The organism is Acetobacter sp. DsW_059 (assembly GCF_002153695.1).
GTDB classification, from domain to species: Bacteria; Pseudomonadota; Alphaproteobacteria; order Acetobacterales; family Acetobacteraceae; genus Acetobacter; species Acetobacter thailandicus.
In genome coordinates this window covers 1-57671 of record NZ_JOPI01000047.1, presented here as the reverse complement: position 1 = coordinate 57671, position 57671 = coordinate 1, and the positions used below count along the sequence as shown (strand labels likewise).

Sequence of the window (57671 nt, the reverse complement as noted above, 5' to 3'; positions counted from 1 at the left end):
CTTTTTTGTTTGAGCTCAGGCTTCAGGCTAAAGCAACATCCTGAATAAAGAACGTGGCGTCCGTACGGTCGCGCCATGTTTCTGAGCGCAGATATCCGGCGATGTGCAGCAAAGGGCGGGTTGAATCTTCAAGAATTTCTGTCAGAGGGCTTTTATCAGCACGGAAGATAAGGGCTTTAAGCCGTCCCCCCTCTGTGCCACGCAAAAACAGGCGCAATGTGTTTTTATCCGCGCCGATACGATCTGATTTAGTAATATGTACGCCTGATAATGCAATCAGAGGCTCGGCATTGCCCGTGCCAAACGGAGCAAGCAGGGTCATTTGTTCGGCCAGCTCAACAGTTGCTCCGGCCGGAGAGAGCGTGATGTCCACTTCAAGGTCAACCGTTTCGGGCAGTGCTGCCGCTGTTGCGAGACGCTCTTCTAAAAAGGTATGAACCTGCGCCATATTCGCTTCAGGGAAAGAGAAGCCGGCTGCCATAGCGTGTCCGCCACCTGTTGTAAGCAAACCGCTCTGGCGGGCCGCTATGATGGCTGTGCCGAGGTCAATGCCAGGCACAGAACGACCTGAACCTTTAACAGCGCCATCATCCTGCACGGTACCAACCAGAACAGGGCGGTTAAACTGTTCTTTAATGCGCCCTGCGACAATGCCTGCAACGCCCGGGTGCCATGCTTTACTGGCAAGCAGAATAACGGAGTGACCTGCTTCACGCTGTTCAGTGGCCAGCTGCAGGGCATGGTCAAGAATATCTGCTTCAATGGTCTGACGGTTGCGGTTTACACCGTCCAGCCGTTCGGCCATGACACGTGCTTCGTGCGGGTCTTCACAGCGCAGCAGTTTTAAGCCAAGCGTGGCTTCAGCAATGCGCCCCCCTGCGTTAATACGTGGCCCCAGAGCAAACCCGCATGAAAACGCATCCGGCGCGCGGGTAACCCCGGCAACATCAAGTAAGGTAGCCAGACCAGTGCGTTGCCGGCGCGCCATAACTTTAAGGCCCTGTGCGACAAAAGCCCGGTTCAGGTCACGCAGGGGCATAACGTCGCATATGGTGGCCAGAGCCACCAGGTCAAGCTGGCGCATAAGGTCTGGCTCAGGGTGAGTTTTGAACCAGTCCGCTTCGCGGAGTTTCTTTTGTGTCGCGATGAGAGAGAGGAAAGCGAGTGCCGCGGCGCAAATATGCTTCAGGCCAGAGGCACAATCAGGACGGTTGGGGTTAACTGTTGCCAGAATGTCGGGAAGGGCATCCTCAGACTTATGATGGTCGAGAACAATAATATCAGCCCTGTCAGTAACCTGATTGAGAATATCAGCCGCTGCTGTGCCGCAGTCAGCGCAGATGATAAGCGTCGCACCCTGTTCAGCCAGTTTTTCAAGGGCTGGCACGTTAGGGCCATAGCCTTCGGTCATCCTGTCCGGGATATGGGTATGAACGGTGCAGCCCAGCTCTTCAAAAAAAGAGGCCAGAATAGCTGAAGAGCACGCACCATCTACGTCATAGTCACCAAATACGCCGATGGTTTCATGCTGCATGGCTGCCCTCGCCATGCGGGCTGCAGCGGGCTCCATATCCTGTAGCTTATTCAGGTCTGGCAGAGCCGTTTTAAGGCGGGGGGTAAGGAATAAACTCAGTGTTTCAGGTGTAAGCCCGCGTAAAGCAAGGAGACGCCCTATAATTTCGGGCAGGCCTGCCTGCCTGGCAATGCTGGCCCCCATACGTATGACATCAGGGTTATCTGCTCCCTGCCTGTAAAGCCATCTGCGTCCGGAGACGCTGTTTTCAACCCCCAGAACAGTATGATGCGCTGAGGGTGTCTGGTCTTTGGTCAGGCAGGGAGAGGTCATAACGTGTTAAGTATACTCTTTATAAAGAGGTGGGTTATTTAGGAAGCCAGGTTTTTGTATTGAAGTTGTGATGACCTTCAATAAACCGGATTGTACCCGATTTTGAGCGCATAACGAGCGAATGCGTTACAGCATGTGTTGTGTAGTGGCGAATGCCGCGCAGCAATGTGCCGGAAGTAACCCCGGTTGCTGAAAACAGAACCGACCCGGCTGCCATGTCATGCAGGCCAAGTTTACGGTCAGGGTTTTTACCCGGGTTCATTGTTCTGGCACGTTCGCGCTGTGCATCATCTTCAAATAAAAGACGGGCCTGCATCTGTCCGTTAGCACAGCGCAGGGCTGCCGCGGCCAGTACGCCTTCAGGGGCTCCGCCTGAGCCGGCATAGATATCAACCTGGCTTGTGTCCATACAGGTTGCAATAACTGCCGCAACATCACCATCGCTTAACAGGCGCACGCGTGCACCGGCCTCGCGGGTTTTTGCAATCAGCTCTTCGTGGCGTTCACGGTCAAGCGTGCACAGAACGATTTCTTCAATAGGTTTATTTTTAGCTTTTGCCAGGTTGCGCAGGTTGGCCGCGATAGAGGAGTCGAGGTCAACCACGCCTTCAGGCAGGTTTGAACCAACAGCAATTTTGTCCATATAGACATCAGGTGCGTGCAGGAAATTACCTTTTTCGGCCAGTGCCACAACCGTAATGGCATTGGGCATATCTTTGGCGCACAGGTTCGTACCCTCAAGCGGGTCAACGGCTATATCCATTGCCGGGCCACCTGAGCCGACTTTTTCACCAATGTAGAGCATTGGTGCTTCGTCCATTTCGCCTTCACCAATGACAACGGTGCCATCAATGGCTACCGTGTCAAAAGCGGTGCGCATACCCTCAACGGCAGCATCATCAGCTTCATTTTTTTTGCCGCGACCCGTCCAGTGAGACGAGGCAAGAGCTGCGGCTTCGGTAACGCGCACCAGTTCGAGTGCCAGGTTGCGGTCAGAAACAACAAACCTCTTAGCGTCCTGTGAGTCGGGCATAAAAATTCCTTCCTGATTATACAGAGGGTATCAGAGTTTAAGCCACTTAGTCAGTTTCGATACGAATGACGACAGGAGAGGCTGTCACAACGCTGAGAGCTTTGATGCGTGTAACAGCGTCCTGCATAGCGGCTTCAGATGTCTGATGAGTGACCAGAATCAAAGGCACATGAGGTGTTGTTTCGTTTCTGGCTGGAGTGGGTTGCAGCATACTGCGAAGTGAAACCCCACAGTCGCGTAGTACGGCGGAAACATCGGCAATAACGCCGGGGCGGTCTTCCACCAGCAGGCGCAGGTAGAAAGCCCCTTTGCCGGCTGAAAGTGGCAGCGCCTGAAGGGCAGGCTTGTCAGAATGTTCGACACCCCAGACAGAGACTGTCTTGCCGCGTGCAATATCAATCAGATCGGCGGTGACAGCGCTGGCTGTCGGGCCGGCACCGGCGCCGCGTCCTTCAATCATCAGGCGGCCGGCAAAGGCACTTTCTGTCACGACAGCGTTAAAAACACCGTCAACCTGAGCAATGGGAGCATCTTCCCTGACAAGACACGGTGTTACGCGGGCTTCAAGCCCGTCTTCACGCAGGCTGGCCAGCCCCAGCAGCTTGATGCGGTAGCCCAGCTTGCGTGCGAAATCGAGATCAGCTGAGCCAATCTGGCGAATGCCCTCAACGTGAAGGCTGTCAAAAATAACAGGCTGACCAAAGGCGAGACCTGCCAGAATAGCCAGCTTATGGGCAGCATCCCAGCCATCAACGTCTGTTGACGGGTCAGCCTCAGCGTAGCCCAGTTTTTGCGCATCAGTCAGAACGGTTGCAAAATCCTGCCCGGTTTCACGCATGACGGTCAGAATGTAGTTACAGGTGCCATTAAGGATACCGCCAATGCGTTCAAGGCGGTCAGCAGCAAGCCCCTCTCTGACAGTTTTAATGGCAGGGATACCACCCGCAACAGCAGCTTCGAAAAGCAGAGGTGCGGCATTGTCAGCGCTCAGTTTTGCCAGTGCCGGCCCATGTAGTGCGAGAAGCGCTTTATTGGCGGTAACAACAGGTTTGCCAGCTTTCAGCGCGGCTTCAACCAGTGTTCTGGCGGTGCCTTCAGCACCACCAATAAGCTCAACAATAACATCAACTTCAGCATCATTTACGAGGTCAGCTGCATTATCATACCAGCGCAGGGTATCAAGGCATATGCCGCGGTCCTGCTTGCGGTTGCGCGCACTGACAGCCACAACTTTTAAAGTCCGGCCGGCACGTGCACTGATCAGATCCGCATTAGCTTCAATCAGTTTAATGACGCCTGCGCCGACTGTGCCCAGCCCTGCAATACCAAGACGAAGAGGAGAAGAAGAAGAAGATAAAGCACTCACGACCTGGCGGGCTCCGGCTTGCTGGTGGAGGGAGAAGAAGGGGGTTGTTTTACACCATGTGCAGCAAGAAAGCCACGAATGGCCCGTGTTGCCTGGCGCAGGCGATGGGTGTTTTCGACCAGGCCAATTCTGACAAAGCCTTCACCATATTCACCAAAACCCAGGCCTGGCGCTACGGCAACGCCTGCTTCTTCAAGCAGAAGTTTAGAGAAGGCAACGCTTCCAAGATCACGGAATTTTTCGGGAATAGGCGCCCACGCGAACATTGATCCTTCCGGAGAGGGGACATCCCAGCCGGCAGCATGCAGGCCGCGAATCAGAACGTCGCGGCGTTCTTTATAAAGCGCACGAATTTCACTTACGCAGTCCTGGGGGCCGTTAAGAGCCGCGACAGCAGCAACCTGAATGGGGGTGAAGGCACCATAATCCAGGTAGGATTTGATGCGGGTCAGGGCCGCGACCAGGCGTTCATTCCCTGCAGCAAAGCCCATACGCCAGCCAGCCATAGAGTAGGTTTTGGAGAGCGAGGTAAATTCAACGGCGATATCTTTGGCGCCTGGTACAGCCAGAATCGAAGGAGGGACCAGATTGCCAAAATAGATCTCTGCGTAGGCCAGGTCAGAGAGAATATAAATCTCATGTTTTCTGGCAAACGCTACGAGTTCTTTATAAAAATCGAGGTCAGCCAGGTAAGCCGTCGGGTTTGACGGGAAATTTACAATCAGAGCTGTTGGTTTAGGCACTGAATGTCGCACGGCACGGTCAAGTGCGCTGAGCATGTTGTCGTCAGGTGTTGCCGGAATAGAGCGTACTGAGGCCCCTGCAATCATAAAGCCAAACTGATGAATGGGATATGACGGGTTCGGCACCAGAATAGTGTCACCAGGGCTGGTGATGGCTGACGCCAGATTAGCCAGCCCTTCTTTCGAACCCAGAGTTGCAATCACTTCGCGTTCAGGGTCGAGTTTGACATTAAAACGGCGTTCATAATAGCCGGCCAGTGCGCGGCGCAGGCCAGGAATGCCTTTACTGACCGAATAACGGTGCGAGCGGGCATCCTGCACTGTTTCGATCAGTTTTTTAACAATGTGAGGTGGGGTGGGGCTGTCAGGGTTACCCATGCCCAGATCGATAATATCTTCACCTCTGGCCCTGGCCGCCGCCTTCGCCTGGTTAACTGAGGCAAAAACATACGGGGGCAGGCGGCGGATACGATGGAATTCTTCGGTCATGGACGGCAAATATCCGAGGTGAGGATGCGGGCAGAGCCCGCCTGGTTACGAGACAGGTCATAGTAGTGGCAGAAACGGATGAGGCAACTCCCCTTAAGGGCTTCTTATATTACTTTTTACTATAGATTTGTTATGGCGAGACTGTGTTCATGGTGTGGTTGATACATGAGCACCGCTGCCAAAAGACTCAGCGCGAATATGAATAGCATTAGCAGGTACGTGCAAAGCTATAAGCTGGCTGGCTACACGCTGGGCCCGAAGCAGCCCGAGCTGGACAGCATCGGCCTGGTCACTGGCACTCAGCGAGATGGAGCTGCCGGATGCCCGGACATAGAACGGTCCCTGAGGGGTTTTGCCAACAAGCTTGATCAGCGCAGAATCCTGCCCGGCAGAAAGCTGGTCAGAGCCGGGCATAAAGTGCAGGGCTGTGCCTGTCGGGTCAGCCAGATCATAGTCCGGGGTTTTTTCGTCCGGTATCAGCGCATCTGAGGGAACATTAATCCCTGCTACAGAGGGTACCGCCGGAGGCGCTTCCGCAATCTGTGGCAGGTCGCTGTCAGCCACGGGCAGCGCCTGCGCCTTGCCTGTGACTTCAGGCATGGCAAGTTCTGCTTCCTGCTGTGGTGCCGCAGGGGCTTTGCTCTGGGGAGCTGATGTTTTTTTTGCCTCAGTTTGCGGCGGCGCGGTTGCGGCATCCATCACGGCACCATTTTGCCCTTCAGCCAGTGCCGGAGCCGTAGAGTTTTTAGAGGATGTCAGTCTGGCTGAGGGAGGAGGAGGGATGTCAGGTGTCAGTGTGCCATTGGCGGCTTCGGTGCGGTGTGTCAGGTTTTTGTCACGAATAAGCTGTTCGGTCAGCAGAGCACGCGCTTCAGGTGATGGCATGGGCGGGACAGTTGTCGGGACGAGACCAACATTTGGATAGGGCTCATTGGCTCCTGGCGGTGGTGGCCTTTGTGTTGCGATAATTCCCCCTCGCATTTTTTGTGTCCAGTCAAGGCTGTTATCCACAAAGTCCTTATGGTTGTTGCTGCACCCGTTCAGCAGCAGGCCACCCGCCGCGAAAAGCAGCTGCACCGGCAGTCTCGTTGCCTTGCAGGGTAAACAGGTCAGAACACTCTGTTTCAGATTTCTGAACTGCCGGGAACATACATTAGGCATGTGGGTGCAGATACTCCATTGTAAACACTGTCTGTGGCTATCCTAGCTGCTTCTCAGCCTGGTGGCGAGATCATCTGTGCAGGGAGTTTTCTTTTACGTTATTGCTGTCCTGTTACTTTTGCCACTTGGCACAGGCGCAGAGCAGGGGCAGGATGTAGCCATGACACATGATACAAATGATGCGGAGACAGGTATGACGGGTATTTTCTCCCGCGACATGATCAGACTTGATGATGAGGAGCCCGATGCTCCTGATACCCCTGAAACACCAGGCGGGTCTGAGAAAGAAACGCAGAAACCTCAGGCCGCAGAGCTTGAGGAAAAGTTATTTAAGCAGAGAAAAGTGCTTATTTTTGGCGGTATTAACGACAAAATAGCACGTGACGTAACTGGCAGATTGCTTGCGCTTGCAGGTGAGTCTGACAAGCCGATTGATGTTTATGTGAACTCTCCCGGAGGGCATGTAGAGAGCGGTGATACGATTCACGATATGATTCGTTTTGTCGATTCGGTGGCGCCGGTGAACATGATTGGCACAGGCTGGGTTGCTTCGGCTGGTGCCCTTATTTTTGCGGCCGGGCACAAAGACCGTCGTTTCTGTTTACCTAATACGCGCTTCCTGTTGCATCAGCCCATGGGCGGTGTAAGAGGCCCCGCAACTGATATTGATATCGAGGCACGCGAAATTATTAAAATGCGCGAGCGTCTTAACAGGTTGTTTGCGCGTGAAACCGGTCATTCTTACGAAAAAATTTCGAAAGATACAGACCGTAATTACTGGATGTCTGCACAGGAAGCGATTGATTATGGTCTGGTGACCAGAATTATTTCGAAATTGTCTGATATTCATTAAGTTCTGGCTTCGGTATGGCTTTTCTGATTCTCAGAATCAGAAAAGCCAGTAATTTACTACTCCCGGGCAGTTTTCTGGCTTTGCGGCGTTTTGCTCTGTGTTTTGTCAGAAAAGCCCTTAGCGAACGGGCGTTATATGATGAACTCTCTTTCTGATATTTATACAAAATTACCTGACAGAATTGATGATCTGCCAGTTCCTCCTGATTCAGCCGCTGTTGTCAAAGCAGATTATCAGGCCCGGCACTGGGTGAGCGCACATCGCGGACCTTTGGTTCCAGGTTCTGCTGAACACAAGCAGGCTATGGCGCAGATGTTTCGTGATACGTTTAATCCCTATAAGCCATCAGTCATTGACTGGCCGAAGCTTGACCCTGAAACACTCAGGCGTGTGACCTCTCTGCCTATCTGGGATATTGCTGTGCAGACTGAGGGGAAAGCACGGCTGCGTATGGCAGCTTATGCCAGTCTGGTTGATGATCCGGATATCAGAGATGCGATTTCGCGTAATGCCTGGGAAGAGAATCGTCATAAAGAAGTTCTGAGCAAACTTGTTGCGGCCTATAATATTCCTATGGCTCCGGAGCCGCCGTATATCGAGCCCAAAGATGCTGAGTGGGCATATATGGTCACAGGCTTCTCTGAGTGTGTGGACAGTTTTTTTGCTTTTGGGTTATTTGAACTGGCAAAGCGTTCAGCTTTTTTTCCACCGGAGCTGATTGAGACGTTTGAGCCGGTTATGCAGGAAGAATGCAGGCATATTTTATTATTTGCCAACTGGCTGGCCTGGTATCGTGCTGTTTTACCGTGGTACCGTCGTCCTTATTTCGAGCTTAAGGTTGTTGCGGTCTGGCTTTTCCTTATTTATGAGCGGTTAAGTCTGGTTAAAACGGTTGATGACAAGGGTGAAGTACACACACAGGATAATAATTTTACAGTTACCGGTACAAAAGAAATTTCCAGTATTGATCTGAATTTGCCTGATTTTATGGCGTTATGTATCGAGGAAGATGACCGTCGTTTTTCCGGTTATGACCCTCGTCTGCTACGCCCTAAAGCAGCTCCACGACTGGCAAAAGCGATTTGTACGGCAGGTCGTACATGGCAGTTTGTTCGTGGTATTGTAAGTGCTGTGCGCCATAAAGACCGGCCATAAAGTCTGTATGTCATGGCACTGCTGTTTTGCAGTGCCATGACATTGCTCTCCGGCTGGAAAAGAGAGCTAATCCTCAGAAACCGGGCGATGCCCCACATGCAGCGTTAAAATGACAGGTTTGTTCCTGCGGGTAACTGAAATCTGCACGTCCGTATTAGGCTGAGCTGCCGCAATGGCACGAATCAGGATGCGTGCTGAGCTGATACTGTCTTTGTTGATTTTTGTTATAATGTCACCGCGCAGCATGCCGCTTTTGGCAGCAGGTCCGTTTCTGTCGACCTCTACAACCTTTGCGCCATCACGTGAGGGAGTATCTTCAAGGGTTGCTCCCATCCATCCCCGGTCAATGTGACCATAGCGGCGCAGTGCCTCGACAACAGGGATGACTATTTCTGACGGAATGGAAAAGCCAATTCCTACCGACCCGCCTGTAGGTGACACAATGGCCGTATTAAGTGCAATGACCTGACCGGCCAGGTTGAATGTGGGACCACCTGAATTGCCAGGATTAATCGGGGCATCAAGCTGTAAAAAATCATCAAACGGGCCGGTGCCTATATCGCGCCCGCGTGCGGAAACAATGCCTGCTGTGACGGATGACCCCAGACCAAAAGGATTACCTGCAGCGAGAATCCAGTCTCCTACCTGTACCTGACGGCTATCGCCCCATTCCAGGTAAGGGAGGGTATGCTGTGTTTCAATTTTTATCACAGCGATATCTGTCAGTTTATCAATGCCGACGAGGCGTGCGGTATATTCATTACCGTTAAGCAGCGAGACGGTAATAGTGTCAGCATCATCAACAACGTGACCATTAGTGACGATTAACCCGCTTGGATCAAGGATGAACCCTGAGCCGGCTTCAAGAATATTATTGCCATGTTTGCGCATGCGTTCGCGCAGGCGGTGTTCAAGAGGTGTCCCTTTAATAGTGCTCGGTAATTTTTTTTGCGCGGAAGAGTCAGAGCCACGCGTCACGGCAATGTTGACAACTGCAGGCACAACTTTTTTGACAAGGGGAGCAAAAGAGCCTGTGCCAGGTGGCTGGACAATGGGCTGAGCCGGAGGGATGTAAGTCGGCTGTGCTCTGGCACGTAATGTGATCCAGCCTGCGCTGACGGCAAGGGTAGCAAGGCAAACTGCCGAACAGCGTAAGAAAAGCTTCATGATCTCAGTATCAGTTTTTTTAAAACAGTCATCTCAGCTCCATTTTTACAGCTGTCAGCGCAATGAACCAGCAAAACATCAAAACATGTGTTTTTTGGTTTGTCACTGTGACATTGCACAGACAGGTGAGCGCAGGTTCTTAGTATTATCTGCCTGAGCTTCGCTTTGCTTTTGGCTGTGCCGGGGCAAGGGCCGGGTTTTCTGGCCACTCATGTTTTGGGTAGCGGCCTCGCATATCGCGCCTCATGTCCAGCCAGCCATTTTGCCAGAAATTTTCCAGGTCAGCCGTAATAGCCTGTGGTCTGCCAGCGGGTGAAAGCAGCGCCAGACGAAGAGGAACGAGGCCTGACGCGAGTTGTGGGGTCGCTGTTGTGCCATAAAAAACCTGTGCTCTGGCTGAGGCCACAGGCACGGGCTGGGTATAATCAACGGCGGCGCTCCCGCCTGGAAATGTCAGCTGTACAGGCAGGTGCGTATCCAGCCAGCGGGTGCGTGCATAGCCCAGGTAAGTGCGCAGAAGCTGGGAGAGGTCCAGTTCTTTCAGAGCCGTTACTGAGGTTATATTATCCATCCAGGGGGCAAGCCACTCTTCCATCCCGGCAGCAAGAGCTTCTGTCGAAAAATCGGGCCATCCCTCTTCACTGGTGTTGTCTGCTGCGGGAAGGTTACGCGCCAGTTCAACGCGCGCCTGAAGCTGACGGGCGGCATCTGTCCAGCCAAGTGTTGTGTCTGGTGCTGCTTTAGCCTGTTGGAGAAGGAGAGTCGCAGCATTGGCGGTATCAACTTTTTCGGTGATATCTTTAAGGATCAGGCAGCCTATGCGCGTGCGTCTGCGGGCAAGAATAGCACCCGAAACAGGGTCAAGCGTGGTTTCAACCTGTTCTTTTGTGCGTGCCAGTAAAGCAGGTGGTAACGCGTCAGGGTCAAGCGGGGCAGCCAGACGAATTTCAGCCGATGTGCGCAAATGAAGACCTGCTACAGCCAGGAGTTTTTTTTCGGCCAGTGTGTCATCGCGCCGTAGTTTTGCATTGTTGCCACCTGACAGACGAAAGCTCCCGGCTTCTCCGCGTGAGAGGGCCACCCGGTCAGGAAAGCCAGCGGCCAGAAGAGCCGCGGGGTCACCTTGTGCTGCATGCCCGGGCCGAAGCCCCAGGCGGGTACGAAAACGATTTGCTGTTTGCCTGATCGCTGCGAGTGCTGCCCGGTCTGCCTGCGGGTGGTCATGGCCGGCAATCAGGTCAAGGCGCAGAGAAATATCTGAGAGTGCCGGCGTGGGAGGGCCACTACGGCCGCCTGTTACAGGGCGCAGGGGGTCACGCTCCTCCAGCAAAGCAGCAATATCGGCGGCAAGAGCCATCTCTTCTCTGGTTCTGGCGGCCAGCATCATTGCAGCCAGGCGCGGGTGCGTGCCCAGGCCAGCCATTTTGCGCCCCAGGCTGGTAATCGTTTTATCGTCATTGAGTGCACCAAGCAGCATAAGCAGCTGCGTTGCTGTTGCGACAGCACTGCCAGGAGGCGCATCAGGCAGGGGCAGGGCTGATGTCGTGTCGCCGGTTGTATCAGCCCACAATGTGGTGGAGAGGACAAAATCAGATAAATCAGATTCGAGAATTTCAGGACGGTCATGTTGAGGCAGTCCGCGCTCAGTTGCGGCTGTCCACAGGCGAATGGCAATGCCAGGCGCTTCACGGCCGGCACGGCCGGCACGTTGTCTGGCTGCTGCTTTTGAAATGCGCACAGTGGCGAGGCGTGACAGGCCAGCTCCGGCATCAAAGCGTGGGGCGCGGCGAAAGCCACCATCAATAACAACCCGCACACCCGGAACAGTCAGAGAGGTTTCAGCAATTGAGGTCGCAAGGATAACCCGTCTGGGGCCGCCTGGGTCAGGACGCAGCACGCGGTTTTGTTCAGCCGGAGGGAGCTCTCCATGCAGAGGTAATACAGCTGCTGCACAATTTTCGAGTAAAGCGGCTGTGCGTCGTATCTCTCCCTTTCCTGGTAAAAAGACGAGGATATTACCTTCAGTATCCGTGAGTGCCTGGCGGACCGCAGCTGCTGTGGCCGCCGGCAGGTCACGAATATGCGCAATATCACGTTTTGCATGCTGCACAGTAAGCGGAAAAATGCGCCCTTCACTGGTGATGACAGGAGCCTGCATCAGGGCTGTGAGCCGGTCTGTTTCAGCTGTGGCTGACATTGCAACAAGGCGCAGGTCAGGGCGCAGACTACGTTGCAGATCAAGGCAGAAAGCCAGAGCAAGGTCAGCTTCAAGGGAGCGTTCGTGTATTTCGTCGATGATGACGCAGGCAACCCCTTCAAGCATAGGGTCATTCAGTACCTGGCGTAAAAACAGCCCTTCCGTCAGCACTTCAATGCGTGTGCGGGCAGAGACTGCTGAATCGAGGCGCGTGCGATAGCCTGCAAAACCGCCGGCTTCCTCGCCCAGCAGGCTGGCAATGCGCTGGGCTGCAGCACGGGCTGCCAGCCTGCGGGGTTCGAGCATAATGATGCGGTCAGTTTCTTTGCGCCACGAAGCGCGGGCAAGCACGGGGGGAACAGTCGTGGTTTTACCGGCACCTGGCGGTGCGACCAGAATGGCTGATGTGCCCTGTTCCAGAGCATTATAAAGCTCTGGCAGAACCTCGCGTATGGGCAGGGTATCTGCCACAGAGAACAGGGAGGAAGAAGCTGCTGCTGACATAAGTCAGTTATGGCAGACCTGTCGGGAACTGCAATCTCCTGATGCTATATCAGAGGATTGCAGTGTTGTCTTTTGCTTCGGTTACCCGGGTAATTTCAGGGTATGAGGAGGGGGGGACATAACCTTTGACTGAGTTGCGGTGCTGTCAGAAGAGGAGTCTTCGCCTGCAGGGAAGACCGCATCAGGTTCCGCTGACTGTGATGGTGTTTTTGTGGCGGAAGGCTGAGCAGCACTGTAACCTGTTATTGTTACAGGAGCATTGTCTGAGCTGGTTGCAGAAGGAATAGCTGACGCCCCCGTGGTGGTAGATACTGTAGCAGCTGAAGAGGCTGACTGCTGTGGTACAGTAACGGCTGCACCTGGTGTGACAGATGAGTCCGTGGTTGCGGCTGGTGTGCTGCCTGGCTGGTCAAGGGACTGTGTTTGTACGGCTGAGTTGAGTGGTTTGCCGCCGCCATCGAGCATCCAGCTGGTCATTTTATGTTGCAGCTGATACTCCAGCTCAACATTCATATCCTGCATCATCTCTTTGGTCAGCGCATAGAGGTTAGCCGGTTTGTCTGCGTTGCCATCTGACAAATTTGGACGCATTTGCCGGGTTACCTGCATGTCTGAGCTGGCAACAGTGAGGCCTTCGGGGTTGAGAATGGTGAGGCGTGTATTCATCTGTCCGGCCAGGTTGCCGCCGGCATTATTCAGGATAGATGCGCGCGAGATAATAAATTGCGCAACATCACCATTCGTTCCTACAGCGGCCAGTCTGTCCTGTGCCATCTGGCGTAAAGCCTGCGCAGGAGGAACAGGGGAAGATGCGGCAATATTACCCTCAACCGGATTTTCTGTTGTCTGATCAAGAATATCAATGCGTGAAACATTGAGGTTGAGCCTGCTCAGATAAGAATAGTTCAGTGGGGTAAAAGCCTGTTCGGACTGCTTATCGTTTGCGCATCCTGACAGGAGCAGCACCGGAGAGGAAAGGATCGACATCGCTATTGACAGGCGGAGCAAACGGGAAAACGGCATCATGGCACGAACTTTCTTATAATCAGAATTCTGTCCAGGCTCGGGGTGTGTGTAAAAAATCGTTTCTTCACGACCCTGCCATTCATTGTGCAGCGGCAATCAGACTAACACAGATGGTGGCAGGGTAATGATGTCTTATCTGTCAGTCATTATCCTCTGAGCTGATGTCGTCTCGCTGAAAATGAAAGCTGATGTTACAAAATTCGCAGGTCATGGTAATCAGCCTGTCATCGAGCATCATGTGGTCGAGATCATCATCAGAAAAATTCTGTAAAATTTCTGTCAGCCGGGCACGAGAGCAGCGACATCCATAAGCCAGAGCACGTGGCTGACCGATCTGCAGCCCTTCTGCGTGGAATAATCTGAACAGAAGTTCTCTGGGGGGCAGTGCATCGTCCAGGAGTTCGCTGGCTTTAAGGGTCGATGCCAGAATGGTGGCTGTGTTCCAGCTGTCATCTGGTGTGTCGTCGGTTTCAATATGAATGCCACCGTCGTCAGCGAGCCGTTCAAGAATAAGCGCTCCGGTGCGCCATCCTGCATCAGTCAGCTCACAGTGCAGGCTGATCCAGCAGGCATGCTGCTCACTGGTTTTGAAGTAATGGCTGATCATATCAGTCAGGCTGTCGCCTGAGATATCGACAATACCCTGGTGACGTTCTGTTTCTGGCCCCTGATCAATCGTCAGTGCCAGGTAACCATCACCAGTCAGGTCGTAGTCAGATGGTTCTGGCTTTTCACTGAGCAGAGCAGTGACAGCCTCTTCATCCGCGCGAATATAAAAACGCAGCGCACCAGTGTTGGTACAGTCCGCGACCAGCAGGCTGACAGGACCATTGCCTTTGATTTGCAGAGAGAAAGAGCCCTGAAATTTAAGTGCAGAGGCAAGAGCTGCGACAACAGAGAGGGCTTTGCCGGCAAGGCGGGTAACAGCGGCATGGTGGTCATGGCGGGTTAGCATTACATCTGCCAGCACACCGGGGCGTACCAGCCTGCCACGAACCGGGCGCCCCTGAAGGTAGAAAGGGGTGACGCCGCCAGGCACAACCAGATCGGGCACATCGGGGCGCTGTCGATCAAGAAAAGCAGGGGTTTTCATAAAGAGCCTTAGTTCTTTTCGTTAAAGCGTTAGTCCTGACCCATTGAGAGCCAGTCGGCACCACCCATAGCCCAGGCAAGAATACCTTTTTGTGCATGAAGGCGGTTTTCGGCCTCATCAAATACAACAGAGTGTTTTCCTTCAAAAACATCCTGCGTGACTTCCTCGCCTATATGGGCAGGCAGGCAGTGCATAAAAAGGGCGTCAGGGGCAGCAAGGGCCATAAGCCTGGAATCAACGCGGTATGGTTCGAGTTTCAGAATGCGCGATGTCGCTTCGTCCTGCGAGTCAGACATGCTGATCCAGGTATCTGTGATAACGCAGTCGGCTCCGCGCACGGCATCCTGGGGGCTTTGCGTCCACTCAATTTTTCCGCCTTCGCGTGCAGCCCACTCAAGTGTGGGCTGGTGCGGCAGCATATCGGGTGGTGTGGCAGCGCGCAGAGTAAAACCGAAACGCACAGCACCTTCGATCAGTGAGGTCAGTACGTTATTGCCGTCACCTGTCCAGGCAAAAGTCCGTCCTTTTACCGGGCCGCGTTTTTCTTCAAAGGTCAGGATGTCAGCCAGAATCTGTACCGGATGAGAGGAGGGCGTGAGGCCGTTAATAACGGGCACCGAACTCCATTTTGCCAGGGCATGCAGAGACTCTGTTTTGCCCGTGCGCAGAACCAGTGAATCGACAAAGCGTGACAGCACCCGCCCTGTGTCAGCAATGGTTTCGCCTCGTCCAAGCTGCATTTCTGAGGGGCTGAGAATAACGGCATCACCCCCCAGCTGGCGGATGCCAACCTCGAAGGAGACACGCGTACGGGTAGAGGGTTTGGAAAGAATGATCCCCAGTGTCCGTCCCGCCAGTGGTGTGCGGGGATGCAGCGGAAAACGGCGGTTCTGCTGCATTTTTTTGATATCGCGGGCAACGTCAAGAATCTGACGCAGGGTTGTTGCGTCAATATCTTTCAGGTCGAGGAAATGCCGCAGAGTGGTATCAGATGAGGCAGACACAGCAGGAGATAAAACGTCAGACATTATACAGCCTCCGCAGCATTCTGGTTTACACTGAGCAGCTCAGCAGTTTTTTTAAGGCGGGAGACAGCCTCAAGACATTCATCTTCAGTCACCGTCAGTGGAGGAAGCAGGCGCAGCACATTGTCACCAGCCGTGACACAGAGCAGCCCGGCCTCAGTTGCGGCCTCAAGCACGTTACCTGCCGGTGGCACACAATGCAGGCCGATCAGCAGGCCACGTCCGCGGCGCGCATCGAAAACACCCGGATATTGGGTGATCAGCTCATCGAGTAATGTGTCGAGTAGTCTGGCCCGTGCACAGACCTGGTCCAGAAAGCCGGGTGCAAGCAGTATATCAAGCACGGCATTGGCTGCGGCACAGGCCAGAGGGCTGCCACCAAAAGTGGTGCCATGGGTGCCAAAAGTCATAGCTTTTGCGACAGTCTCGGTTGCCAGAACCGCACCGATCGGAAAGCCACCGCCAAGACCTTTAGCTGTTGACATCACATCTGGTAAGACACCGGCCCATTCATGAGCAAAGAGCCGGCCTGTGCGGCCAACACCCGTCTGCACTTCATCAAAAGCCAGCAGAACCCCGGTTTCATCACATAGTGCACGAAGCTGGCTTAAAAATTCGCCAGAGGCTGCCCTGATGCCGCTTTCGCCCTGGATGGGTTCAAGCATAATGGCGCAGGTGCGTGCGGTGAGTGCTTTTTTGACCGCTTCAATGTTGTTAAAAGGTACGTGAATAAAGTCAGGCACGGGTGTGCCAAAACCATCGAGATATTTTGGGTTGCCTGTTGCTGAAAGCATAGCAAGGGTACGGCCATGAAAAGCCCCGTCCATGCAGATAATTTCAGTGCGTTCGGGGTGGCCGGCAAGGGCCTGTGCACGGCGTGCAAATTTTACCATGCCCTCATTAGCTTCAGCCCCGGAGTTGCAGAAGAACACACTGTCAGCAAAGCTGTGTTCTGTCAGGCGCTGTGCCAGCTTTTCAGCCTGAGGAATGCGAAACAGGTTTGAGACATGCATAACCTTTGCAGCCTGCTGCTGAATAGCGTTAACCAGGTGAGGGTGTGCATGGCCGAGTGAGCAGGTTGCTATACCGGCGGCAAAGTCCAGGAATCGTCGCCCGTCAGTCGTGTACAGCCATGCGCCTTCGCCTTTTTCAAAGGCAAGATTGGCGCGGTTGTAGGTAGGGGTCAGAGCTGGAATCATGGAGAATATCTTTACATTACCGTCGTTAAAAGTTTCTGGACGCGTTCGGATGGAGGCACAAAAACAGAAAAGCCCGCTGCCTGTACGGAGCGGGTGATCTGTCATGCAACGCTATGATGGGCCAGCAAAAGGCGATAAGTCAAATATGTTACGTTAAAAAGTCTTGAAGAAAACGGGTTTCTGCCATCAGATGAAAAAGAATAACCGTGTATTTTATCGGGAGTGCAGGTGGTCTTTGTGACAATTCCTTCTGAATGCCCCCCACCGCCTGATCGCACACGATTGCGTGAGGTCGCTCTGGCGCATCTCGCGCGGTTTGCCGCGACACGCCATGACCTTGAGCTGGTTTTGTTCCGTCGTGTTGCCAGGTGGGAGCGTGCAGCCCTGAAAGCCGGAGCGGACCGGGATGATCTGACTGGTAAGAGTGAAGCTCTGCGCGACGTTATTAAAGAGGTCGCCGCTGACATGGTGCGGCTCGGTGCGGTTAATGATGAGGATTATGCGCGGGCGCGGGCGCGGCGGCTGGTCCGGTCCGGCCGCTCTGGTAAGGCTGTGCAGGCGCATCTGGCGTCTCACGGTGTGGATGCCCCGTTACGTGAGGCCGCTCTTGAAGGTGCTGTGGAAAGTTTTTCGGCCCAGGAAACAGAGCTTGCCGCAGCGCTTGTGCTGGCACGGAAAAGACGGCTTGGGCCTTTTGCCTCTTTGCCGCGCCTGAACAGCCGAGTTACCGCTCAGGCAGAAGATGACGGGCCTCAGGCTGAGCAGGCTATGCGTCATAAAGCATTCGGTGTTTTTGCGCGCTCGGGTTTTGGTCATGATGTGGCCCGGCGGGTGCTCGATATGGAAGCAGAGGAAGCTGAAGAATGGACCGAGCGTCTGCGTGCCGAGTCGTAAGGCAGAGCATTGTTTGTCTTGCTTTGCTGGTGCTCTCGGCCTGCGGGGGAGGGTGGAATGGCAGGCTTCAGTGTGCACCCTACGCACGTGAGCACTCTCAGGTAAGTTTGTTGCATGGTGATGCCGCAAGCTGGTGGTGGCAGGCGAAGGGGCGTTATGTCAGGTCGTCTGTGCCACAGCCGGGGGATGTGCTGGTGTTTCGCTCAACACGTCGCCTGCCGGCGGGGCATGTGTCTGTTGTGCGTAAAGTCAAAAATAGTCGCTGGATTATTGTCGACCACGCAAACTGGGAGCCCGGGCGGGTGACCCGTAATGCCCCTGTGCAGGATGTTTCGGCTGCGAATAACTGGACGAAAGTAAAGGTCTGGTGGGCGCCGATTGATGGGATGGGCAAAACTGTTTATCCTGCCTATGGCTTCATACAGCCCTAGGCAGGTAGAGATCTGTCGTGGCGTTGTGACAAAACAGATATAAATCATGTCGTGGGCTTGTCAGATCATCATCTGACACGTCATGTGCATGGCAGAATATTTTAAGGTAGTATAACCGCGCGCAGAGCTGGCGTGTGGTCAATGAGGGGCAGCAGAATGGGTAGTTTTAGCATCTGGCACTGGCTGATAGTTCTGGCTGTTGTTGTGGTGGTGTTTGGTGGCGGTGGTAAAATCAGCTCTCTTATGGGTGATTTTGCTAAGGGCCTTAAGTCATTTAAAAAACATATGGCTGACGATGAGCCCATGAACCAGGAGCCACCCGTTTCAGGCGGGCAAATTCCTTCTCCGCCACCGTCTGCCACAACTGAGCAGACCGCACAGCGTGAGAAAACACACTAAATCTGTTGCAGTGGCGGTCTGAATTTTTTCGTATTATACAAGGCCTCTGACGCGCCTGCATATCCGGCGTATTCAGAGAGAGGTTGAGCGGGCGTAATGACTGATTTTGCACATGCTGTCAGAGATATTCTTCAGGCAGGGCAGCGTATGGACAGCAGAGGCTGGGTGCCCGCTACAGCGGGTAACATCAGCCGCCGCCTTGAGGATGGTGCCATCGCGATAACCCGCTCGGGTGGGCACAAGGGCTTTTTGCAGGCTGATGGCGTTATCACTGTCGATATGCAGGGCAGGCCTCTGCGTCAGCAGGACGTGCCAAGCGCTGAAACATTGCTGCATTGCCAGATTTATCGCAACGACCCGACGGCGGGTGCTGTGCTGCATGGGCATTCAGTTGCCGCCACAGTTTTGTCTATGCTGAGTGCCGACCCTGCTCTGGTGCTTTCAGACTATGAAGTGCTCAAAGTGTTTGAAGGGCAGACAACCCACAAAACCAGCGTGTCGGTCCCTGTGTTTGAGAATGATCAGGATATTGCGCGTCTGGCCGGCGTTGTTGAGCCCTTTTTTGGTCGTATGTCTGCCGGGTATATTATTCGCGGGCACGGGGTCTATGTCTGGGGTAAAAATATGGCAACGGCTCTGGCACGCCTTGAAGGGCTCGAGTTTCTGCTGGCCTGTGAGCTTGAAAGAAGGAAACTGGCGCGATGAGCACTCTTACTATCTTTGAGGATACAGCACCCGGGCAGGCTGTTGTACAAACATCTGACCCTGCGCAGATAGCTGCGCTCCTTAAACCTTTTAATGTGCGTTTTGAGCGTTGGGAGGGGCCTGAAATTCCTCCGCGTGATGCTGATGAGGCCACAGTGCTTACAGCATACCGTCCGTTTCTTGATCGCCTTATGGGTGAAACAGGTGCCGGTTCGGCCGATGTTCTGCGGGTTAATGCACAAACGCCGAACTATGGGGCACTGCGCAAAAAATTCCTGTCAGAGCATACGCATAGCGAAGATGAAGTGCGTTTTTTTGTGCATGGCAGCGGTCATTTCGTTCTGCATATTGACGACCGGATTTATGATGTCGAATGCTGTCAGTCAGATCTGATCTCAGTGCCTGAAGGGTATAAGCACTGGTTTGATGGCGGCCCGGCTCCTGATTTTGTCACTCTGCGTATCTTTACGCACAAGGAAGGCTGGATTGCGGATTATACCGACACCGATCTGGCACAACGTTTTCTGGTGTATCCACAGTGAAATCTTCTGTTTCAGCTCCCCGCGTTGTTCTGCTCGACATTGAGGGGACAACAGCACCGGTGTCTTTTGTGCACCAGATTCTTTTTCCCTACGCCCGCGGGTGTCTGAAAGACTACCTTGATGAGCATGCTGATGATGCAGCCGTGCAGAAAATCGTCGCGGATGTCAGAAAAATTGCTCCTGATAAGTCACCGGCAGAGCAGCTGATCAGCTGGATTGATGAGGATGCAAAAGTTGCTCCGCTGAAAGAGCTGCAGGGTCTGATCTGGGCCAGAGGGTACCAGCAGGGTGAGCTGACAGCCCGCCTTTACCCTGATGTTGCGCCTGTGCTGCAAAAATGGTCTGAAAATGGTCTGACACTGGCTGTTTACTCCTCAGGTTCTGAAGCGGCTCAGAGGTTGATTTATGGCCATACAGAGCAGGGTGATCTGACACCGCTTTTCAGTCATTTTTTTGATCTCAGAGTGGGTGGTAAGAAAGAAGCTGACAGTTACCGGGCGATCGTGAAGGAAGCCGGCTGGCAGGCTGCTGATGTTTTGTTCCTTTCTGATGTAACTGCTGAGCTTGATGCCGCGGCTGAAGCCGGGCTGGAAGTGTGTCAGGTTGTGCGGCCTGAAGATGGTACAGTTGCCGGCACGTCGCACCCTGTCGCAGCCAGCCTGCCAGAGGCTGCCCGCCACTTTGCCCTGCCTGGTCAGGAGGGCGCGTAAGTATGACAGCACGGCTGCACAAAGACTGGAAATCAGTTCCGGATGAGGTGCGGGGATGTGCGGCAGCGCTGGGGAATTTTGATGGGGTGCATCGCGGCCATGCGCACCTTGTCCGGACATTGCATAGTGCCCGGCCTGATTTGCCTCTGGCCGTTGTTGCGTTTGAACCCCACCCGGGTGAGTTGTTCCGCCCGACTGAGCCACCCTTCCGGCTTACTTTGTCTGCTGAGCGGCTTGCAGCTTTGTCTGCTCTTGGTGTGAAGCATGTTTTCCAGATTCGCTTCGATGAAGCTTTTTCCCACATGCCGGCAGAACGTTTCGCTGAAGATGTTCTGAGCGAGGCTCTTGGGCTGAAGCATGTCGCCTGCGGGGCTGATTTTTGTTTCGGGTTCAAACGCTCAGGTAATGCCGAGTTTCTGGCAGAGCGGTGCGGCGAGCTGAATATGGGCTTTATAGCCGTTTCGGCCCTGACAGATGAAGCCGGCCCTTATTCCTCCACCCGTATTCGTAAACTTCTTAAAGCCGGTCAGCCTGAAAGAGCCGCTGAGGAGCTTGGACGTTTATGGTCGGTGCATGGTGTTGTGCAGCACGGTGCAAAGCGCGGGCGACTACTGGGTTTTCCGACCGCAAATATCGCGCTTGGTCGCCATCTTGAGCCTGCGCGCGGTGTTTATGCTGTCACAGTGCGCCTGACAAATGGTTCTGCTTATGCTGGTGTCGCCAATATTGGCATTCGTCCCACGATTGATGACGGGCTTGAAAGTCGCCTCGAAGTGCATTTATTTGACTATGAGGGCGATTTGTACGGTCAGGAAGTCTCGGTGGCATTGCACCGTATGCTGCGCCCTGAAAAACGGTTTGACGGCCTCGATGCGCTGAGGCAGCAGATCACCCGTGATGCAGACGAGGCCCGTCAGGTCATAGATCAGGAAAGAGGGAGCTTATGAAAAGGCTGCTTGGTATTCTGTTATATGTGATAGGGCTGCCGTTTCTCGGGGTTCTGCTCTGGTTTCTTGTCCCGCCCGAGCAGTATCTGAGAACGGTCGTTGCGGCATTTTTTACCTATATCGTGTCGATCTATTTGATAGATGATCTGCTTTTCAGGCAAAAAAACCATCGTATTTCCTGATTTTGACGTTTTTCGGGCCTTCTTTTGTGCGGCAGAGCGTTTTCTGCACTGTAATTGCTTGACCCGCAGGGCCTTCGTCAGGATAACCTGAAGAGATATGTGTGACGGCAGAGCCTGCCTGTCACGTTGTGTGCTGAACCCCAATAAGAGTGACGTCTGCCGTTCCATGTCTAAATCCAGCAGCGATACGGAAAAAACCTCTCCCGCCGATCTTTATCGCGATACGGTTTTTTTACCGCGTACTTCTTTCCCCATGCGAGGCAGTCTGCCTGTACGCGAGCCTGAGTGGCTGAAAAAATGGGAAGAAAACGGGCTGGATGATCAGATTAAAATACAGAGTGAAGGGCGTCAGCCTTTTACGCTGCATGATGGCCCTCCCTATGCAAACGGTCACCTGCATATTGGCCATGCGCTCAATAAAATTGGTAAAGATGTTATCAATCGTGCGCGTCGCATGTCGGGTTACGCTGTACGCTATATTCCAGGCTGGGACTGTCATGGCCTTCCGATCGAATGGAAGGTTGAAGAAGAGTACAGTAAGAGTAAGCGTAACAAAGAGAGTGTTCCGGTTCTTGAGTTCAGGGCAGAATGTCGCGCTTATGCCGCAAAATGGCTGAATGTGCAGATGGAGGAGTTCAAACGCCTGGGTGTTCAGGCGGAGTGGACGAATCGTTATGCAACGATGGACTTCTCTTCCGAGGCAGCCATTGTGCAGGAGATCGGCCGTTTTCTGCTGAATGGCGGGTTATATCGTGGTCTTCGCCCTGTCATGTGGAGCCCGGTTGAAAAAACTGCCCTGGCTGAAGCTGAAATCGAATATCGCGATCATAAATCGACAACTGTTTTGGTTGCTTTCCCTGTTGTCAGAGATCCGACCGCTGCTCAGGCGCTGCAGGATGTCTCTGTCGTTATCTGGACAACAACACCCTGGACCCTGCCAGCTAACCGTGCTCTGGCCTATGGCCCTGAGATCACCTATGTCGTTCTGCGTATTGACGAGACAGCTCCCGATGCGCTGCTGGCGCCCGGATCAAGGGTTCTGGTTGCTGAATCGCTGATAGGTGCTTTCTGTCGTGATGCGCACATCACAGCTCATCATGTGGTGTATACGCTGCCAGGCAGCGCGCTTGAGGGTGTTGTCTGTGCACATCCGCTGCGTGGCTCTGGCTATGAGTATGATGTGCCCATGCTGCCAGGCGACTTTGTAACGACCGATGCGGGTACCGGCCTCGTTCACATGGCTCCTTCACATGGTGAGGATGATTTCCGCCTTTGTCGTTCGTATGGCATTGAAGTGCCAGAAATTGTGCAGGATGACGGTCTTTATGCGCCATGGGTGCCTGGCTTTGCCGGTGTACATGTTTTTAAGGCTGCCGATGTCGTTTGTGCCGCACTGACTGACAGCATGCAGCAGAGAATAGCCCAAAAGCAGTCTCCTGCTGGTCTTGTTGCCCGTGGTGAGCTGGTTCACTCTTATCCGCATTCATGGCGTTCACGTGCTCCGGTCATTTATCGTGCAACACCTCAGTGGTTTATCCGGATGGATGGTGAGGGGGATCTGCGTGAGAAAGCTCTCAACGCGCTTGACGGTGTAAATTTTGTCCCGGCTCAGGCACGTAACCGACTGACCTCAATGGTGCGTAATCGTCCTGACTGGTGCATCAGCCGTCAGCGTGCCTGGGGTGTGCCTATTGCTGTATTTGTCGAAAAACGCTCAGGTGAGGTGTTGCGTGACCCGGCAGTGATGCAGCGCATTGTTGAGGCTTTTCGTGAAGAGGGGGCTGATGTCTGGTATAGTGCGCCGGCTTCGCGCTTCCTTGGAGCTGATCGTAACCCTGACGATTATGAGCAGGTGTTTGATATCGTCGATGTCTGGTTTGAAAGTGGTTCCACACATGCTTTCGTTCTTGGGCAGCCAGGCCTGACATTCCCGGCCGATGTTTATCTCGAAGGCTCAGATCAGCATCGTGGCTGGTTCCAGTCTTCTCTGCTTGAGAGCGTTGGTACCCGGGGTGTTTCACCTTTCAGAACGCTCGTGACAAACGGTTTTGTGCTTGATGAGCAGGGCCGTAAGATGTCAAAATCCCTGGGCAATGTTATTGCCCCGCAGGAGGTAAATGACAGTCTTGGTGCTGATATTCTGCGTCTGTGGGTGATGAACTCAGATACGCATGAAGATTTGCGTATCGGCAAAGAAATTCTCAAGCAGCAGGGGGAGCTGTACCGGCGTTTGCGCAACACTCTGCGCTGGGTGCTGGGTGCTCTCGAAGGGTTTGAGGCTGATGAGGCTGTGCCTTATAACGAACTGCCCGAACTTGAGCGCTGGGTGCTGCACAGACTGACTGACCTGGGCGGCCTGGTTAACAGCGCGGTAGAAACTCATCAGTGGGTTGGCGTTTATCCGGCTCTGCATGGTTTCTGCACGACCGACCTGTCAGCATTTTATTTCGATATTCGTAAAGATACGCTCTACTGTGATGCTCCTGATACGCTGACACGTCGCGCAACCCGCACGGTGCTTGATATTCTGCATCGTTGCCTGACCACGTGGCTTGCTCCAGTGCTGGTGTTTACAGCTGAGGAGGCCTGGACCGCTCGCTTTGGTGAGAGTTCAAGCGTGCATCTGCAGGCGTTCCCTGAGCTGCCCGCTGAGTGGAATAACCCTGAGCTTGATGAACGCTGGGTCAAACTGCGTGGTGTAAGACGTATTATTACAACCGAAATTGAAGATGCCCGCCGTAATGGTACAATCGGGTCTTCATTACAGGCGCAGGTTGAGCTGACCTTGTCAGAAGAGGAAGCCGGTCTGTTTGCCGGTGTTGACTGGTCTGAGCTGTGTATTGTTTCTCATGTTGATATCATGATCGACCCTCAGAGCAGCTCAGTTTATGTCGAGGGCTCTGAGGGTGGCCTGTTGCATGGTGCGCCTGTTGTACGTGCGGCTGAGGGTGAAAAATGTGTGCGTTGCTGGAAAGTACTGCCAGAGACAGGCTCTCGTCCTGACTACCCGGGGCTGTGCCTGCGCTGTGTGTCTGTGGTCGGCGCAACCTTAGCCCCTGATATGCAGGAGGGAGCGTGAGCAAACCTTTTTTGCTGCGCTCAGCGGGGCTGGGTCTGCTGGTTATGTTTCTGGTGCTTTCAGCTGACCAGCTAAGCAAATTCTGGATTCTCTACGGTCTTAACCTGCCAGAGAAAGGTTCGGTCTATGTTTTACCGTTCCTTAATTTCTCTATGGTGTGGAATCATGCCGTGACCTTTGGCCTGCTTGGCGGGGTTGCAGGGCCATTTGTTTTTTCTGCAGTAGCGCTGGCTGTGGTATGTGGTTTGCTGGTGTGGATGTTTAAAACATCCAGCCGCCTGATAGCGGTTTGTGTCGGAGCAATTATTGGCGGCGCGATAGGCAATGTGATTGACCGTCTGCGTTACGGGGCAGTGGTTGATTTTCTGCACGCTCACGCTTTTGGTCATTCATGGTACGTGTTTAATATTGCTGACTCAGCTATTGTCTGTGCAGTAGGCGTTTTGTTGTTGCATAATATGCGTGCAGGCAATAAGCCGCAGGCCACTTAAACAAGAAAACCAGTCTGTGGTGTGCTGACTGGTCTGAAAAGGGTAAAAGGCAAAAAATGTCACGCTGTGTTGTAGGACTGACTTCTTCTTTCTTGTTATGCGGGTTAACGCTGCTGTCTGGCTGCACAGGGTCTGAAGCTGCACGTGCCTTTGGTCTTGAGCGCAGTATGCCTGATGAATATACGGTGACAACACGCGCACCACTTTCTATGCCGCCCATGAACGAACTGGCCAGGCCTGTCAGTGGCGCTGAGCGCCCTCAGGATGAGAGCGAGCGCCTGCAGGCTCTTGAAACTTTGTCTCCTGATGTTGCTCTGCATGGTGAAAGTGGTGCTTCCAGCTCAGGGCAGACAATTCTGGTTCAGTCAGCAACAGCCGCATCTGATGCATCAGATGAAGGCGGGCTTGAGCCGAATGATTCAGGTTTTGTTGATCAGATCATGTTCTGGCACGGTGGTACAGCCGGCTCAGTCGTGGATGCTGACAAAGAAAATGATCGCCTGAAAAAGAATGCAGCTCTTGGTAAGCCTTTGACTTCAGGCGCAACCCCAACGAAACCGGCTAACAAAAAGAGCTGGTATCAGCCCTGGTAAGATGGCCGCCTGATCCGTGTCAGCTGACATAATACCAGAGGGGCCGGGTGCAGTGCCGCTCCGGCCCAGGCTGCGCCGCCTGCCAGAGGTGCTGGTCAACCGCATCGCGGCAGGTGAGGTGATTGAGAGGCCTGCAGCGGCCTTAAAAGAGCTGGTTGAAAATGCCATCGATTCGGGTGCGCTGCGTCTTGATATTCGTCTGGAAGGTGGCGGCACTGACCGGATAATTGTTACAGACGATGGCTGTGGCATGACCCCCGATGAGTTGCTGCTGGCTGTTGAACGGCACTGCACCTCAAAGCTTAATGATGAAACCCTCGTGCGCATTACAACGCTTGGGTTCCGTGGCGAAGCTCTTCCTTCTATTGGTGCTGCGGCGCGTCTGACCATTACGTCACGCACTGCGCAGGATAGTACCGCCTGGCGTATACATGTGGCCGGAGGTAAAATTACACCTCCTGAACCTGTAGCGGGTGTGCCGGGTACCAGCGTTGTTGTTGAAGACCTTTTTTTTGCAACACCGGCTCGTCGTAAATTTCTTAAAAGTGCCAGGGTAGAAGGTAATCACGCTGAGGCTGCTATTCGCCGGCTTGCGCTCTCAGTGCCGGGTACCGCTTTCCGTTTCACGATGGATGGGCGTGAACGGCTTGACCTGCCTGCGCAGGATATGGCCGCCCGTGCCTCAGCTGTGCTGGGCGTGCAGGATGCTGATGGTTTTCTAAATATTCATGGTGAGCGCGATGGAATGGTGCTGTCAGGTTTTGCCTGTGGCGCCTCTGTACATCGGGCAACAGGAGCCGGGCAGTTTATGCTGGTGAATAACCGGCCGGTTGTTGACCCTGTGCTGAAAACGGCTGTGAGTGTGGCATACCGCCGGGTTATGGAGGTGGGGCGGCACCCTGTACTGGTGCTGATGCTTGATATCCCGCCAGAAAAAGTTGATGTGAATGTTCATCCCGCTAAAACAGAGCTCCGTTTTGCTGATGAGGCTGCCGTCAGGTCACTGGTTATCGGCACGCTGAGCAGGGCATTAGAGGGAGGGGCAGGCTATGTCGGTGTCAGGCCCTCTTTATCGCCAGCCGGTCGTCCGGCTCGTATCTGGTATCCACCCGAGCAGACTGCTTTAGCGCAGGCTGCAACAGCGCCCTATCCGGCACAGAGCACCTTACATCGTCCTGCTGAAGGACGTCTGGCATTGCCTGACTCTCCTTCTGTCCGGGTTTTGCCTCCGCAGGAGCACAGATTTTCAGAGGGTGTCCGGGCACCGTTGCATCATCCCGAGCCTGTCACTGTTCATGTTGAGGATGAGACAGATTACCCTCTGGGTGGTGCTGTTGCGCAGGTTCTGGATACGTATGTGATTGCTGTTGCTTCTGATGGCGGCCTGGTGCTGGTTGACCAGCATGCAGCTCATGAGCGCCTGACCCATGAACGCATGCGTGAGCAGTTTCTGAGTGGTCAGGTAAAGGCGCAGCGTTTACTTGTGCCTGATGTCATTGATCTGCCACCTGCCCAGGTGGAGCTGCTTGTTGCCAGACAGGCTCTGCTCTCACAACTTGGTATAGAGCTTGAGGCCTTTGGTGCAGATGCTGTTCTGGTCAGAGGGTTGCCAGCTTTGCTGAATACCAGCGACTCGAGAGGTATTTTGCGTGATCTGGCAGAAGAGCTTGAGGCAGATGACAGCGGCAGACCTGATGAAATGCCTTCTCTGGATAGCAGGCTTGATGCTGTCATTGCCCGTATGGCCTGTCATGGCAGTATTCGGGCCGGTCGTCGCCTGACCCGTGAAGAGATGGATGCTTTGCTTCGTCAGATGGAGCAGACGCCCAGGGCAGGTACCTGCTCACATGGACGTCCGACATGGTTGAAATTTAGTAAAAAAGATCTCGAAAAGCTTTTTGGCCGCAGGTAGTGTTTCAGAGTATTTTATAAAAATTCCTGCAGGTCGGCTGAATGTGAACACTATTTCTCTGGCCGGCTGCAAGAAAAGGGAGCACAATAGAGCTTACTTATTTAGTGTAACCCGGATGGTGAGAACGCCGTGTACTCCAGCCTGCTTTCCATAATCACGTATCTTCCTTTAGCCGGCGTCCTGCTGGTCATTCTTATGGGAAGAGGCAATACCAAACAACTGGCAGCCAAATGGGTTGGGTTCGCAACCAGCCTTGCTGTCCTCGTCCTGAGCGTTATGTTGTGGTGTGGGTTCGACCCTAAAACACCCGGGCTCCAGTTTGAGCAGCGTCTGGGCTGGATGACAGATTATGGTATGTCCTACCATACCGGCCTTGATGGTATTTCCCTGGTCTTTATCCTGCTGACAGCTGTGGTGACACCGCTGACACTCATGGTGAGCTGGAATTCTGTCAAAACGCAGATCAGCACCTTTACTGTGACAGTCCTTTTGCTTGAAACAGCTCTGTTTGGCCTGTTTTCAGCGCAGGATCTCATTCTGTTTTATATTTTCTATGAAGCAACGCTTATCCCAGCCAGTCTTATGATTGGTGTCTGGGGTGGTCGCCGCAGAATCTGGGCCTCTTTGCAGTTCTTTCTGTTCACTTTTGGTGGCTCGCTGTTCATGCTGCTTGCACTGGTCGCAATGTGGCTGAAAACCGGGACGACTGATATACAGGCTCTGATGAACGCAGGGTTCTCGCATCAGGTTCAGGGCTGGCTGCTGCTTGCTTTCATTCTTGCTTTTGGTGTGAAACTCCCGCTGTTTCCGCTGCATGCCTGGCTGCCTGATGCGTATACCGAGGCACCGGCTCCTGCGTCTGCTATGCTGTCGGGCATTTTGTCTAAGGCCGGTGCTTATGGGTTGCTGCGCTTTGGTATCCTGATGTTCCCTGAAGCAGCCCATGCCTTCGCTCCTTACGTTCTTGCGCTGGGCGTTGTGGCGATCATTTATGCGGCCTATATTGCCTTTGCACAGACCGATATGAAGCGGGTTATCGCATATTCCTCATTCTCTCATATGGGTATGATTGCTGTTGGTCTGTTCACGCTGACCGCAGAGGGGATTGATGGTGCTATTCTGCAAATGCTCTCACATGGTATCGTGATCGCTGCATTGTTCTTTTGTGTGTCAGTTATTGCCGTAAGAGCCGGGACCAGAGAGATCGGGCAGCTTGGTGGTGTTGCGCGACAGATGCCTCTGCTGGCGACATTTGCCATGCTTTTCACAATGGCGAATGTTGGTCTGCCAGGCACGAGCTCTTTTGCCGGTGAGTTGCTGGTGATTATGGGTGCAGTACATGTGTCTTTGTGGGTCGCCTTACTGGCAGGCACCACCATGATCATGGGCGCTGTCTATATGCTTTATCTATACAAAGGCGTGTTGTTTGGCACAGTCAGAGAAACCACAAGTGCCCTGCGTGACCTGACGATGACAGAGGTTGCTGTGCTTGCTCCTCTGGCTGTTATTATTTTGTGGATGGGCATTTACCCCGGTACTTTTACCCGTCTTTTCGATCCGGTCGTGACGCAGAGTGTACAGGCTGAACTTATGAACAGAGCCGCTGCTGATCATACCGCGATGTTGCAGGCCCCACATGAGCATGCCGTTTACCGGTAAGGCCTGTAAAAGTTTTGCTGATGATAAAAGCCAGACCTGAGTGTCTGGCTTTTTTTATGTGTGAGATGATGAAGCGGGCCGGTCTTTTTTCTCAGGCATGATCACGGTGCCAGCCGAAGCTGCTGCGACCAGGAGAATACCGCAAAAACGTAAAAGCTCGAGATGCTCATGCAGGATGAGAACCCCGGCGAGCACAGCACAGACAGGTTCAAGGCTATAGAAAATGCCCAGCTCACGTGCTGAGAGCGTGTGCATGGCACGCATCTCCAGTGCATAAGGTATCGCAGAAGAGCAGAGTGCAACTATAAAGCCCAGTGCCAGCAGAGAGGGGTGTGATGAGCCTGTAATAAGTGCGGGTACAAAGCAGGGAAAGAAAAGACTGATGCCGCCGCAAAGCTGCCCCAGGGCGCAGGCATGACCGGGTGCCATTTTACCAATCAGCCGTTTGCCAAAGACAACGTAAAATGCCCAGCAGGTGGCTGCCCCAAGCGCAAAAAGAACACCAAGTGTATCGGGGGAGGTCGTATGCGATGGCCTGAGTAAGAGAACCAGGCCTGTAACAGTCAGCAAAAGCCATCCGACATCTGCCAGACGCTGTGAGTGAAGGAAGGCCAGGAAAAGCGGGCCGGTAAATTCGATAGCAACCGTCATGCCCAGAGGGATGCGCTGAAGCGCCAGGTAGAAAAACACATTCATCAGGGCGGTGACCAGACCATACGGCATGGCCATACGCAGGGTTTTCCACGACAATATAGTCCAGCTGCGAAAAAATATGACCAGGATCACGGCAGCAAAGCAGGCACGTAAGCCAACCATGCCGGTTGCACCGAAAATGGGAAACATAGTTTTAGCAGCAGATGAGCCAAATTGCAGGGAGATCATTCCCCCCAGTAACTGCATAACAGCGGTTGTGCGTTCTTTGGTTGTTGTCTGCTTGTGGTCAGTGCTCATGTATACCGCACAGGATGTGCAGAGACAGAAAAGGTCAGGGCAGGCATAGGCTCAGACATCCAGAAGTTCATCAGCTGATGAGGCATGCTCCTGAATGAACGCAAAACGCAGCTCAGGTTTTCGCCCCATCAGGCTTTCAACGCGTTCACGTGTCAGGAGTCTGTCTTCAGCGGGGATAACTACGCGTAGCAGAGTGCGCTTACGTGGGTCCATAGTTGTTTCTTTAAGGTCAGCGGGTGGCATTTCTCCGAGCCCTTTAAAACGAGAGACGTCTACTTTGCCACGTGACTTAAAGACGGTTTTAAGTTTCTTTTCTCGGTCATCGTCATCCATTGCGTAGACGGTGCGTGTGCCCTGTGTCAGCCGGTAGAGAGGAGGCTGCGCCAGGTAGAGATGACCGCCCTGAATAATTTCTGGCAGCTCGCGGTAAAAGAAGGTCATCAGCAGCGAGGCTATGTGTGCACCGTCTACGTCAGCATCGGTCATGATAATAACACGGCCATAGCGCAGTTTTGTAATATCGCAGCGGTCGCCTGATCCACAGCCCAGAGCTTCAATCAGGTCACGTAGTTCCTGGTTCGCCCGAAGTTTTTCAGTCGTTGCGCTGGCGACGTTAAGAATTTTACCTCTGAGCGGCAGAATAGCCTGGGTTTCACGGTTACGGGCCTGTTTAGCTGATCCACCAGCGGAGTCGCCTTCAACCAGAAAAATTTCAGTATCCTGCGCCTGTTCCCTGGTGCAGTCAGTCAGCTTGCCTGGCAGGCGCAGGCGGCGCGTAGCACTTTTACGGGGTGTATCTTTTTGTTCACGCCGCCGAAGGCGCTCCTCCGCACGGTCAATAACAAATGCCAGAAGCGCATCAGCCTGAGGCGGGTTTTGTGCCAGCCAGTGATCAAAACGGTCACGCAGGGCCGTTTCAACCAGTTTACTGGCTTCGGGTGATGTCAGTTTTTCTTTGGTCTGGCCCTGAAACTGCGGGTCACGGATAAATACCGAGAGCTTTGCCGCAATGGCGCCAAGAATATCTTCAGCCGTAATGGCCGAAGCTTTTTTTGTTGAACGCTGATCACCCCAGGTGCGAAGACCTTTGACCAGAGCATTACGAAAACCAGTTTCGTGTGTGCCGCCCTGTGATGTCGGGATCGTATTACAGTAGGAGGCCAGAGCGGCTGTACCGCTGTCGAGAAAAGCAACAGCCCACTCGACTCGTCCGTTATCCTGACCGTCATGTGTGGGGGGGAGGGAGGCTACATCTGTCCATAAGGGGGTGAGCAGCGCCGGGTTGGTTCCCAGCTCGTCTGTCAGGCTGTCTGCCAGCCCACCTGGAAAGTGTAATACGGCTTCAGCAGGTGTCTCGTCCCCAGATTTTAGTAACGAGGGGTCGCATGTCCAGCGAATAGTCACCCCACGAAACAAAAATGCTTTTGAACGGCAGAGTTTATAAAGGCGGGCCGGCGAGAAGTGATGTGTACCAAAAATTTGTGTGTCAGGTACAAAAGCGATCTGCGTACCACGACGGTTTTGTGTAACGCCGGCCTTCTCCAGTGGCGTCACGGGTATGCCGCGTTCGTAGCCTTGCTGCCAGATGGTGCGGTCGCGGGCTATTTCGACATCCATCCGTGATGACAATGCATTGACGACGGACGAACCTACACCATGAAGACCGCCTGATGTGGCATAGGCCTTACCGGAGAATTTGCCACCGGCGTGCAGTGTTGTGAGAATAACCTCAAGAGCTGAGCGGTCAGGAAAGCGAGGGTGTGCATCAACGGGGATGCCACGGCCATTATCGCGAATAACCAGTCTGTCACCTGGTTCCAGTGTGACATCAATAGTGGAGGCATGCCCGGCAACGGCTTCATCCATTGCGTTATCAAGCACTTCTGCCGCCAAGTGATGCAGGGCGGTTTCATCTGTGCCGCCAATATACATGCCAGGTCTGCGGCGGACTGGTTCAAGCCCTTCAAGAACTTCAATCGCATCAGCATTATAATCTGCTGTTTTGCCCGCATTATCTGTTCCGGTTGCCGTGGCAGGTGCTTTGCCTGTCGGCTTGCGGGGGGGACGGGGAAGTCCGGAAAACAGGTCACTCATGGTCGGGGTCTGTCCAGCATTAATAACGTAGGGTGTCAGGTCGGGGGAGTATAAGGTGAATGTTCGGGAACAAAAAGTGAACTGAAATAAATTTTCACTATAATCAGAATGTTTCTGACAAAAATGCATTTCCCAGGGGAGGGTAATGCAAGTCACCAAGCCTCCGGTGCTCTGTAATTATGAGACCGAAGGCTGTGGGTACAGATCTTATTTTTTAGCAGTACGGGTTGCGCGGCGAACCGGGCGTTTACCTTTGGTTGAGGCAGGTGCTGCACAGGTTTCGAAAGATGCTGGCTGTGTGATATCTTTTGCATCTGTATAGGCAGCGAGGTCGGCTGCGCTGCTCAGAGCATTGACTTCGTCAAACATGGGAACGCGCTGCATGCAGAAGATTGTACCCGCTGACAGACCTTTTTCTGACTGAACATTGGCCAGCTGTGTAATATAATCGTCATGCTGGCGCTGTGCGTTGCGACCATAGGTCGCGCGGAAATAGGTGTTCAGCTTTTTTTCTTCTTCCAGCAGGTTACCGCGGAATTTTGCAACAAATGAGTTGTATTTATCCTGAGCACTGCAGGAGAGTGCTGTAACCATCAGCTCACTTTTCAGGGCCTGGACGTTAAATGCTTCATGAGCAGGAGAGTGCCCGCAGGCGTTTGCAGCAAAACTGCTGCCAGAGCTGTGCAGAATGCCAGCTGTAAGAGCACAGGCAGCCAGGAGACGGGAAAAACGAGACATATGGTTCCTCCGGTATATACTGGAACCAGCATTTCTGTCGTGTCTGACAGGGGATGCACAGATCTGTTTCAGCATACAAATGGTTTTTTTAAAAATTTCAGGTGACGCGGAATAGCGCATTTAGTCGGGGAACATACAGATGTTTTAACTCTATTTCTATGGTGTTTGGTGCGCATTGTAAGTTTTTTTTAAAGTAACCCATTTATAGCTGTCAGGGAAAAACAGAACGAAAACAGAGAACAGCTATGACTAAATTATGTCATAAATAACAAAAACAGCCAGTTTCATACTGGTAGTGCTTTTTTAAGCTCTTTCTTCCTGGCTCCGGATGTTCTAAGTGCAGAGGTCATAATAGTTATGTATTCTGTAATTGGACTGGCAATCATTTGAAGCGTTATGTCAGGATGGTTGCGGCTGCATTTTTAACAACTGATAAAAAATTAAGTGGAGTTGACGAGTGCGCTTGCGAGAATTTGCTGTGCTGGCAGTGTCGGGTACTATGCTTGCCGGTTGTGCGACGACCACGGGTTCTGTTTCTGCGCCTGCCGGGTCTCCTAATCCGTTCGGGTATCTGAAAACATCAGCTGTGTGTACGACAACGCCAGTAACGGCTGGTGCTGATGGTCAGCTCTCAACGACCATGACGGTGCGCTCTGATGACGGGCTGTGTGAACTGAAAGTCTCCCAGCCAGGTGGTGGTGCTTACGCCTCTTTTGGTGTTGATCCTGTGCCAGAACACGGTAAAGCGCTGATCTATGATCTGGATAGCGATACACATATCACCTACACTCCGACTCTGGGTTATGCCGGTACAGACGAATTTGTTGTCACTCTTATTCCGACAGCAGGTGGCGCCCGCCAGCATCTGAAAGTTTCAGTGAAAGTTGATGCGACAGGTGTCGTCGCAGCTAAGCCGGTAGTTCCGGCCCAGGCAGAGAAAGCACCGGTTAAAGCAAAAGCTCCTGTGCGCCGTCGTGCACCGGTTAAGAAATAAATCAGGTAAAATTAACCGGCTTCCTTATTCTCAGGTCTGAGGAAGCCGGGCCTTTTGCGTTTTATTGTGAAAACAGGGTGCAGGCCTTAGTTTTCAGATGGAAAAAGTAATAGGCTCATTTAAAGGCCGCTTGAGCCCTGCGCTTTCGGTCTTTTTAACCAGATCATCAAGGCTGGTTTTTTTCATTTGTGCCGTGACTTCTTTATCAAGCTGTTTCCAGGTCGGGTCTATGACCTTTGCAAAGAGCGGACCCTGTGGGCCATCTTCATGACCTGGTTCATCCTGAGTGACGGCTGCAATGATATCAACCAGTGAGATATCACGCCGGGGACGACCGAGTCTGTAGCCGCCGCGTGGTCCGCGTATGCTTTCAAGCAATCCTGTACGGGAGAGGGACTGTAGCAAAGGCTCAATTCCTCTGCGGGCCAGGCTTGAGCGCTCGGCAATATCAGCCGCACTCACAGTGCCGGAACGGCCGGCGTAAAAAGCCACATCCAGCATAATCAGAATTGCTGTTATGGCCCGGTCTCGGCGCAAAATCATGTTCCGGTATCCTTCCACTGTAAAAAAGGAAATAAAATGTTAAAAGCTGCTCTAACCCCCCTATAGCAGGGGATGCTCTGTTTATCTACGAACTTATTTCGTATTATATTCATTAGAACAGGTTTATTCAGGCAACAATAATAAGGCAGTGATATGAGCGTTTCCGATCTTGATGCCGCAAAATATGGTTTTGCAGCTCCTCGTGGCCGGGTTTACGAGTCTATTGTTGATGTTACGGGCGGAACACCACTGGTCGCTGTTCCGCATCTGACAAAAGAGGACGAACTTCAGGCGCGTCTTCTTCTCAAGCTCGAGTTTTTCAATCCTCTTGGCTCCGTTAAGGATCGTATCGGGGCAGCTATGATACTCGCGGCAGAGAAAGAAGGGCGCATCAGCCCTGGACGGACGGTTCTTGTCGAGCCGACATCAGGCAATACCGGTATTTCTCTGGCTTTTGTTGCAGCTGCGCGTGGTTACCGCCTGGTGGTAACCATGCCGGAGGGAGCATCCATCGAGCGCCGCCGCATGTTGCGCCTTATGGATGCTCAGGTTGAACTGACCCCCTCACGTTTAGGCATGGCGGGCGCTATAGCGCGTGCTCATGAAATTATTGAGGAAATGCCGGATGCCTGGATGCCCGGGCAGTTTGATAACCCGGTTAACCCGCATATTCATGCTCTCACAACAGCTGAGGAGATCTGGGCAGATACCGATGGTGCGGTAGATGTTGTGGTGGCTGGTGTAGGTACCGGAGGTACTGCTACAGGTATCGCAGAATGCCTGAAACCACGTAAAAAAGGTCTTCAGGTTTTTGGTGTTGAGCCCACAGAAAGCGCTATCCTGAATGGGGATGAGCCCGGACCTCACGGTATTCAGGGCATTGGCCCTGGTTTTTGTCCTGCAACGCTGCATACAAAGTCGCTTGATGGTGTGCTGACAACTTCAGAGCGTGAGGCAATTGCGGCAGCCCGGCGCTGTGCCCGTCTTGATGGCATTCCTGTTGGTATTTCCTCTGGTGCAAGTCTGCATGCTGCTTTGCAGCTTGCGAAAAAAGATGAGTACAAAGGCAAAACAATCGTTGCTATTGCACCCTCTTTCGCAGAGCGTTATCTCTCAACGTCTTTGTTTAACGGGCTCTGAAAATATTATACAGGCCTCAGCTCTGTTCAGGGCAGAGGCCTGGTCTGGTAGAGAGAGATTCTCAGGCCACCATGAGGAACCGGAGCCGTTACCGGCAAAAATGGCAGAGCTGTTGCATGCGCCAGGCTGGATTCGCTGGTGATTATAGCGACACGCCATCCTGAAAAGCGGGCTTTCATCGTGTTGCCAAAAGCCCGGTACAATGCGGCCAGCTGTGCCTTGTCACCCAGCCTTGTGCCATAAGGCGGGTTACAGATTACCAGGCCAGGAGCCTCTCCCTCAGGTGGAGAGATCTCGCTCACAGGCTGGCAGGCAAAGGCTGTATAGCTGTCAACGCCAGCTCTTTTTGCATTAGCCTCACTCATGACAATGGCACCCGCATCCCGGTCGCTGCCATAAAAACGGCAGGAAGGAAGACGTGCGCTTTTAACAGCGCGCATTTTCTCCCAGGCCTCTTTGTCAAAAGGCACGAGCTGTTCGAAGGCAAAATGTCGTGCGCGTCCCGGGTTCAGGCGTGCGGCAATTTCTGCTGCTTCGATTATAAAAGTGCCGGACCCACACATCGGGTCAAATACCGGTTCAGCACCGGTGTAGCCGCATTGCATCAGGAAAAGAGAAGCCAGTGTTTCGCGTAGCGGAGCACGATTTACAGCTTCTTTTGATCCCCGACGATGTAAAAGCTCTCCTGATGTATCTATACTTATCGTGCAGATATCGTCCTCAATACGGGCTTTTACGGTAATTTCTGCGGTTTCGGCGCCGGGAGCTCCCATACTTGCTGTGATAGCCCGTGCAATACGCTCACTGGCAGCACCAGCATGATAAATGCGCGATCTTGCGCAGGTCGCCTCAACACGGAAAGGTTTGTCAGCAGGAAGTAGCTTCCCCCACTCGAAGGTTTGCGCTCTGCGTTCAAGCTGGCTCAGATGACGTGCAGGAAAAGACAGCACACGAGCCAGTATTTTACTGGTCCCTCTGATCCATAAATTCGCACGCCACACCTCTGGCCAGCCACCTTTTATAGTGACGCCACCGGGCACAATGCGTGCCTGTTTAAAACCTTTAAGGCGCACTTCATTGCACAACACCGGCTCGAGCCCTGGTGTTGTGGCAAGAAAAATATCAAACTCTGAAGGGTATGTCATAAAATTCCGTTGCGCCTAACGGAGCAGGATCTCAACCCGACGATTCTGAGGTTCCCTTGTGTTCGGGCCTGTATGAACGAGAGGGTCTGCCTGACCATAGCCGTGGACATCAATTGTAGCGCCAGGTACGCCATCGCGCATCAGTTCAGCTTTGACTGCATTTGCACGACGGATGGAGAGAGCCATGTTGTACTCTGCTCCGCGTTTCTGGCCCGGGAAAGCAGATGAATTATCCGTATAACCAGAAACCACAATCCGGGTCAGGCTGGTATGAGTAGAGGCCTGCGCGGCAGTAGAAACGATTGAACGTGCTTTATCAGTCAGAGTTGCCCGATCCCAGTCAAAAAAGATCAGGTAGCTACGGGTTGCCTGAGGTGCCGGTGCAGCAGGAGTCGCCTCTTCCGGCGGAGGTGGTGGTGGCGGTGCAGGGTTAAATTCATACCGCAGCCCGAGCATCAGTGAGTGATTGAAGTCGGTTTTGGTGTCCCTGTTGCCTGTAGCCAGACTATAAGCCTTGGTCTGATCGGCTCCTACTGTTCCGATAGAAACAGCATGGTGCGATTGCGGACCCAGCATAGTCCAGAAACGATATTCAGCTGTGAGGGAAAGTCCCACAACCCAGGGTGACGGGAAGGACAGACCGAACATGCCCTGATAAGCAAAATTACCAAAGGTACCGCCAATACCCTGACGGAACTGGTTCCCTGGTGCTGTCACTGAGGTGCGCATGTTGGTCCAGCCATAGCCGATACCGGCACCAAAATATGGGAAAATCCAGGGACGGCCGACATCCATGTCAAAGAAAGCATTGGCCATCACGCCATAGGTCTGTCTGCGCCCGCCGGCTTTGCTGCTGACAGCACTCGATATGAATTTTTCATAAGCCATGCTGCGATAGTCGCCCTCGACCTCGACACGGAAGCCGTTACCCAGTCCATAGCCGAGTGAGCCAATGCCTGTTCCGCCCGTGCGCCAGCGATCCCGGCCGGTGGGGAACATAGGTGAGGAGCGGACGCGCTGATCCTGGTTGAAAGTCGCACCGCCTTCGCCGCCAATATAAATGCCCTGCACTGGCTGTGCGCAGGCCGGAGCCAGGCTAAGCAGATACAGGCCAGCAGCAGCCAGCGGCGCAGAAAGCAATGTCCGCCCGAGAAGATCTTGGCGCCGCTTCATCTTTTTCTCCCGCACTGGCACTGACTGTTCAGTGGCCTATAACAATAGTGTATGCATACGGTCTGTAGAACCGCTATGCCTTTCTTGCTGTAAACTTGCATGATCTGCAACAGGTGAGAGGAATTGTTTTATGATACACTCTCATTATCTGCCCTGTTGTTCCTCCATGTGTGGCTGAAATGATATACTCTTAACGATTATTTTCATACCAGAGTTGCTTCAAATGGTAATCTGAAACCGGGCGCTTCGAGTTCCAGTACCCATAAATCGGGGTCATACCGTCTCTGCCTGTCAATGTACTGCCCTGTCTCCTCAACTGTAAGAGGTATTTCTCCGCTGGAAAAAAACCATGCCGGATCACCATTTGTTGTACGGGTCTGAGACAGAATCATAGCAGATCCATCACGTTCGAGTAAAACAACCAGCAGGCTGCCAGCTTCGGATGCCCCTTTGTGGATGAGCATCGCTGATTGTCCGTCCCTGCCAGCTTCACGCAGAATGGCTTTAGCAGCGATATCAGCTCGTAGTCGTGGTGCAGACATTACTGATGTGTCGCCGTTGCCTGCTGAGATGCATCCTCCGGGGTAGCGGAAATGGCAGCTTTATACCAGGCTTTATTATTGAGAATCATCTGTGCGGTCTCAGTATCTTCGTCTCTGCCCAGAGCTGCCGGGCAGGCTTTACGAATGGAAAGGATGTTTGATGTCGAAATAGGGAAACGTGCTGATCGAGAGGCTTCAAGAGCTGGTTTATTTTCAAGGTGCCCCTGAGACAGGGCATGCATCTGCCGGGCAATGGCACTGGCGCCGAGGCTTGTGCAGATATGTGGCATGACGCCGAGTCCCTGCAATGGCCAGTCCAGCGGAGCCATGACGCGGCTCCAGGTCACGAACAGCTCACTCTTATTAGGCAGCTGGGCCACGGTTTGTACCAGGCCTTTTCCCAGGGTTGAGCTGCCTATAATTACGGCTCTGTGATGGTCTGCGAGGGCCGCAGCCAGAATTTCTGCCGCGCTGGCGGTATGCCCATCTACCAGTACCGCAATAGGCAGGCCGCTGGTCATGTCGCCACCCTGTACCGCCCAGATATGATTAGCCTCCGGGTCACGGCCATCAGTTACTGCGGCAACGCCGTGATCGAGCAGAAGGGCAGACGCCGTGACAGCCTGCTGCAGTACACCACCCCGGTTTCCTCTGAGGTCGATGATGATGCCGCGCAGATGTGTATCCTGCATCGCCTGGTCGAGATACTGGCTCATCTCTTCTGCAGTATCAGAGGAGAAAGCTGTGATACGTAAAATAAGCAGTGAGCCACTGGTAAAAGCAAACACTGTTTCAGGCGGTACCCGTGCCCTGCGTACAGACACAACGTGACTGCGTTTACGACCTGGAGAGAGAAGGCGCAGATGTACAAGGGAATCTTCACTCCCTTTGAGCCATTCTGAGACAGTTTTTACACTCTGGCCGGCTGTTGAGCGGCCATCTACGGCAACCAGCCTGTCACCCGCATCAACAGAGGCTGTCCAGGCCGGGCCGTTGGCATTTACCGTTTTAATGAGGATATGTCCGCCCTTGTGTACAAGCGTAACACCGGCATCGGCCTCACCGCCGGTACGGGCTATCCGGTCTGAGCTGGCAGGGGATGGTCCGATATAGCGTGAGTAAGGGTCAAGATGATTAAACAGCTCATCAAAAAAGGTTTGAAGGAGGTCATCCTGGCTGATTTTACGAAAAGTTTCTGAATGGGTCTGTGCCGCCGTTATAAAATGCACAGCCAGCTCTACCCATGCGGCACTGTCTGCGGCAGGTGGTGCAGGCTGAGTAAAAAGCGTTTTTTGCCCGGCCATGAGACTGATTTCTTTTTTATCAGTATGCAGGGACAATGTCGGGTCAAGGGCTGTTAGTGCCCCCAGCCCCCACAGAGTGAACTCCCTGGCTGAATGATATTCAAGCGTGCGGGGGGTCAGAAACTCAAGTGCCGTTGCCATGACAGCGCGGAGCATAGCGTTATCGGCTGACGGGGCGGCGGTTATTGCGAAAGAGGGTTTTGCCCCACCGGACAGAGAGTCCATGCTGTTAGCAGAATTTTGCATGGCAGAGTGTTCTGTACCAGGAGGCATTACAGACAGGTTTGCGCCTGAAGTATTATGTATCAGCGATGATGTCTGAATTGCTGACCCGAGGGTGTAAGGCAGATTATGTCCGTCGTCGCTGGTTTGCGCCATGAGTGGCGAGGGCCTGGTACAGGCCAGCGCGACAATAAGAAATAAAGGTATTTTGCGTGCCAGGTGAGTATGACAGCTTTCGCTGTCACCGGGGGATATCTGACGTATCAGGGAGAAGAGAGAGCACTCCCGTTGCCTGGTTTGTTGCTTTGAGCACCACGGAGAGCACACTGCCAGGCTGAAGCGCAGACCGGGAATATAATGTGGCGCGTAAGGAGTGCGAGTCGTCATAAAACCCTGAATAATTCAGCAAGACACCAGAGGAAAGAAAAGACGGAGTTCCCGTTTTCGTCAATATAAGCCCAAGACCCTTCTGTGTCATTCTGGTCACTGTCGCCGTGAGTAGAGTGCCACAGCAGGGTCTCAGGTAAGCCGAGGCAAGGCGGTTCAGGCAGTCCTGCACCGCAGAAGATGAACGGGTTTCTGTATAGTTAAGATGTTCAGCCAGAATGCCCGGATGTGCCGTATCATCATCTCTGATCTGTGCTTTTTGATCAAGTATTTTAGTCAGAGCCCGGTGGTTGATCAGGTCAGTATATCGTCTGATTGGGCTGGTGAAGTGCGTGTATACAGACAGGCCCAGCCCATGATGTCCGCCAGGCAGGGGAGTGTAGCGGGCCATTATCTTATCAGAGCTGTATTTATTATGTGAGCTCCTGCTGTGCACCCTGAACAGCCCGGGGGCAGAGAGGTGCTGCATTTTCTGTGCGATGAACTGGTTAGCCGTAATCATACAACTGGCAACAAGGTCGTGAGCAGGCAGCCTCTGACGCGGCATAAAGGAGACAGGGCTGCCAGCATCATCACATATGACATGCCAGTTCAGGCTGTTACTCTCATAACTGCTGTCAGCACCATTCTGGCTGATTTTCGTCCTCAGAGCCCTGGATGTGTCAGACAGTGTTAAAATCTGACGGGTCGGAATATGAGGCGCCGGGGGTTCAGACGTGTCGAGGCAATGTTGCACCTGTTTATAGGTCAGCCGTGCCGCACTGCGCATAATCGCACGGTCAATGGTGCCTGATAGTAAAGTACCGTCGGGAGCGATATGCAGGTCGAGGGCAATGCAGAGCCGGTCTTCTCCGGGTTTTAAAGAGCACAGGTCAGCAGAGAGTATTGCTGGCAGCATGGGGATGGTACGACCAGGCAGATAAACAGAGGTGCCTCGCTCCCGTGCTTCATTGTCCAGCGCTGAGCCGGCCGGTACGTAGCAGGCAACATCTGCAATGGCGACGATAAGGTGAAAACCTTTCTCCGTGCGTTCAGCCCAGAGTGCGTCATCAAAGTCCTGAGCTGTTTCATCATCAATAGTAATCAGAGGAACTGTTCTGAGGTCTCTGCGCTGCTGCAATTCTGCTTCCGGCAGAGGTTTTTTCCGTACCTCCTGTGCTTCGTCCAGAGCGTCGGACGGGAATTTTTCAGGCAAATTATGAGTGATAATACTCAGCTGCGCGGCCTGGTCCTGTGCTGATGTGGCCTGCAGAAAGGAGCAGAAACTAACCTGTGCCAGACCATTTTTATTATGAGAGAGCAGGCGCACCATCATGAGTGCCCCCACTTTCATATGTGCTAAAAGAGAGTCGTTCTGGTCTGTTGACAGCTGCAGCCGCAGGGAGAGACGTTTATCGCAGGGGTAAAGCTCTATACAGACTGACTGCCCGTTGCTGGTAATTGTGTCGACACAGGCAGGAAGGTCACGGCTCGCGGGCGCAAGAAGTGCCAGAGGCCGCCCTTCACGCAGGTTGCGGGGTGGTGATGGCGGACGAAGTCTGACACTGACAAGGTCACCAGGCAGAACCAGTGTGCCGTCTGGCAGATCAGATATCAGCCTGACACCAGTATTGGGGTCAGAGGCAAGGCATGCAAAAACACAGCCATCCTCGCGGCGCCGGGTAACACGTACGCGTGCTGTGTCTGGCATATCAGGGATAGATTTAAGACGCCCTGCCGGTAGCCAGGCCAGCGCACCACACAGGGCCATGTCATGCAGCCTGACACGCAGAGCCCGTTTGAGGTGCAGAGGCAGACCAAAAGCACGCAGAATTTCAGCAACACCAACCGGTGTGCCTTCCTGCTCCAGAAAAGTACGGAGTGCTTCGCTGTCAGGAAGGGCTGAAGCCCCGTGGCTTCTGCCCATCAGGCTTATTCTTCAGCCTTTTTTTTCCGCGTGGCTGTGGCACGGGTTTTTTTAGCCGCAGGGGCTTTTTTAGGCGTTTTTTCTTTCTCTTCCGTATCTTTTGTTTTTTTCTCAGCCGTTTTTTTGGTCGTGGTTTTCTTTTTAGTTGCTGTGGCTTTCTTCTTCAGTGGTTTGCCTTTTTCTGTCAGAAGCGTGAGAGCCTCCTCCAGCGTGACAACGTCCATGTCTGTGCCACGTGGTAATGTGGCTACCATCTGATCATGCTGCACATAGGGGCCAAAACGGCCTTTGCGCACCATCACGGGCTCGCCATCTTTTGGGTGAGCACCCAGCGTGCGGATAGACGCCAGCTTTTTGGCCAGCGCATCAACAGCACGGTTCAGACCAATGGTCAGAACGTCATCATCTTTATCCAGTGAGCCAAAAACTTTACCCATTTTGACATAAGGTCCAAAACGGCCAAGACCAGCCTCAATCGGCTCACCTGTTTCCGGATGAGGGCCGATCAGGCGCGGCAGAGAGAGGAGCCCCACAGCCTGGTCGAGTGTAATTTTATCGCCATCGGTATTTTTAGGCAGAGAAGCGCGCCTGGGCTTGGCTTTTTTATCTGCCGGGTCAGGTTCGCCCTGCTGCACATAAAGCCCCCAGGGGCCCTGGCGAACAGTAATGTCTTCTCCTGTTACAGGGTGCTGCCCCAGAATTTTCATGCCATCTTTAAGAGCGGCTCCACCTTCGCCTTCTTCAGCGCTTTCAGCTGAGAGACGACGTGTAAACTGGCACTCAGGATAGTTGGAGCAGCCAATAAATGCCCCGTAACGACCGAGTTTGAGGCCAAGACGTCCCGTACCACATGATGTGCAGTGACGCGGGTCTGACCCGTCAGTGCGGGGCGGGAAGAAGAAAGGTCCAAGGTCAGCATCAAGTGCATTGAGTACATCAGTGATGGTGAGTTCGCGGGTATCTTCAACTGCTTTAGAGAAGCTGGCCCAGAAAGAGGACAGAACCTCTTTCCATTCTGCCCGGCCATCTGAAATATCATCAAGCAGCTCTTCAAGGCTGGCAGTGAACTGCGGGTCGACATAACGCTCGAAGAAGGACACGAGGAAAGCGGTAACCAGCCGTCCCCGCGCTTCAGGCACGAAGCGTTTATTTTCAAGCATGACATAGTTGCGGTCACGCAAAACGGTCAGAATAGAGGCGTAGGTGGAAGGACGGCCAATGCCAATCTCTTCCATTTTCTTCACCAGTGAGGCCTCAGAAAAACGTGGCGGTGGCTGAGTGAAATGCTGCTCGGCATCAGCGTTGTTCAGGGCTGTTTTGTCACGCTCCTGCATGGCAGGCAGCATGCGGCTCTCATCGTCGGCAGCTTTATCGTTGTCATCGTAGCTTTCGGTATAGAGACGCAGAAAGCCATCAAAGGTAATAACAGAGCCATTAGCGCGCAGAATGGTTTTTGCAGCGGGATCAGCAATGTCTACAGCAACCTGGTCAAGCGTTGCAGATGCCATCTGGCTGGCAACAGCACGTTTCCAGATCAGCTCATATAAACGGCGCTGATCAGATGTCAGATGAGGTGCTACAGTTGCCGGAGAGAGAGAGACATTGGTCGGACGAACAGCCTCGTGGGCCTCCTGTGCATTTTTCGCTTTTGAAGCATAATGACGTGGCTGCTCAGGCAGATAATCAGCACCGATATCTTTGCTGATGTGCTGGCGGATAGCATTGATGGCCTCAGCAGCCATCTGTACACCATCGGTTCGCATATAGGTGATCAGACCAACGGTTTCACCGCCCAGGTCAATACCCTCATACAGCTGCTGCGCTGTGCGCATGGTTGCCTGTGCGCCCATGCCCAGCTTGCGTGAGGCTTCCTGCTGCAGTGTCGAGGTTGTAAAAGGTGGCTGTGGGTTGCGGCGGGTTTTGCGGCGTTCAATAGCATGAACAGACAGAGTTGCTGTTTCAACAGCTTTGCGGGCAGCCTCAGCCAGAACCGCATTATTCAGATCAAACTGATCAAGTTTTTTGCCGTCGAGATATGTCAGGCGTGCGGTAAAGGGAGCACCTGAGACAGTCGAGAGAGCTGCGGTGACTGTCCAGTACTCACGTGGCTGGAACACTTCGATCTCTGCTTCGCGTTCACAGATAAGACGCAGAGCGACAGACTGCACACGTCCCGCGCTGCGCGAGCCAGGAAGTTTGCGCCACAGAACAGGGGAAAGGGTAAAGCCCACCAGGTAATCAAGTGCGCGGCGTGCCAGGTAAGCCTCAATCAGGGGGAAGTCGAGGTCACGCGGGTGGGCCATAGCGTGCCTGACGGCACTTTTGGTGATTTCGTTAAAGGTGACACGCTGTACTTCAATGCCTTTGAGAGCTTTTTTCTCTTCGAGCATAGAGCGCACATGCCATGAAATGGCTTCCCCTTCGCGGTCAGGGTCAGTGGCAAGGTAGAGGGTATCGGCACCACGCAGTGCTTTGATGATGGCCGCAATCTGTTTTGATCCGCGCTCATCAGACTGCCATGACATCGCAAAGTTTTCGTCAGGTCGAACCGAGCCATCTTTAGGAGGCAGGTCGCGGACATGGCCGAAAGAGGCGAGAACGATATAACCGTCGCCCAGATATTTGTTGATTGTTTTCGCCTTTGCAGGCGATTCGACCACAACAACGTCAGTCATACTCTCTCCGACCTGCCCAGCGTGGCAGGAGTACTCAGTTAATTATTTCACAGGTTATCAGGCTGCCAGAACAACCCGCCCTCCGGGAAGAACTGTGATATCTCCTTCGAGCTCCAGTTCCGTCAGCGCGGTAAGGACCATAGAAGGTGAGAACTGACAGTGCCGGACAAGATCGTCAACAGGTAGGGGCGTATATGACAGGAGATCAAGTATTTTTTCTTTGATCTTTTTATTTTCTTCAGCTTCATTTTCAGGCTCAGAGGCTGATTTAGTCCTGTTTTCCGGCGGTGTAGTCATTTTTTCTGCCTCCATGGCAGAAAAAGAAAAAAAAGACTGAGAAGGTGAATGTGTCCCCCGCAGAGAAGCTTCAGAGCTACTTTCCTGGCAGGGAAAGGGTGGAAGCGCGGCCAGAACATCTGCTGCACTTTCTGTCAGAACAGCTCCCTGACGCAGGAGATCGTTGCTGCCTTTATTACGTGGGTCGAGGGGTGTGCCAGGAACAGCAAAAATTTCACGTCCGTAGCCGGCGGCCAGACGCGCTGTAATCAGTGTGCCAGACTGCATTGAGGCTTCAATGACAACACACCCCGCGCTTAACCCGGCAATAAGTCTGTTGCGGCGGGGAAAATGTCTGGCTGTTGGAAAAGTACCGGCAGGCGCTTCAGTGATGACGACGCCTTTTTCTCCGATTTCATTTTGTAGTTTTATGTTTTCAGGGGGGTAAGGGCAGTCCAGTCCTCCTGCGATGGCAGCAATTGCACGCCCCGTGCGGTGCAGGCTGCCAAGATGTGCGGCACGGTCGATTCCGCGCGCCAGGCCTGAGACTACACTTAGCCCGGATTCGACCAGGTCTGTAGCCAGGTTTTCTGCTATTTTCATTCCCTGCGCTGAGGCATTGCGGGCACCGACAATGCCGATACTCTGCTGATTGAGGTAAGCCGGGTTTCCAAGGCAGATCAGAACCGGAGGGGCATCAGGACACTCCCGCAGGAGACGGGGGTAAGATGCATCAAGTAGAGTGATAAATTGCCCGCCCAGTTTTAATGTCGCATCAATTTCGCGCATAACCTGGTCCGTTCCAGGTGGTGCGGGGGGTGCCGTGCCGCGGATGCGAACAGAAGGCAGAGCATCCAGAGCGGCCTGAGGTGTATGGTAGCGTGCGATAAGTTGCTGCCACCGATGTGGCCCGATGAAATCCGTGCGGGCCAGGCGGAGGCAGGCAACCAGGTTATCCATTACAGGAAATTATTTTTCTTCCGTTCAACACGAGGTTCTGTGCCGCTTAGCAGGCGGACAATATTCGCATGATGACGCGCGATGATCAGAATGCTGATAAGCAAAAGAGCCAGAACTTTTGGGTCGTGGTTAATTTTAAAGCCATTGAGTGCCAGGGCGGTCAGGGGAATGGCGATAAACCCGGCAAGAGCACCCGCTGATGAAATGCGGGTGAGTTTGGCTGTAATCAGCCAGACAATCCCTCCGGTCAGAGCTGTCAGAGGGGAGAGACCAAGAGTCACTCCCAGCCCTGTGGCAACGCCTTTGCCGCCCTTAAACCCGAGAAAAACAGGAAAGCAGTGCCCCACTACAGCGGCAACGGCAGTGGCTGCGGCAATGCGGGTGCTAAAAACGGGTGGCGTCATGATCCATGCAATCAGCACGGCAATCAGGCCTTTACCCATGTCCAGCAGTAATGTTGCTACTGCCAGCTTTTTATTGCCGGTGCGCAGCACATTAGTTGCACCAATATTGCCTGAACCAATTTTGCGCAGATCGCCTTCACCTGCGAGACTGGTCAGTATCAGACCAAAGGGAACACTGCCCAGGACGTACCCCAGAAAAGCCAGAGCTGCTAAAAGCCAGAGCGCATAGGAAGGGAAGTCCTGCATTATTTTTCGGTCTTTCGATACACAGGCACCCCGGCTTTCCAGGTACCCAGAACCAGACCTTCAAGAGCACGGCCATCAAAAGCTGTGTTTTGTCCGCGGCCGGGCAGCTTACCTGCCTCTACAAGCCAGCTCTGCTCAGGTGAGAAAAGGCACAGATCAGCAGCTGCACCTTTAGCGAGAGTGCCGGCTGAAGATTTCAGTAAAGCTGCAGGCTTGCTGGTCAGCAGAGCCAGAGCATCAGAGAGGGACAGCGTGCCATCATGCACGCGTGTCAGAGTAACGCCCAGAAGGGTGGCCATACCCGCCCCGCCGGTTGCTGCCTGAGCAAAAGGCAGGCGCTTATCATCAGCATCACGTGGCATATGGTCAGAGGCAATAGCATCAATCGTGCCGTCAGCCAGTGCTGCACAGACTGCTAGTCTGTCTGACTCGGGGCGAAGGGGAGGGGAGAATTTTGCGTAAGTACGAAAACCCTCAATAGCGTTTTCATTCAGGTCAAAATAATGTGGGGCTGTGTCACAGGTAATGGCCAGCCCGCGTTTTTTGGCCTGACGGATCAGCTCAAGCCCTTCAGCCGTTGAGACATGGGCAAAATGAAGTTTTCCACCGGTCATTTCTGCCAGGCGGATATCTCTGGCGATCATGATGGCTTCGGCAGCGGAGGGAATGCCACCAAGCCCAAGGCGTGTGGCCAGGTTGCCGGCTGTTGCACAGCCTGAACCTGCCAGTGATGGTTCTTCAGGGTGCTGTACAACAAGAGCGTTAAACCCGCCGGCGTATGAAAGTGCCAGGCGCATCAGGCGGGCCGGGTCAACAGCGCGTGCCCCGTCAGTAAAGGCAATGGCACCGGCTTCATGCAGCAGGCCAATTTCTGCCAGTTCTTTACCTTCACAGCCTTTGGTCAGCGCACCATAGGGCAGAATGGTAATCGCACCGGTTTCTTCCCCCCGGCTGCGCAGCAGGCGCACAAGCGCAGGGTTGTCGATAGCGGGTTTGCAGGTGGGCAGAACTGCGATGGTCGTGATGCCACCGGCAGAGGCGGCCCGTGCGGCAGAGGCTACGGTTTCACGGTACTCATAACCTGGTTCACCAATTTCAACGCGCATATCAACGAGGCCGGGGCAAAGCACCGCCCCGCGGCCATCAATGCTTACGGCCTCTTCCGGGCGGCCTTCAGCGCCGGCCTGATCAATGGCTTCAATAATACCGTTGCGCACAAGCAGGCGGCCTGGCTGGTCGAGAGAGGCTGCCGGGTCAATAAGGCGGACATTTTCAAAAAGAAGGGTGCTCATACTGAATGCCTGCTGCGTGTCAGCCGATCGAGTACAGCCATACGCACAGCTACACCCATTTCGACCTGTTCCTGGATAACGCTCTGATCTGAATCAGCGACCTGACTGTCAATCTCCACGCCGCGGTTCATCGGGCCCGGGTGCATGACAAGTGCTTTGGGTCTGGCCAGAGCCAGGCGTTTCTGGTTGAGACCATAAAAGCGGAAATATTCGCGCGGGCTGGGGATAAGCCCGGAGGACATCCGCTCATGCTGCAGGCGTAGCATCATAACAACGTCTGCATCTTTCAGACCGTCTTCCATGGTATGAAAGATCTCAACACCAAGGTGTCTGATAGCACCAGGCACAAGAGTTGGTGGACCGACAACTCTCACTTTGCTGCCCATTGTGGTCAGGAGGTGAATGTTGGAGCGCGCCACGCGTGAGTGTGCGACATCACCGCAGATAGCCACGGTCAGCCCGGCCAGGTGCCCATAATGGCGGCGAATAGTCAGGGCATCGAGCAGTGCCTGGGTAGGGTGCTCGTGCATGCCGTCACCAGCATTAACGACGCTGGCATCAACCTTGCGCGCCAGCAGGGCTGGTGCGCCAGACTGTGAGTGACGCACGACCAGCAGATCAGCCTGCATGGCATTAAGTGTCGCTGCTGTGTCGAGCAGCGTTTCACCTTTATTGACCGAAGACTGAGCGACGGACATGTTAATCACATCAGCGCCAAGACGCCGGCCGGCCAGCTCGAAAGACGTGCGGGTGCGGGTACTGTCTTCAAAAAACAGATTAATCAAAGTACGCCCGCGCAGTACATCGCGGGAGACTTTGCGGGAGCGGTTAAGCAACGCGTAGTTCTCGGCCAGATCAAGCAGGGGCTCAATCTGGTCGGGAGGCATACCCTCCAGACCAAGCAGATGCCGGATAGGGGTGTCCGAAGAACTAGCCATGCAGCACTGCTCCTGTTCTGGCCAGAGTTTCATCCCGTCCGAGAGCGGCCAGGGTGGCATCAATGCCCGGTGAGCTGGTTGACCCGGTTACTGCTGCGCGCAGCGGCTGAGCAACCTGGCCCAGTTTATGCCCTTCACGCTCGGCAAACTGTCGCAGTGTGCTGTCGATTGTCTCAGCTGTGAAGTCAGGAGCTGCTGCCAGATCGCGTGAAATGCCGTCAAGAATCTGCAGTGCTTCGGGTGTCAGCAGTTTCTTTGCTTTTTCGGTAAAAGGCAAAGGTACCTGCCGCCCCAGAAACTGCGCATTTTCAGTCAGCTCAACCAGTGTACGTGCCCGTTCTTTCAGGCCTGGCATCAGAGCAAGCAGGCGTGTACGGGTTGTGTCATTCACCTGCACACCGTCAACGGCTTTCAGGCGCTCAAGAACATCATCAGTCAGACGTTCATCGTCCGCCTGGCGCATCCATACAGCGTTGATGTGTAACAGCTTGGCATAATCCATGCGTGATGGCGCACGACCCACACCATCAAGGTCAAACAGTTTTATCTGTTCCTCGCGGGAGAGAATTTCAGCATCACCATGTCCCCAGCCCAGACGCAGCAGATAGTTACACAGTGCTTCTGGCAGATACCCCATATCGCGGAATTCAACGACAGACTGTGCACCATGACGTTTTGAGAGTTTGGCGCCGTCTGGCCCGTGAATCAGAGGCAGATGAGCAAATTCTGGCAGCTCCCATCCCATGGCGCGATAAATCATGGCCTGGCGGAAGGTATTTGTCAGGTGGTCATCACCACGGATAACGTGCGTAATATTCATGTCATGGTCATCGACCACAACGGCATGCTGATAAGTTGGTGTGCCATCAGAACGCAGGATGATCATGTCATCCAGCTCAGCGTTGGCTACGCGTACTTCACCCTGAACAAGGTCAGTAATGGTGGTTTCACCTTCACGCGGTGCTTTAATACGTACGGCATAAGGTGCGCCTTCAGGTGCTTCTGACGGGTCACGGTCGCGCCACATGCCATTATAGCGAGGTGGTTTGCTCTGCGCCATGGCGTCTTCACGCATCTGCTTCAGCTCTTCAGGTGTGCAGTAGCATTTATAGGCTAGGCCTTTTTCGAGCAGCTCAAGGGCGACTTCTGTATGGCGTGCCTGACGGGTGGACTGAAAGACCGGCTCTTCATCAGGTGTGATGCCCATCCAGGCCAGACCGTCAAAAATGACGTCGACAGCCTTTTGGGTCGAGCGCTCACGGTCAGTATCCTCTATACGAAGGAGGAACTTGCCACCGTGATGGCGGGCAAAGAGGAAGTTGAACAGGGCTGCGCGGGCATTGCCAATATGCAGCAGGCCTGTTGGACTCGGAGCAAATCGTGTGCGGATAGTCGTCATGATGTCACCCGTATCATGAGCAGGCAAAAGGAGCCATATGTGCTGACAGCTTATCGCGCATTCTGCACTATGGCAGCGATGAAAGGCAGAGTGACAGAATGTCTGCTGGCTGAACAGCGTCGTTTTATTGTGTGGGTGCCCGTTTGTCTGGCTCTGGGCATCGCGTGGTATTTTTCTCTGAGCTATGAACTTGCTGCGTTGCCGGGCGTGTGGGTGCCGCTTACCGTTATTCTGAGCGGGTGGGTGTTAATGTGGCGAGGCTGGCTGAATGTGTGGTGCCGCCTGTCAGGTGGTGTCTGTGCGTCAGTGGCGGCAGGGTTTATGGCTGCGTGGAGTGCCGGGCATGCGCATACGCCCATGCCTGAGCTTCCCCGTCGCGCAACAGAGATAACCGCCGTCGTCAGGCATGTAAGTGACATGCAGCGTGATGGTCATCACATACGCAGTGTCGAACTGGCAGAGGCACGTTTTGACACATTCTATGATGACGGAATGTCCCCGTTACAGCGTATTATACGTCTCAAACTGCGTGAAGATGATCCTGTTGTCCTTGCTGCGGGTGATCAGGTGCGGGTGAAGGCTTTGCTTTTGCCGCCACCGTTCCCTTCTTTTCCTGGTGGCAGGGATATGCAGCGTGAGTTCTGGTTTGCTGATGTGGCAGGAACGGGGCGTGCACTGCGCCAGACAGAGCGTCTGGGGCACAGTTCAGTGTCTTTGTTGCATGAAGGAGAAGCGATTCAGGTTTTGCGTGTGGCGTGGAGCGCACGTATTCGCGCAGCTCTGCCTGGCAGTGCCGGGGCTGTTGCAGCAACACTGCTTGTCGGCGAATCCGGTAGTATTCCTTCCGTGGTCAGGGAGCAGTTTGCCGCAGCCGGGCTCGCTCATATTCTCTCCGTTGCGGGCCTGCATCTTGGCCTGGTGATGATGGTGCTGTTCTGGCTGTCACGTTTTGCTCTGGTGTTATGGGAGAGAGCTGCGCTGTACTGGCCCTGTAAGGCAATTGCCGCATGCATCGCCCTGGCGGGTGGCGGGGCCTATGCTGTGATAACCGGGTTACATGTGCCGGTTATGCGCAGTCTGATAATGGCGTCAGTTGCTGTGGCAGGGTTGTGTCTGGGCAGACGGGTTATGTCGATGCGCGGGCTGGCTCTGGCAGCTGCCATTCTGCTTGTCTGGCATCCTGAATTTTTACTGACAGCGGCTTTTCAGATGTCATTTATGGCTGTGATGGCACTTATTGCAGGTTATGAAGTGCTGGGGCCAGAGCTGTCTGCTTATCGTGCGCGTTATGTCAGCAATAATCTGGCACGTATCGGGCACAGACTGGCCGGGCACGGTATGGCTCTTTGCATTACCAGCTTACTGGCCGGGTTATCGGCCCTGCCTGTTGTAATGGCACATTTTGGTGAAATTCAGCCCTATTTTCTGATCGCAAATCTTATAGTCGTACCTTTGATGGCGGTCTGGATTATGCCCTGGGGGCTCGTTACCTTTGTGCTGCTGCCTTTTCATCTTGAGGGGCTGGCCCTGGTACCCATGGGGTGGGGTATAAAGCTGACAATGCTGATTGCCAGGGTGGTGGCATCATGGCCGGCAGCGCATATGACTTTTTCTGGTATGCCCGTCCGGGGGCTGTGCCTTGTGCTGCTCGGGTTATGCTGGCTGTGCCTGTGGCGGCAGCGCTGGCGCTTACTGGGGTGTCTGCCCTTGTGTGTCGGGCTGTTATCATCATTGTTTGTGGCAAAGCCTGATATTCTGATCAGCCCCGACGGAGGGATGGTGGGGGTCAGGTCTGGCAGTGCTTTATGGCTGGGCGGGCAGGCGCATGATGCCGCATGGGTGAGCCGGGCCTGGCGACAGCAGCTTGCTGTCAGTGCGCTACATTCTTTCCCTCAGCAGGGGGAGGGGGCGGGAGGCAGGCTTATATGCGGTGAGGATAGCGGGCCTGGTGTGTGCGTGCTGATGGCGCATGATAAGGCGATTCTTATAGACCTGCGCAGTGCAGCGAATAGTGCGCAGCTGACCGCTGCAGCATGTGCCGGAATGGACGTTGTTATCAGCGCAGCACCACTCAGGGGTAACTGCCCTGATGTGCCTGTCAGGCTTGATCGTTTTACGGCCTGGTGGCAGGGCGCACAAACCATTTTCATCGGGTCTCATACTCTGAGGGTGCGCTCAGGGCGTGATGCTCAGGGTAAGCGCCCCTGGGTTATGGCTCCTGGCGGGCACGGGTTACCTGACCTGCCTTTAGCGCCCTCAGAATAAGGAGTAGTGGATAAGCCGAGGCATGCGGGAGAAAAAACCGGTCACGACATAGTTAGGTCCTATTTGTCCCCTTGCAGAACAGGCCCTCTCCCAGCTATCGGCGTTGGGTATGAATGACTCAAATGTAATTGATTCCTCAGTTTTGCAAAGACAGGGGCCTCTGGCAGCTTATCAGGCGCGTCTCGCGTCAGGTGAGCTCAGGTTTGACCCGGATCAGGAGCGGGTTGTTAAATCCTTTAATCAGTTGTGGATGCAGCTGGGCAATCTGCCGCCCAGGCGTTCTGCACCCAGGCCCGGGCTGCTGACAGGTCTGCTGCGCCGCGTTAAGCCTGAGCCACAGGTTAAACGTCCGCGCGGTTTATACCTTGTCGGGCGTGTTGGCCGGGGCAAGACCATGCTGATGGATCTGTTTTTTGAGTGTGTACCCCTGCAGCGTAAAGAGCGTATTCACTTTCTGCGTTTCATGCAGGACGTACACAAAACGCTTTATGACATGAAGCGCAGCCACCCCAATATGGCTGATCCTATACCACCTCTTGCAAAAAATATTGCTTCGCGCGTTGATCTTTTATGTTTTGACGAGTTCCAGATTAATGACATCGCTGATGCTATGATTCTGGGGCGTTTGTTTGAGGCATTATTTGCCGAAGGTGTGATAATTGTCACCACTTCGAACACAGTGCCTGGTGAGCTGTTTCAGAATCGTCCCGGTGCGGATGCCTTTAAACCTTTCATTGCCATTATTCATCGCGAGCTGGATACGGTCGAGCTTGATTCTCCGCGTGATTATCGCAGGGGCCGGCAGCAGGAGCAGACGACCTGGATTACACCGGCCGACTCTCAGGCAAAAAAATGTCTTGATGAAATTTTTGAAAAATATGCAGCCGGGCAGGAAGCCAGACCTTATACCATTCAGCTGAGCGGGCGTACGTTTGAGGTGGATCAGGCGGCTGGTTCAGTGGCCCGTTTCTCCTTCACTTCTTTGTGTGAACAGCCGCGTGGACCGGGTGATTATATCGCTCTTGCAAAGCAGTTCCCCGTTATTCTCATAGATGATGTGCGTGTGATCGGAGATGAGGAAACGAATCTCGCCAGGCGCTTCATTACAGTGATAGATGCCTTGTACGACAACGGAAATCTGCTGTTTGTGTCGGCTGAAGCGTCCCCCGATGAACTGTTCACGACAGGTGAGGGCGCTGATGCGTTTGCCCGTACTGCATCACGTCTTGCTGAGATGGGCAGCGAAAGCTGGCTTGAACGGGGCGCTCAGGCTGCGCGTGCAGCACATAGTGCTCTCTAGAGCGTGACAGCCAGGTATCTTGTCCCTGCTGCGGCCGCGGTTTAGCAAAACCACATGTGGGCTGAGTTTGTTCAGCTAAAAATATGACGTCACAGAGATGAGAGAGTGCACAGGGCATGATGTCGGAGAAAACAGTCAGTCAGAGGGTGTCGCGTGATTATAGTGCGGCAGTTCCTCTGTGGAGCTGTGGCGATGTGAAAGCGATGGTACTCTGTATTATGTCTGTGAAGAAAACATTACGAAGCCGCCTGGTGAGGTACAATTCAGGCTGGCAGGAGTCAGAGTGATATGACAGCTTCAGATACACTGGCATCGGCTCTTAACGGGGCTAACATTGCTTACCTTGCGGATTTATATGCACGGTGGGTTCAGGATCATAAAAGTGTGGATGTTTCTTTCGCGCAGCTGTTTGATTCTCTTGAAGAGGAAGAAGCTGCGGTTCTGAAAGATGCAGCGGGAGCCTCATGGGCCCCTCATGCTTCTATGATTACGGGCGAAGAGCCTGAAGCACCTGCAAAAGGTGCCGGTGCGGCCGATGGTCTTTCAGCACAGCATAGTCTGGCTCTTGCCCGCCTGGTACGTGCTTACCGCACTTATGGCCACATGGAGGCAAACCTTGACCCGCTGGGTCTGAAGGTGCCTCAGCCACATGAAGAGCTCGACCCTGCGACCTATGGCTTTAGCAAAAAAGACATGAGCCTTGTGGTTTATGTTGGTGCCCTGCTCGAACCCCTGCTGAAGGGACCATCTGCTAAAGTTGGTGATGTTGTTGCAGCTTTACGCTCTGTTTACTGCCATAGCATTGGTGCCGAATACACCTATGCACGCAGTCATGAAGAACGTGAGTGGTTTCGCAAGCGCTTTGAAGGCGATAACTGGCAAAGTGGCCCCGGAGCTGATGAGCAGAAGCTCATCCTGAAAGATCTGACAGAAGCAGAAGGCTTTGAGGCATTCTGCCAGAAACGTTATGTCGGTGCTAAACGCTTTGGCCTTGAAGGGGGTGAGGTTTCTATCCCGTCACTCCATGCCATCATTAATCGTGCTGCAGGCAAGGGTGTTAAGTCTGTCACGATCGGTATGGCGCATCGTGGTCGTCTGAATACGCTGGCGAATATTGTACGTAAGCCATATGTTGCCATTTTTAATGAGTTCTCTGGCGGTGCGTTTAAACCTGATGATGTCGCCGGTTCGGGTGATGTAAAATATCATCTGGGCTCATCAACTGATATCGAAGTTGATGGTCACTCCGTTCATATTACGCTCCAGCCTAATCCTTCTCATCTTGAGGCCGTTGATCCGGTTGTCTGTGGTAAGGTCCGCGCTATTCAGGATGATACCGGCGATACAGAACACCGTTCTGCCCATATGGGTATCGTGATTCATGGTGATGCGGCTTTTGCGGGTCAGGGTATAGTTTACGAAACCCTCTCCATGTCCCGCCTGAAAGGATACCGCACCGGTGGTACCATTCATATGGTCGTGAATAACCAGATTGGTTTCACAACTAATCAGGAAAATGCTCACTCAGGTATCTATAATACAGACGTTGCAAAAGCTATTCAGGCTCCGGTCCTGCATGTGAACGGCGATGACGCCGAAGCTGTTATTTATGCGTCTCGCCTGGCTGAAGATTACCGTCAGGCTTTTGCCAGCGATATCGTGCTTGATATCGTCTGTTATCGTCGTCACGGTCATAACGAGATCGATGAGCCGACATTTACACAGCCGGTTATGTACAAAGCCATAGCTGAGCATGAAACGCCTCATGCGCTTTACGCAAAGCGTCTGGTTGCTGCCGGTGTTGTCACGGATGACGAAGTAAAAGCGCAGTGGGATGCTTTTGCAGGTAAGCTTGATGCCGACTATCAGGCTGCTCAGTCCTATAAAGTGAATAAGGCTGACTGGCTTGAAGGATCATGGCTCGGGCTGCATGCTCCCTCTGGTAAAGCTGAGGATGTATATCCTGAAACCGGTATTGCTCTTGATACGCTGAAAACTATCGGTGCGGCACTGTCGACAACGCCTGAGAGTTTTGACGTTAACTCAAAAATTGCCCGTCAGCTTCGTGCAAAAGCGGATATGTTTGAAAATGGTACGGGTTTTGACTGGGCAACCGGCGAGGCTCTGGGCTTTGGCTCTCTTCTGCTTGAAAAACATCGTGTGCGTCTGTCCGGTGAAGATTGCCAGCGTGGTACCTTCAGTCAGCGTCATGCTGTGTTAACCGACCAGGATAACCAGACAACCTATACCCCGCTCAATAATATTTGCGATGATCAGGCGCAGATTGAGATATGGAACTCTTTCCTCTCAGAATATGGTGTTCTGGGCTTTGAGTATGGTTATTCGCTGCGAAACCCTCAGGCTCTGGTGCTGTGGGAAGCTCAGTTCGGTGATTTTGCAAACTGTGCTCAGGTGATTATTGACCAGTTTATTGCATCAGGCGAGACAAAGTGGCTGCGTATGTCAGGTCTCGTTATGCTGCTGCCTCACGGGTATGAAGGGCAGGGGCCAGAACATTCTTCTGCAAGGCTTGAGCGTTATCTTCAGCTCTGTGCAGAAAATAATATGTTTGTCTGCAATATAACGACCCCGGCAAATTACTTCCATGCCCTGCGTCGTCAGCTGAAGCTGGATTATCGTAAGCCGATGATCCTGATGGAGCCTAAATCTCTGCTGCGGCATAAACTTGCAGTTTCTGAGCTGGCTGACTTTGGCCCGGGTACGCGCTTTGAGGCTGTACTTGGCGAGGTGGATAAACTCGCCGCTGACAAAGATATCGAGCGCGTTGTTCTGTGTTCAGGTAAGGTTTATTATGACCTGCTGGCCGAACGCCGTGACAAAGAGCTTGATAACGTTGCCATCGTACGCCTTGAGCAGCTCTATCCTTTCCCTGAGACAGCACTGGCAAAAGAGCTTAAGCGTTATCCGAACGCAGAGGTCATCTGGTGTCAGGAAGAAACAGAGAACGGTGGGGCATGGCTCTTTGCTGACCGTCGGATAGAGAGTGCTCTTACTCTGGTAAAACATAAAGCAGGTCGTCCTGTTTATGTCGGACGTGCCGCTGCTGCCAGCCCTGCTACAGGCCTCGCCCGTATACATGCGGTTGAGCAGACTGACCTGGTGGAAAGAGCGCTGGGCCTTAAAAAATAAAGGTCTTAGTGCTGAAGCTGATGACATTGCCTGCCGTATTATAGCGGCGCGAAAACAACCGGCAGGGGCAATAACCTGCTGGTCTGAGGTTGAAGAAGGTAAGGATTGAAGATGCCAGTTGAAATTAAAGTTCCTGCCCTTGGTGAGAGTGTTACGACTGCCACTGTTGGTAAATGGCTGAAGCAGCCAGGTGAAGCGGTTAAGGCTGACGAGGGTATAGTTGAGC

At 53.5% G+C, this 57671-nt stretch carries 47 protein-coding genes; 21 read left to right on the top strand and 26 right to left on the bottom strand.

What is annotated here, in order from left to right:
* Window positions 1-22 precede the first annotated feature (22 nt).
* The 5 genes from recJ to HK25_RS10165 form a co-directional block, all read right to left on the bottom strand.
* On the bottom strand, window positions 23-1846 hold the full coding sequence (gene recJ, locus HK25_RS10185) for a single-stranded-DNA-specific exonuclease RecJ (RefSeq protein ID WP_086636116.1): 1824 nt from the start codon (window positions 1844-1846) through the stop codon (window positions 23-25).
* 34 nt (window positions 1847-1880) lie between these two features.
* On the bottom strand, window positions 1881-2879 hold the full coding sequence (gene glpX, locus HK25_RS10180) for a class II fructose-bisphosphatase (protein ID WP_086636115.1): 999 nt from the start codon (window positions 2877-2879) through the stop codon (window positions 1881-1883).
* A 46-nt stretch (window positions 2880-2925) separates the two neighbouring features.
* Window positions 2926-4245 (bottom strand): homoserine dehydrogenase, encoded by a 1320-nt coding sequence (locus tag HK25_RS10175; RefSeq protein ID WP_086636114.1) that lies wholly within the window; start codon window positions 4243-4245, stop codon window positions 2926-2928.
* The gene (locus tag HK25_RS10170) at window positions 4242-5477 is read right to left on the bottom strand and encodes an LL-diaminopimelate aminotransferase (RefSeq protein WP_086636113.1); all 1236 of its coding nucleotides are present in this window, start codon (window positions 5475-5477) and stop codon (window positions 4242-4244) included. Before HK25_RS10170 ends, HK25_RS10175 begins: the two co-directional genes overlap by 4 nt.
* Before the next feature lie 147 nt (window positions 5478-5624).
* Window positions 5625-6554 carry a hypothetical protein gene (locus HK25_RS10165; protein ID WP_233127795.1) on the bottom strand — a complete coding sequence of 310 codons (930 nt, stop codon included), beginning with the start codon at window positions 6552-6554 and terminating at the stop codon, window positions 5625-5627.
* 244 nt (window positions 6555-6798) lie between these two features.
* Here HK25_RS10165 and HK25_RS10160 point away from each other — a divergent pair, with 244 nt between their 5' ends.
* Genes HK25_RS10160 through HK25_RS10155 form a run of 3 tightly spaced genes read left to right on the top strand, consistent with a single transcriptional unit; the run spans window position 6799 to window position 8646 of the window.
* Complete coding sequence (locus HK25_RS10160) at window positions 6799-7491, top strand: ATP-dependent Clp protease proteolytic subunit (protein ID WP_173559719.1); 693 nt, start codon at window positions 6799-6801, stop codon at window positions 7489-7491.
* Between the two features lie 14 nt (window positions 7492-7505).
* Window positions 7506-7646 carry a hypothetical protein gene (locus HK25_RS12995; protein WP_158092781.1) on the top strand — a complete coding sequence of 47 codons (141 nt, stop codon included), beginning with the start codon at window positions 7506-7508 and terminating at the stop codon, window positions 7644-7646.
* Window positions 7630-8646, top strand: coding sequence for a hypothetical protein (locus HK25_RS10155; RefSeq protein ID WP_086636112.1), 1017 nt, complete (start codon window positions 7630-7632; stop codon window positions 8644-8646). The genes HK25_RS12995 and HK25_RS10155 overlap by 17 nt, the downstream gene beginning before the upstream one ends.
* 66 nt (window positions 8647-8712) lie before the next feature.
* Here the strand turns inward: HK25_RS10155 and HK25_RS10150 are convergent, their stop codons facing one another.
* The 6 genes from HK25_RS10150 to HK25_RS10125 all read right to left on the bottom strand — a co-directional run bounded on the left by HK25_RS10150 (window position 8713) and on the right by HK25_RS10125 (window position 16857).
* The gene (locus tag HK25_RS10150) at window positions 8713-9813 is read right to left on the bottom strand and encodes a S1C family serine protease (protein WP_086636111.1); all 1101 of its coding nucleotides are present in this window, start codon (window positions 9811-9813) and stop codon (window positions 8713-8715) included.
* Between the two features lie 145 nt (window positions 9814-9958).
* Window positions 9959-12514 carry an ATP-dependent helicase HrpB gene (gene hrpB / locus HK25_RS10145; protein WP_086636110.1) on the bottom strand — a complete coding sequence of 852 codons (2556 nt, stop codon included), beginning with the start codon at window positions 12512-12514 and terminating at the stop codon, window positions 9959-9961.
* 81 nt (window positions 12515-12595) lie between these two features.
* Complete coding sequence (locus tag HK25_RS10140) at window positions 12596-13540, bottom strand: hypothetical protein (RefSeq protein WP_143295986.1); 945 nt, start codon at window positions 13538-13540, stop codon at window positions 12596-12598.
* Window positions 13541-13679: 139 nt separating this feature from the next.
* Window positions 13680-14633: an Hsp33 family molecular chaperone HslO gene (locus HK25_RS10135; RefSeq protein ID WP_086553998.1), complete on the bottom strand. Its 954-nt coding sequence runs from the start codon at window positions 14631-14633 to the stop codon at window positions 13680-13682.
* Between the two features lie 29 nt (window positions 14634-14662).
* Window positions 14663-15661: an ornithine carbamoyltransferase gene (gene argF / locus HK25_RS10130; RefSeq protein ID WP_086553999.1), complete on the bottom strand. Its 999-nt coding sequence runs from the start codon at window positions 15659-15661 to the stop codon at window positions 14663-14665.
* Window positions 15661-16857, bottom strand: coding sequence for an aspartate aminotransferase family protein (locus HK25_RS10125; protein ID WP_086636108.1), 1197 nt, complete (start codon window positions 16855-16857; stop codon window positions 15661-15663). Before HK25_RS10125 ends, argF begins: the two co-directional genes overlap by 1 nt.
* 237 nt (window positions 16858-17094) lie before the next feature.
* Between HK25_RS10125 and HK25_RS10120 the strand changes: the two genes are divergently transcribed.
* The 12 genes from HK25_RS10120 to HK25_RS10060 all read left to right on the top strand — a co-directional run bounded on the left by HK25_RS10120 (window position 17095) and on the right by HK25_RS10060 (window position 29401).
* Window positions 17095-17751 carry a RecX family transcriptional regulator gene (locus HK25_RS10120; RefSeq protein ID WP_233127794.1) on the top strand — a complete coding sequence of 219 codons (657 nt, stop codon included), beginning with the start codon at window positions 17095-17097 and terminating at the stop codon, window positions 17749-17751.
* Window positions 17721-18182, top strand: a complete 462-nt coding sequence (locus HK25_RS10115) for a CHAP domain-containing protein (protein WP_086636106.1) — start codon at window positions 17721-17723, stop codon at window positions 18180-18182. Before HK25_RS10120 ends, HK25_RS10115 begins: the two co-directional genes overlap by 31 nt.
* Before the next feature lie 156 nt (window positions 18183-18338).
* Window positions 18339-18581, top strand: coding sequence for a twin-arginine translocase TatA/TatE family subunit (locus HK25_RS10110; protein ID WP_086554003.1), 243 nt, complete (start codon window positions 18339-18341; stop codon window positions 18579-18581).
* 96 nt (window positions 18582-18677) lie between these two features.
* Window positions 18678-19286, top strand: coding sequence for a methylthioribulose 1-phosphate dehydratase (locus HK25_RS10105; RefSeq protein ID WP_086554004.1), 609 nt, complete (start codon window positions 18678-18680; stop codon window positions 19284-19286).
* Window positions 19283-19828 carry an acireductone dioxygenase gene (locus HK25_RS10100; RefSeq protein ID WP_086554005.1) on the top strand — a complete coding sequence of 182 codons (546 nt, stop codon included), beginning with the start codon at window positions 19283-19285 and terminating at the stop codon, window positions 19826-19828. The genes HK25_RS10105 and HK25_RS10100 overlap by 4 nt, the downstream gene beginning before the upstream one ends.
* The gene (mtnC, locus tag HK25_RS10095; protein WP_086636105.1) at window positions 19825-20538 is read left to right on the top strand and encodes an acireductone synthase; all 714 of its coding nucleotides are present in this window, start codon (window positions 19825-19827) and stop codon (window positions 20536-20538) included. Before HK25_RS10100 ends, mtnC begins: the two co-directional genes overlap by 4 nt.
* A gap of 2 nt (window positions 20539-20540) precedes the next feature.
* Window positions 20541-21485 (top strand): bifunctional riboflavin kinase/FAD synthetase, encoded by a 945-nt coding sequence (locus HK25_RS10090; RefSeq protein WP_086554007.1) that lies wholly within the window; start codon window positions 20541-20543, stop codon window positions 21483-21485.
* Window positions 21486-21833: 348 nt separating this feature from the next.
* Window positions 21834-24746, top strand: a complete 2913-nt coding sequence (gene ileS, locus HK25_RS10080; protein WP_086636130.1) for an isoleucine--tRNA ligase — start codon at window positions 21834-21836, stop codon at window positions 24744-24746.
* Between the two features lie 44 nt (window positions 24747-24790).
* Window positions 24791-25237 carry a signal peptidase II gene (gene lspA, locus HK25_RS10075; RefSeq protein WP_233127796.1) on the top strand — a complete coding sequence of 149 codons (447 nt, stop codon included), beginning with the start codon at window positions 24791-24793 and terminating at the stop codon, window positions 25235-25237.
* A gap of 56 nt (window positions 25238-25293) precedes the next feature.
* Window positions 25294-25830, top strand: coding sequence for a DUF3035 domain-containing protein (locus HK25_RS10070; protein WP_086554010.1), 537 nt, complete (start codon window positions 25294-25296; stop codon window positions 25828-25830).
* 16 nt (window positions 25831-25846) lie between these two features.
* Window positions 25847-27742, top strand: a complete 1896-nt coding sequence (mutL, locus tag HK25_RS10065; protein ID WP_198945973.1) for a DNA mismatch repair endonuclease MutL — start codon at window positions 25847-25849, stop codon at window positions 27740-27742.
* Between the two features lie 129 nt (window positions 27743-27871).
* On the top strand, window positions 27872-29401 hold the full coding sequence (locus HK25_RS10060; RefSeq protein ID WP_086554011.1) for a NuoM family protein: 1530 nt from the start codon (window positions 27872-27874) through the stop codon (window positions 29399-29401).
* A 54-nt stretch (window positions 29402-29455) separates the two neighbouring features.
* Here HK25_RS10060 and HK25_RS10055 read toward each other — a convergent pair whose 3' ends face one another.
* From HK25_RS10055 to HK25_RS10045, 3 genes are all read right to left on the bottom strand, one after another.
* Complete coding sequence (locus HK25_RS10055) at window positions 29456-30352, bottom strand: DMT family transporter (protein ID WP_086636103.1); 897 nt, start codon at window positions 30350-30352, stop codon at window positions 29456-29458.
* 51 nt (window positions 30353-30403) lie between these two features.
* Window positions 30404-32446: a DNA topoisomerase IV subunit B gene (gene parE, locus HK25_RS10050; RefSeq protein ID WP_086636102.1), complete on the bottom strand. Its 2043-nt coding sequence runs from the start codon at window positions 32444-32446 to the stop codon at window positions 30404-30406.
* Between the two features lie 207 nt (window positions 32447-32653).
* Complete coding sequence (locus tag HK25_RS10045) at window positions 32654-33184, bottom strand: hypothetical protein (protein WP_086554014.1); 531 nt, start codon at window positions 33182-33184, stop codon at window positions 32654-32656.
* A gap of 457 nt (window positions 33185-33641) precedes the next feature.
* Here HK25_RS10045 and HK25_RS10040 point away from each other — a divergent pair, with 457 nt between their 5' ends.
* Window positions 33642-34178, top strand: a complete 537-nt coding sequence (locus tag HK25_RS10040; RefSeq protein ID WP_086554015.1) for an Ig-like domain-containing protein — start codon at window positions 33642-33644, stop codon at window positions 34176-34178.
* Between the two features lie 93 nt (window positions 34179-34271).
* Here the strand turns inward: HK25_RS10040 and HK25_RS10035 are convergent, their stop codons facing one another.
* Window positions 34272-34721: an Rrf2 family transcriptional regulator gene (locus HK25_RS10035; protein WP_086554016.1), complete on the bottom strand. Its 450-nt coding sequence runs from the start codon at window positions 34719-34721 to the stop codon at window positions 34272-34274.
* Window positions 34722-34874: 153 nt separating this feature from the next.
* Between HK25_RS10035 and cysK the strand changes: the two genes are divergently transcribed.
* Complete coding sequence (gene cysK, locus HK25_RS10030; protein WP_086636101.1) at window positions 34875-35861, top strand: cysteine synthase A; 987 nt, start codon at window positions 34875-34877, stop codon at window positions 35859-35861.
* A 26-nt stretch (window positions 35862-35887) separates the two neighbouring features.
* On the opposite strand, the gene HK25_RS10025 is transcribed toward cysK, so the two are convergent.
* The 11 genes from HK25_RS10025 to gltX all read right to left on the bottom strand — a co-directional run bounded on the left by HK25_RS10025 (window position 35888) and on the right by gltX (window position 50730).
* Window positions 35888-37006: a class I SAM-dependent RNA methyltransferase gene (locus tag HK25_RS10025; RefSeq protein WP_086636100.1), complete on the bottom strand. Its 1119-nt coding sequence runs from the start codon at window positions 37004-37006 to the stop codon at window positions 35888-35890.
* Between the two features lie 15 nt (window positions 37007-37021).
* Entirely contained in the window at window positions 37022-38179 is a 1158-nt protein-coding gene (locus tag HK25_RS10020; protein WP_086554019.1) for an OmpA family protein, read from the bottom strand.
* Between the two features lie 203 nt (window positions 38180-38382).
* Entirely contained in the window at window positions 38383-38721 is a 339-nt protein-coding gene (locus tag HK25_RS10015; protein WP_086636099.1) for a DUF1491 family protein, read from the bottom strand.
* Complete coding sequence (locus tag HK25_RS10010; RefSeq protein ID WP_086636098.1) at window positions 38721-40403, bottom strand: S41 family peptidase; 1683 nt, start codon at window positions 40401-40403, stop codon at window positions 38721-38723. Before HK25_RS10010 ends, HK25_RS10015 begins: the two co-directional genes overlap by 1 nt.
* An 85-nt stretch (window positions 40404-40488) precedes the next feature.
* Complete coding sequence (locus tag HK25_RS10005) at window positions 40489-42540, bottom strand: ribonuclease R family protein (protein ID WP_086636097.1); 2052 nt, start codon at window positions 42538-42540, stop codon at window positions 40489-40491.
* Between the two features lie 5 nt (window positions 42541-42545).
* The gene (gene topA, locus HK25_RS10000; protein ID WP_086636096.1) at window positions 42546-45215 is read right to left on the bottom strand and encodes a type I DNA topoisomerase; all 2670 of its coding nucleotides are present in this window, start codon (window positions 45213-45215) and stop codon (window positions 42546-42548) included.
* 57 nt (window positions 45216-45272) lie between these two features.
* Window positions 45273-46451 carry a DNA-processing protein DprA gene (dprA, locus tag HK25_RS09995; RefSeq protein WP_086636095.1) on the bottom strand — a complete coding sequence of 393 codons (1179 nt, stop codon included), beginning with the start codon at window positions 46449-46451 and terminating at the stop codon, window positions 45273-45275.
* Complete coding sequence (gene plsY / locus HK25_RS09990) at window positions 46451-47101, bottom strand: glycerol-3-phosphate 1-O-acyltransferase PlsY (RefSeq protein WP_086636094.1); 651 nt, start codon at window positions 47099-47101, stop codon at window positions 46451-46453. The genes dprA and plsY overlap by 1 nt, the downstream gene beginning before the upstream one ends.
* A complete protein-coding gene (locus tag HK25_RS09985) occupies window positions 47101-48393 on the bottom strand; it encodes a dihydroorotase family protein (protein WP_086554026.1) in 1293 nt (430 codons plus the stop codon). The genes plsY and HK25_RS09985 overlap by 1 nt, the downstream gene beginning before the upstream one ends.
* Entirely contained in the window at window positions 48390-49331 is a 942-nt protein-coding gene (locus tag HK25_RS09980) for an aspartate carbamoyltransferase catalytic subunit (protein ID WP_086554027.1), read from the bottom strand. Before HK25_RS09980 ends, HK25_RS09985 begins: the two co-directional genes overlap by 4 nt.
* Window positions 49324-50730 (bottom strand): glutamate--tRNA ligase, encoded by a 1407-nt coding sequence (gltX, locus tag HK25_RS09975; protein ID WP_086636128.1) that lies wholly within the window; start codon window positions 50728-50730, stop codon window positions 49324-49326. Before gltX ends, HK25_RS09980 begins: the two co-directional genes overlap by 8 nt.
* A gap of 39 nt (window positions 50731-50769) precedes the next feature.
* On the opposite strand from gltX, the gene HK25_RS09970 reads away from it, so the two are divergent.
* The 4 genes from HK25_RS09970 to HK25_RS09955 all read left to right on the top strand — a co-directional run.
* Window positions 50770-52995, top strand: a complete 2226-nt coding sequence (locus HK25_RS09970) for a ComEC/Rec2 family competence protein (RefSeq protein ID WP_233127793.1) — start codon at window positions 50770-50772, stop codon at window positions 52993-52995.
* Between the two features lie 109 nt (window positions 52996-53104).
* Complete coding sequence (zapE, locus tag HK25_RS09965; protein ID WP_086554028.1) at window positions 53105-54295, top strand: cell division protein ZapE; 1191 nt, start codon at window positions 53105-53107, stop codon at window positions 54293-54295.
* 288 nt (window positions 54296-54583) lie between these two features.
* On the top strand, window positions 54584-57445 hold the full coding sequence (locus HK25_RS09960; RefSeq protein WP_086554029.1) for a 2-oxoglutarate dehydrogenase E1 component: 2862 nt from the start codon (window positions 54584-54586) through the stop codon (window positions 57443-57445).
* Between the two features lie 111 nt (window positions 57446-57556).
* Window positions 57557-57671: biotin/lipoyl-containing protein (locus HK25_RS09955; RefSeq protein WP_143295985.1), on the top strand; the 115-nt coding region annotated here is incomplete at its 3' end.

Bases quoted from the DNA above. Each gene is read 5' to 3' on its own strand.
- recJ (WP_086636116.1), bottom strand. From the start codon at position 1,846: ATGACCTCTCCCTGCCTGACCAAAGACCAGACACCCTCAGCGCATCAT.
- glpX (WP_086636115.1), bottom strand. From the start codon at position 2,879: ATGCCCGACTCACAGGACGCTAAGAGGTTTGTTGTTTCTGACCGCAAC.
- HK25_RS10170 (WP_086636113.1), bottom strand. From the start codon at position 5,477: ATGACCGAAGAATTCCATCGTATCCGCCGCCTGCCCCCGTATGTTTTT.
- HK25_RS10160 (WP_173559719.1), top strand. From the start codon at position 6,799: ATGACACATGATACAAATGATGCGGAGACAGGTATGACGGGTATTTTC.
- HK25_RS12995 (WP_158092781.1), top strand. From the start codon at position 7,506: ATGGCTTTTCTGATTCTCAGAATCAGAAAAGCCAGTAATTTACTACTC.
- HK25_RS10155 (WP_086636112.1), top strand. From the start codon at position 7,630: ATGAACTCTCTTTCTGATATTTATACAAAATTACCTGACAGAATTGAT.
- HK25_RS10150 (WP_086636111.1), bottom strand. From the start codon at position 9,813: ATGAAGCTTTTCTTACGCTGTTCGGCAGTTTGCCTTGCTACCCTTGCC.
- hrpB (WP_086636110.1), bottom strand. From the start codon at position 12,514: ATGTCAGCAGCAGCTTCTTCCTCCCTGTTCTCTGTGGCAGATACCCTG.
- HK25_RS10140 (WP_143295986.1), bottom strand. From the start codon at position 13,540: ATGATGCCGTTTTCCCGTTTGCTCCGCCTGTCAATAGCGATGTCGATC.
- HK25_RS10135 (WP_086553998.1), bottom strand. From the start codon at position 14,633: ATGAAAACCCCTGCTTTTCTTGATCGACAGCGCCCCGATGTGCCCGAT.
- argF (WP_086553999.1), bottom strand. From the start codon at position 15,661: ATGTCTGACGTTTTATCTCCTGCTGTGTCTGCCTCATCTGATACCACT.
- HK25_RS10125 (WP_086636108.1), bottom strand. From the start codon at position 16,857: ATGATTCCAGCTCTGACCCCTACCTACAACCGCGCCAATCTTGCCTTT.
- HK25_RS10115 (WP_086636106.1), top strand. From the start codon at position 17,721: ATGGACCGAGCGTCTGCGTGCCGAGTCGTAAGGCAGAGCATTGTTTGT.
- HK25_RS10110 (WP_086554003.1), top strand. From the start codon at position 18,339: ATGGGTAGTTTTAGCATCTGGCACTGGCTGATAGTTCTGGCTGTTGTT.
- HK25_RS10105 (WP_086554004.1), top strand. From the start codon at position 18,678: ATGACTGATTTTGCACATGCTGTCAGAGATATTCTTCAGGCAGGGCAG.
- HK25_RS10100 (WP_086554005.1), top strand. From the start codon at position 19,283: ATGAGCACTCTTACTATCTTTGAGGATACAGCACCCGGGCAGGCTGTT.
- HK25_RS10090 (WP_086554007.1), top strand. From the start codon at position 20,541: ATGACAGCACGGCTGCACAAAGACTGGAAATCAGTTCCGGATGAGGTG.
- ileS (WP_086636130.1), top strand. From the start codon at position 21,834: ATGTCTAAATCCAGCAGCGATACGGAAAAAACCTCTCCCGCCGATCTT.
- lspA (WP_233127796.1), top strand. From the start codon at position 24,791: ATGTTTCTGGTGCTTTCAGCTGACCAGCTAAGCAAATTCTGGATTCTC.
- HK25_RS10070 (WP_086554010.1), top strand. From the start codon at position 25,294: ATGTCACGCTGTGTTGTAGGACTGACTTCTTCTTTCTTGTTATGCGGG.
- HK25_RS10055 (WP_086636103.1), bottom strand. From the start codon at position 30,352: ATGAGCACTGACCACAAGCAGACAACAACCAAAGAACGCACAACCGCT.
- parE (WP_086636102.1), bottom strand. From the start codon at position 32,446: ATGAGTGACCTGTTTTCCGGACTTCCCCGTCCCCCCCGCAAGCCGACA.
- HK25_RS10045 (WP_086554014.1), bottom strand. From the start codon at position 33,184: ATGTCTCGTTTTTCCCGTCTCCTGGCTGCCTGTGCTCTTACAGCTGGC.
- HK25_RS10035 (WP_086554016.1), bottom strand. From the start codon at position 34,721: ATGATTTTGCGCCGAGACCGGGCCATAACAGCAATTCTGATTATGCTG.
- cysK (WP_086636101.1), top strand. From the start codon at position 34,875: ATGAGCGTTTCCGATCTTGATGCCGCAAAATATGGTTTTGCAGCTCCT.
- HK25_RS10025 (WP_086636100.1), bottom strand. From the start codon at position 37,006: ATGACATACCCTTCAGAGTTTGATATTTTTCTTGCCACAACACCAGGG.
- HK25_RS10020 (WP_086554019.1), bottom strand. From the start codon at position 38,179: ATGAAGCGGCGCCAAGATCTTCTCGGGCGGACATTGCTTTCTGCGCCG.
- HK25_RS10015 (WP_086636099.1), bottom strand. From the start codon at position 38,721: ATGTCTGCACCACGACTACGAGCTGATATCGCTGCTAAAGCCATTCTG.
- HK25_RS10010 (WP_086636098.1), bottom strand. From the start codon at position 40,403: ATGGCGCAAACCAGCGACGACGGACATAATCTGCCTTACACCCTCGGG.
- HK25_RS10005 (WP_086636097.1), bottom strand. From the start codon at position 42,540: ATGGGCAGAAGCCACGGGGCTTCAGCCCTTCCTGACAGCGAAGCACTC.
- topA (WP_086636096.1), bottom strand. From the start codon at position 45,215: ATGACTGACGTTGTTGTGGTCGAATCGCCTGCAAAGGCGAAAACAATC.
- dprA (WP_086636095.1), bottom strand. From the start codon at position 46,451: ATGGATAACCTGGTTGCCTGCCTCCGCCTGGCCCGCACGGATTTCATC.
- plsY (WP_086636094.1), bottom strand. From the start codon at position 47,101: ATGCAGGACTTCCCTTCCTATGCGCTCTGGCTTTTAGCAGCTCTGGCT.
- HK25_RS09985 (WP_086554026.1), bottom strand. From the start codon at position 48,393: ATGAGCACCCTTCTTTTTGAAAATGTCCGCCTTATTGACCCGGCAGCC.
- HK25_RS09980 (WP_086554027.1), bottom strand. From the start codon at position 49,331: ATGGCTAGTTCTTCGGACACCCCTATCCGGCATCTGCTTGGTCTGGAG.
- gltX (WP_086636128.1), bottom strand. From the start codon at position 50,730: ATGACGACTATCCGCACACGATTTGCTCCGAGTCCAACAGGCCTGCTG.
- zapE (WP_086554028.1), top strand. From the start codon at position 53,105: ATGAATGACTCAAATGTAATTGATTCCTCAGTTTTGCAAAGACAGGGG.
- HK25_RS09960 (WP_086554029.1), top strand. From the start codon at position 54,584: ATGACAGCTTCAGATACACTGGCATCGGCTCTTAACGGGGCTAACATT.